The sequence below is a fragment of the Planococcus sp. SSTMD024 genome (assembly GCF_041320495.1).
GTDB lineage: Bacteria > Bacillota > Bacilli > Bacillales_A > Planococcaceae > Planococcus.
On record NZ_JBGGNS010000018.1, the window covers coordinates 114,271 to 171,526 of the forward strand.

The following is a 57,256-nucleotide window of genomic DNA, read 5'->3' on the forward strand; positions in this document are numbered from 1 at the left end:
CTCAAAAGCAGCAGAAGCTGTAAGAAGCTGTGTGAACGAACGGACTTTTCCTTTTACCGCTTCCGGCAATTGCGCCATTTTCTCAGCAGTCGCTGGATCCGTCTCGCAAATGACGTATGTTTCCACTGCCGGCAAAGCCTGATGCGCTTTTTCCACAAGTGGCAGCAAAGCGTCGAGCGCTATGACCACTTTGGCGTCGCTATTATTAACTATGTAAGCGATTTCATCCGGGCTGTAAATCGGGTTGACCGGGACAGCTGTCGCGCCCAGCCGCAACGTGGCATATAGCGAAATGAGAAAATGCGGGGTATTGCTTAAAAGAAATGCGACGTGGTCCCCTTTTTCCACACCGAGTTCCTGCAATGCACCAGCAAATTTCGACACCGATTGGTCGAATTCGCCGTAAGTCGTATCTTTGCCCATGAACGTATAGGCAACTCGTCCAGCTTCCTGTTGTGCAATTTCGTGAACACGTTCTCCCAAATTCATTGAATATCCCTCTTTCTGTTGAATGAATACTCATTCATATTTACTTTTTTCATTATAAAATAAATCTTCAGACAATACAACTACCCGCCAAAAATACCCAATAAAAAGCCGCCGGAATTAACCGGCGGCTCGTTTGATTCAATAAGCTTTCAAATGCGCGATATAGCGCCAGCGGATCAAGAAGAAATAAAGGATCTGCATGAGCGTGAAACCGCCGAGCACAATCGCCATCTCGGATAAAATCGACAGCTCCGCAAACTCATCCCAAACGACTTGGAGCGAGATGAACGCAAAAGCACTGTGAAGCAGCGCCAGCGCCCAAGGAAGGAAAAACAGCGGCACAAGCTGGCGATTGACGATTCTTCCGAGTTCCCGCTCCGTCATCCCAAGACGCACCATCAATTGGTATTGCCTGCGGTCGCGCTCAAGCCCGGTATACAATTTGAAATAAATGAAGCTTCCGGCAGCCAACAGGAACACCGCCGCCACCATCAAACCGATGAACAATAACAGCGCAAAGGACGATTTGAACCAGCGGTATTCGTATCCCGGATTCTCAAAATAATAATTGAGACCGGCAAAATTCCCGCTGACCATCGCCTCGCTGATCGGATAGCGGACGTTTTCGCCGATCGAGACGGTCTCTGTCCAATCCGGCACATGGAAGGCATAATAGCGGAAGTCCGATGCGCCTCGTGGGTAACCCATCAACGGTTCATCGACTTTGCTGAAATCTTCATTGTTCATGATGATCGTATTGGCGTTCAGGGTATGCGCCGGAAACAGCACTTGCGGGTAGGTCTGGCCGATCGTCAGTTCCACCCCGCTTTCCACCAATTCCGTCTCGGCGTAACTTTTTTGCAGTTCACGCAACGATTCCTGGGAAAACGGCACGAACATCGCTTCACCGGTTTGAAGCCTCGCCGGTTCATGGCCGAGCGCCACAGCAAGGCGATTGAACTGCGACAAGGACATGATGTCGACGTCATTGCCGCTTGCGCTCGATGTTTGCCGCTTCACTTCCAAAGGCACGAGCGTATAGGCAAGCTCTTGTTGTTCGAGTTCGCGCTTCAACTGGCCCAATTGCTGCTGTTCAAGCGTATTGCCTTCAAAAGAGACATAGATGAGGCCGAGCGGGTTGCTTTGGCGAAACTCCGCTGTATAGGAAGTGAACGAGGCCAGTGTGCCGACCGTCAGGAAAGCGACGGTCGAGACGATGGTCACGATAAAGAACATTTGCGCGCTGTCCTTTAACTTGACCGCCGCTTCGGCAAGCGACACGAGCCGTGTTTTATGCCAATAGATGCTGCGGCGCTTCTTGTACAATTGAAGGAAAGTATGGATCGAATGCGTGAAAAACAGATACGTGCCGATTGTCGCGAGCGGAGGTACGATGAACACCATGATGTAAACGGTGCGGTCGGACACTGTCGCCGCCAAAAAATACGCAATGCCTAATAGCACCAGCCCGAATGCCGACAAAGCCGGAGAATATTCCGCTTCCTCCTCGGTCTTCCAAAAGCCTACCAGTAAATCGACGACGCGTTTCGTACGGATAAAGGATACGCTGATAATCGAGATGATGATGAACAAACTGGCGAAAGCGCCGATGGTCAGGACAAACGGCTTCCAGGAGAAATACAGCGGCAATTCTTCCAATTGCATGATCTCTCGGCCGATCATGAAAAAGAATTTTGTGAACGCGAAACCGAAGACGATGCCCGCCGCTGTCGACAGGCCGCCGAGGATCATCGTCTCGAAAAACACCAATTTATTAAGCTGCTTCTTGCTCATCCCAAGATGCATCAAGACGCCGAATTCTTTCGTGCGTGCCTGTAAAAATGCGCTTAAGGAATAGAACAGGAAAAATAGCGTGAAAATATACAGCACGATTTCCGCAATGAACATGCCGCGAACGGCCAGCACGCGAAATCCTTCTTCTTCGAATAACGGATGGAAGATGAACATCGAGTAAATAAAGAACACCATGACCGAGAAGACGCTGGCCAATAGGAAGGCTGCGTAGCTTCTCAAATTCCTGAAAACGTTACGGAAGGCGAGTTGGCGAAAGGTCATTGACGGAGCCTCCCAATAGAGATAGCACATTGAGGATTTTTTGGTAGAAGGTTTGGCGTCGGTCATCTCCGTAAATTTCGTTGAAAAATTCGCCGTCCTTGATGAACAGCACACGGTCGCAATAGCTCGCTGCGATTGGGTCGTGAGTCACCATGATGATCGTCGTCCCTTCTTCACGGCTCAAGCCACTCAACAGCTCGAGCACATCCTTGGAGGCTTTTGAATCGAGATTTCCGGTCGGTTCGTCGGCGAGTATGAGCGCCGGCCGGTGGATGAGTGCGCGGCCGATCGCCGTACGCTGCGCTTCCCCGCCGGAAATTTCATTCGGCTTCTTATGGAGAAACGGCTGCAAGTGAAGCCTTTCCGCCAATTCCTGGACGCGGCTTTCCATTTCCTTGACCGGCATGCCGTCGAGCGTCAGCGGCAGCACCAAATTTTCCTCAACGGTCAGCATCTGCAGCAAATTGAAATCCTGGAAGACAAACCCGAGCTGGCGCCGCCGAAACAGCGGCAATTCATCTTTATCCAAAGAATGCGGATTGATGCCGTTGATGAGGATGGTGCCAGAAGTCAATGAATCGATTGTTGAAATCAAGTTCAATAGCGTCGTCTTGCCGCTTCCTGAAGGGCCCATCACTGCAAGGAATTCCCCTTTTTCCACTTCGAAGCTTAATTGGTTCAATGCACGATGCGTCACTTTTCCTTCATAGACTTTCGTCACTTCATCGATTTTCACTACTGTCATGTTGATCCCCCTACATTCTGTTCCTGATAAGGAAAGACGATCGATACGGTCGTCCCTTCTCTTGGCGATGAAGCGATTTCCAGTTCATGCCCGAGCCGGTTGCACACTTCCTGCGCCAGATACAGCCCCATCCCGGTCGACTCACCGCTCAAGCGCCCATTCTCTCCCGTAAAGAAAGCTTTAGTGACACGCGGCAAATCCGATGGCGGGATCCCGATGCCTTCATCCTGCACCGACAAGGTAATGGTGCCTTCTAGGCAGCTGGCCCGGATATATAGTTTCTTGTTTTCTTCGAATGTGTATTTCACCGCATTCGTCAGCAATTGACCGATGATGAATTTCATCCATTTTCGGTCTGTCGCCACTTGGTAACGTTCGTCGATATCGATTTCCGGATAAACGCGGCGCGAGATGAACAAGCGCTTGTTTTCCGTCACCATTTCGGACACCATCCCCCGCAGCGACGCTTGCTCGATTTGCATGTCCTGCTCGAATGTATCGAGGCGGGCGTTCATCAATACGGTGTCAAGCCCTGCGCGCAGGCGGTCCACTTCTTCGCGGATGCTCGCCTTATCCAGTTCTTCCGGCTCCTGCAATAACAAATGCATCACCGATAGCGGCGTCTTCATTTGGTGCACCCATTGATTGATGAATTGCAGGTGGCGCGTCTGCCCTGCGTAAAGCGACTGCACTTCGTATTGATAAAGGCGATACAATTTCTGCATATACAGTTCCGTCTGAACCGTTTCAGCCGAACGCCCTTCCCGCTGCAAGGCGTGCTCCATATTGGGCGGGTCGCTCAGCAGGCGCTCATAATAACGGTAGCGCATCGCAAAACGCACACCAAGAAAACTGGCCAACAGCAATAAGCTGATGATGAATGAATAGATGGCCGTGTCTGTATTGCGGAATCCATCGAGCCAGTAAAGCACGAGGATGAACCCGACAAGCAGGATCTGAAAGACGATAAATGCGGCATGTTCACGCAAGAATAACCGCAGCATCATTGCTCCTCCCTGCCGAGGACCAACCGGTAACCGGCGCCGCGCACCGTTTCAATGAAACTCTGGATACCGTAATCCGTCAATTTCTTGCGAACACGGGCCATATTGACATTCAATGTGTTTTCATCGACGAACGCCTGGTCATCCCATAGCTCTTCTAGCAATTGCTCGCGCGTCACCACTTTCGGATACGCGGCAATCAACAATTCCAAAATCGTGCTTTCTTTTTTCTGAAGCGGGATTTCCGTTTCCCGGCAGTGCAATTCAAGCCGCTCCATATATAAGACGAGGCGTCCCGCACGAACCGTACGCTCTTCTTGTTTCGGCGCATATTCCCCATAAGCCCTTCTTAAATGGCTTCTTATTTTTGCAAGGACGATTTCGTAATGGAAAGGTTTCGTAATGAAATCATCGCCGCCATTTTCCAGTGCGAATACCTGGTCCATTTCGCCTGACCTGGCGGAAATGAACAAGATCGGGCAAGTTGTCTGCAGCCTCAACTGCCGGCACCAGTAATAGCCGTCATAAGAAGGCAAATTGATATCCAAAAGAATCAAATGGGGGTCAAAGGCAGCGAACTCCTCCAAGATGCGGTCGAAATCTTTCGCGGTTTCCACTTGGTAATGATATTTGCGTAATGTGTCCGATAACAGCGAAGCGATCTTCGCATCATCTTCTACAATGAATATCCGCTGTTCACCCATGTTCCTTCCCCCTTCCGTTTCTTTCTATTCTAACAAAAGAGCCTGCTCGAAAGCAGGCTCCGCAAAAAATCTTAATAAATCAACTTAAGGAAATCTTCTGTCGTGATTCCGCCGAGCAATTTCGGGATGTCGATTCCTTCGATCGCTTCAGCGAGCGCAGCGCGTTCGTATTTCACACCGGTGAGTGCCTGTTCGATTTCCGCTACGTCGCCGACACCGAAGAAATCGCCGTAGATATGCGCTTCCTGGACGATGCCTTTTTCCACTTGGAGACGGACATCAATGCCGCCGACCGGGAAACGGTGGGAATGCTTAATGTTAAATTTCGGTGACTTCCCGTAATTCCAATGCCAATTGGCGTAGCGCTCTTCCGACAATTCGTGAATATTGCTCCAATCTTCATCGGTGAGTTCCCAGAAGCGCACATTTTCTTCACCGTCAAAAATCGAATGAAGCAAGGTTGCCCGGAATTGTTCGACCGACATTTCCTGGTCCAGGAATTCTGAAATATTCGCCACGCGGCTGCGAATCGATTTGATGCCTTTCGATTCGATTTTTTCCTTGCTGACCTTCAAAGCCGACACGACTTCATCCATTTTCGTATCGAACAACAACGTGCCGTGGCTGTACATACGGCCCCTTGTCGCAAACTGGGCATTGCCTGAAATCTTGCGCCCTTCAGCGAGAAGGTCGTTGCGCCCTGAAAGTTCAGCGTTGACACCCATATCCTGCAAGGCTTTGACGACCGGTTCTGTGAACTTGCGGAAATCACGGAAGCTGTTGCCGTCGTCTTTTGTGATGAAACTGAAGTTCAAATTGCCGTGGTCATGATAGACGGCCCCTCCGCCTGAAAGCCGGCGGACGACGTGGATACCGTTCGAATCCACATAATCGGTATTGATTTCCTCTGCCGTGTTCTGGTTTTTCCCGATGATGATAGATGGTTCGTTGATATAGAACAGCAGAAACGGGTTTTGGTCGACATCCATCGTTTTCAATAAATATTCCTCGATGGCCAAGTTGATGCGCGGGTCGGTAATGCCTTTATTATCTACGAAATACATGATCTCTCTCCTTTTTTACTAGTGACTGTCTTTATTTTAACGGAATTTTTCAAAATAATCACGGTTGAGGGTTGACGGATCCAAACTGTTATAATACACTGTGTTTATCACTTACAGTACTATAACAAAAGGAGCTGGTAGAAATGATTGAAAACGTAGTCGAATTCTTCAAGAACTTGCCCCCGAAACAGTGTGCCACTTGCGGAGAGAAAATCGAAGAGCAGCACGAGTGCTACGGCAATCACTGCCAGACCTGTAATGAAATCTAAACAAATGAAACGGCCGGAGACATTCTCCGGCCGTTTTTTTATGCGTTTCTTTTCAGCTATCGTTCAGCACTCCAGCCAAATGATGGTAGACCAGAAAATCAATGGCCCATCTTTTCCATGGCATCCGCATCTTCGCTGTCGTCAGGCATGATCGATTCCGGGTCCGGGTCGCCTACGGTCAATTCCAGTTTTGGCATGACGTGCATGCGGCGGGCCGTCGTGTGGGCTTGGATGAAATACAGCCCTTCTTCTTCGACCGTCCAACTATGCTCATACACCCCGTTTTGCGTATGGCTTCCTTCCAGCATCTCGCTCTGTTCACGGTGTCCTGATTGCCATACTTCGAAAACGACTTCATCTGCATCTTCGACTGCTTCGGTACCTTGTGTAACCGTAGCCGATAGCAGTATTTCTTCGCCTGGGTCGGCGGTTTCTTCTGTATTGAACTCAACTTCCACTTCTTGCGGCATTTCGCCCGCACCAGCCGATGAATCTTCTTCGCCGCATGCTGCCAGCAGCAGCGTCAACAGCATAAGCGCGATCCATTTTTTCATGTCATTTCCTCCTCGCGGTGGGCACATACTGCTCTCACCGGCCAAAATTTTGCCCATTCATTGATAAAACGCCGCCACAGTTGACTGCTGAGCGGCGTTTTGATGACGGTTTATCGGTTCAAAGCTTGCATCCTGGACGATTCGCCAGCATCAGTTTTCGTTCAATTTATTCAACACGACATTGGCCATTCCGTCGATAAACAACGGATCCACATTCGGCATTTCCGGACGGCGGTAAGTTGCGCCGATTTCATCGCAGACCACTTTGCATTCATAGTCGTTGTCATACAACACTTCCAAATGGTCCGTAATAAAGCCCACTGGCGTATAGACGAATGAATTGTAGCCTTTTTCTTCATGCAATTCGCGCGTCAAATCCTGGACATCCGGCCCGATCCACGGCTCCGGTGTCTGCCCGGCGCTTTGCCAGCCGATTTCATAGTTTTCGACACCCGCTGCTTCGGCGATCAAGTCCGCTGTTTCTTTCAACTGGTCCGGGTACGGGTCGCCATTTGCGATGATTTTCTCCGGCAAGGAGTGTGCAGAAACGATCAGGCAGGCTTTCGCGCGTTCTTCTTCTGACATTTCAGCAAATGCCGCGCTCACTTTCTCGCTCCAGAATTGGATGAATTTCGGTTCTGTATACCAGCTTTCCACGGAAGTCAGCTTGATGCCAAGTTTATCGGCTGTTTCTTTCGCACGGCCGTTATAGGATTTAACGGAGAAGGTCGAAAAATGCGGCGCAAGAACGATTGAAATCGCTTCTTCGATGCCGTCTTTTTTCATCTCTTCCACGCCGTCTTCCACGAATGGCTCGATATGCTTCAAACCGAGGTACATTTTAAACTCGATATCATCCTGTAGTTCGTTCAGGCGCTTGCACAAGCCATTTGCCTGGTCTTCCGTGATTCTAGCCAGCGGTGAAATGCCGCCGATCGCCTTGTAGCGGTCTTTCAAATCCTGCAATGCTTCTTCGCTCGGCTTGCGGCCGCGGCGGATATGCGTGTAATAGCGCTCGATGTCATCTTCAGAATAGGGCGTGCCATATGCCATCACCAATAATCCCATTGTCTTTTTCATCACAATCACCTCGTCAAAAGTTTGTTAGTTCTGTTTTTTGTAAGCTGCGCTGTACTCATGGACAAATGCTGTGAGACGCTTCAGCGTATCGGGCTGCACTTCTGGGAAGACCCCGTGCCCAAGATTGAAAATATAGCCATCATTTTGCATGCCCATATCCAAAATTCTTTTCGTGCGTTCTTCAATGACAGACCAATCCGCCAGCAAATAAGACGGGTCGAAATTGCCCATCAAGGCTTTCGTCAGACCACGTTCCCGCGCTTCAGTGATCGGCAAACGCCAATCCAAGCCGACGACATCCACTGGCAGCTCATGCCATTCATTTGCCAGATGGCTTGCACCGACACCAAAGATTGTCATCGGCACGCCTTCTTCGCCAATTTCCTTAAAGATGCGGTCCATGACCGGCTTGATGAAGATACGGTAATCTTCCACATTCAATGCGCCGACCCATGAGTCGAAAATCTGGATCGCTTTCGCACCGGCATGGATCTGTGCTTTCACGTAAGGAATGATGGTGTCCGCCAGCTTGTCCATGAGCGCAAACCACATTTCCGGTTCGGAAACCATCATGGCTTTCGTCTTGTTGTAGCTTCTCGAAGGGCCGCCTTCGATCATATAGCTCGCAAGCGTAAATGGCGCACCGGAAAAGCCGATAAGCGGCACATTCAATTGCTCTTCCGTCAGCAATTTGATCGTCTTCAGCACGTAATCGACATCCTGCTCTGGATTGATTTCCCCGAGGCGGTCGATGTCCGCTTTTGTGCGGATCGGATTGCTGATGACCGGCCCGACGCCTGCCTTGATCTTAACGTCCACGCCGATCGCTGGAAGCGGTGTCACAATATCTTTGTAGAGGATTGCTGCATCGACATCATATTGGTCGACCGGCAATTTTGTCACATAAGCGCAAAGTTCCGGCTGGTGCGTGATTTCTTCCAAAGAATATTTCTCTTTGATCTTGCGGTATTCCGGCTGTGAACGCCCAGCCTGGCGCATATACCATACCGGTACATGGTCGGTCTTTTCCCCGCGCGCTGCGCGCAGATACGTATCATTAAAAGTCATGAATTATTCATCCCTTCAGTCTTTGCGGCTATAGTTTATCCTTCATTATCCGTCTATACTATAGACGCTCCGCCCCTTATTGTATAGAATCCGGCGGCAATTGTCATAAATTAGACCCGATTGGCTTCACCGATTTGACACCTTCTGTTTCAAGCGCCGGAATTTAGGGAAAAGTGAGGTAGCAATTCAAAATGGATCCCGACGATTAGGAGGCTTTTTCGATGAATATTTATATGACAACAGGAACTTACGACTTCATGAAGAAAATGCGTGAAAAGCATACCGATGAAACCATGGTGCTGATGCAGGGCGAGAACACGACTTTGCTATTGCACGAAACAGAAGGTAAATCCATTTTCCAAACCCCTCGCCGCTACGAAGTGGTCGATGGCACCGGCGAGTTCCGTGAAAAGGGGTTTTTTGTCATGAATAATATCCCGGTCGCCGATGAAGGGCGCCCCGTTTTTGAGCACCGCTTCAAAAACCGTGCCGGAGCGATTGAGAACGAGCCTGGATATGTCGCTTTTCGCGTCTTGCGGCCGCTCGATTCCGATACGTATGTCGTATTGACTGAATGGGAATCGCCGGCATTCTATGAAAAATGGAAAGAATCGCAAGCCTTTGCCAAAGCGCACGCTGAGAAGCCGCAGGAAGAAGTGGAAAAACCGCGTGCCAATATCTTCTCCGGTTCTTCTTACGTCACCATGTATAAAGCCAAGCCTGAAGAAGACGAGTAACCAACGGCCGGCCAGCCCGGCTGTTTTGCTGTATATTTATAGAAGAAACCCATTTAGGAGGAACATCTATTGGTATTCATTTATTTTCTGTTGGCTGCTGCCGTTACCGTTTTCGCCGCCATCAAACTGTCCCAGTATGCGGATGTCATCAGTGAAAAATCAGCGATGGGCGGCATGATGGTCGGCACGCTTTTGCTTGCAGGCGCTACCAGCCTTCCAGAAATTTCCACTAGCTTCTCGGCAGCTGCCATCGGCAATGCCGATATTGCAGTCGGCAATATGATCGGCTCGAATTTGTTCAATTTATTTATCTTGGCAGGATTTGATTTGCTGTTGAACCGCCGCCGCATGCTCGAGCGGGCATCCAAGGATCACACGTATTCTTCCCTGCTGGGCATCTTCCTGATTGTGCTCTTACTATTGGCGTTATGGCTCCGCACCGACGTCACATTCCTCGGAATCGGCCTCGATTCATTGGCAATCGGCATAACGTATATAGTCGGCATGCTGATCATCAATAAATTGCCGAATTTGGATACGATCGATATGGACGATGAACCAGTTGATGCCAAAGCGCCGAAAAATCCGAGTGCGCATCTATCGCCGAAACATGCGGGCCTCCGCTTCGCGCTTGTGGCTTTGGTCATCATGGCGGCAGGGACCGCCCTTTCCATCACGGGTGATGAAATTGCGGTCGTGACGGGAATCGGCTCCAGCTTTGTCGGCAGTTTCCTGGTGGCCGCTGCCACTTCCCTCCCTGAAGCGATTTCGGTCTTCGTCGCGCTCCGCCTGTCCAATGTCAACATGGCAGTCGGCGCTGTTCTCGGAAGCAATATCTTTAATATGGTCATTTTGGCTTTGTCGGACCCGATCTATGTGGAAGGTTCCATCCTTGCCGAAGTATCCGGGGCCAACACCATCATTGCCAGCGCCGTGCTCGTCATGAGCGTGCTGGTCATGTTCTCGCTTTACAGACCGAAAACCGCTTCCACATGGGCCTATAGTGTGCCGTCCATTTTGGTCGTGCTGCTCTACTTCGTCGCATCGTATCTGAATTTCACTTACTGACAGGACGGGGCTTCCCCGTTCTGTTTTTTGCTGTGTTAAACTAGAGAAAATGCAGAAAATCAGGAAGGATATGATCCAATGATTGAAAAGGTATTTGCTGAACTCGATAACGCCTACCCAGAGATGGTGGAAATACGCCGCCACCTGCACATGAACCCGGAGCCGTCATTCCAAGAAACCAAAACCGCTCAATACATCCGCGATTTTTATGAAGATCTCGGTGTCGATATCCGCCACGGCGTCGGAGGCAATGGTGTCATCGCGACGATCCGCGGCGGAAAGCCCGGCAAGACAGTCGCCCTGCGCGCCGATTTCGACGCGCTGCCAATCCAGGACCAGAAAGAAACCAGCTATAAATCCAAAGTCCCGAACGTCGTCCATGCTTGCGGCCATGACGGCCATACGGCAACTTTGCTCGTTCTCGGCAAAATTCTCCACGGCCTGCGCGATGAACTTCCTGGCACGTATGTCCTCATTCACCAGCACGCAGAAGAGCTTGCCCCGGGCGGCGCGAAGCCGATGATCGAAGACGGGGCGCTTGATGGGGTCGATGTCATCTTCGGCACGCATCTATGGTCGACGACGCCATTCGGGCGGATCGATTACCGGACTGGCCCGATCATGGCAGCGGCGGACCGCTTTGAAATCACGGTACAAGGGCGCGGCGGCCACGGCGCGATGCCACACGAAACCGTCGATGCCGTCGTGACAGGCGCACAGCTCGTAACCAGCCTGCAGCAACTTGTCGCACGCCGTGTGGACCCGCTCGAGTCTGCAGTACTCACAATCGCTTCCTTTATTGCGGAGAACCCATTCAACATTATTGCCGACCAATCGAAACTCAACGGAACGGTCAGGTCCTTCACCGAAGAGACACGCACCCTTGTGGAGCAGGAAATGGAACGCATTGCCAAAGGCACCGCGATTGCGACCAATAGCAACATCGACTTCAAATTCCACCGCGGCTATCCGCCGGTCGTTAACCACGAAAAGGAAACGGAGTTCTTAAGAGACCTCGCTGAAGATGTGCCGGGTGTTGAGGAAGTCTTCAATTGCCCGCCGCAAATGGGTGGCGAGGATTTCGCTTATTACCTCGAAGAGATTCCGGGCACGTTCTTCTTCACAGGCGCGATGCCGGACGGCGAAGTCTATCCCCACCACCACCCGAAGTTCGACTTTAAAGAAGAAGCCATGCTGATTGCCGCGAAAACGCTTGGCAAAGCCGCGGTCACTTGCCACGAATAAACGACATAGCAAAAGGGCTGGAGAAAATAAAATTTCTCCAGCCCTTTTTATGATTGTTATCGTTTAGTGAGCTGTGCTGACTTTCTTCTGGCGCCTGCGAGTGTCACAACAGAAACGACAGCCATCACTGCCAGTATAATTAGCGCTGTCGCAAACTGTCCGAGTGCCAGCAGCAGGATCAATACCGCTACAGCTTGGATTAATTGGACCGCAAGCACCCAATTCCATACCGCTTTTTCGCGGCTATGCGTGCTCAGCGGGAATAATTGATCCATACGGAAATGCTGGGATTGATTCAAGCCTTGCCATAATTGGATTGTTGAGGCGAACGCCAAGGCCCCGGCAAATAAAGCAATCGCGATTTGGAATGGGATGAGCCAAGCGCCGACCAGGATGATCAGCGTCAACCGTACCCACAGGAAGAACAGCTCATCGGAACGGATGAACGTCCGGCTCACCAAATACAAATGGGCATTGGATGCTTTGCTCTTGATCAACCGGTACACCGGGTTGAGCCATCTGCGCTCCCTCACTTTCCCTTTCAAATGCGGAACGTCGGTGAAATAATTGGCGAATTGGTAAAAACGCAGCATGCGGTTTTCTTCCAATTCGATGAAATGCCCGTAAGGAAATGCTTTTCCCGCTGCACGGCGTTCCAGCCATTTGCCGTAAAAAATCATCGCGAACAAAAAGACTGCCGCAACGAGAATCCATCCGTCGACATACGACCAGGCAAACCCGGCAACAAGCAGGAACCGGACCGCGCGCTCAAGCCAGACCTTATGGCCATCGCTTGCTTTTCGCCAGTGGAATTCGCTCCTGACATTCCACCATTTTACGAGCAGCAATAGAATCGGAAACCCGATCAAATAAGACGAGGGCAAGCCGTATAAAGCGTTGATGAGCGGCAAGGAAACGACGAAGACGACAATCGGCAAATACAGCTGCGACACATACGTCCAGCGAAGTGCCGGTTTCAAATATTCATCGATCCGGCTTTCAAGTGGCAGTAAATAAACCCCGTCTGCCTGCTTCAATAAAGTCACCGGCGGGCTGTAGGACAATAGCGCACCGAACAACACCGCCATCAATAGCGCTGCCGGAAATTCCGGCGGGACATTTTGCACCCACTCGCTATAGGCGTACCCGGCCGCCCCGATGGCGAACAGCATGACCACGGCAATATGGCCGGTGACGATGAATTTTAAATAGTTCTGGACTTCCCTCGTATAGCGCTGGAGCCGCTTGTCCCACACTTCATGCAAGTTCTTCATTGTCGTCATCCTCGGTCATCGCAATATACAGGTCATCGAGTGAGGCATCCGGCATGCCAAATGCCTGGCGCAGCTCCGGCATCGTGCCGATTGCCCGTACGCGCCCGTTGTGGAGCAGGATAATGCGGTCGCAATAGCGTTCTGCAGTCGACAGGATATGGGTCGACATGAGCACCGATGCGCCGCTGCGCTTTTGCTGCTCCATCTGGTCGAGAAGCGATTTGATGCCGAGCGGGTCGAGCCCGACGAAGGGTTCATCGATGATGTACAAATCGGGGTCGACAAGAAATGCACTCATGATCATGACTTTCTGGCGCATCCCTTTCGAGAAATGGGACGGAAACCATTTCAGCCGCTTTTCCATGCGGAACTCCTTCAATAAAGCGGCAGAACGCCGTTCGAACACATCTTGCTCCAGGCCGTAAGCCATCGCCGTCAGTTCAAGGTGTTCGCGCAATGTCAATTCCTCGTACAGCACCGGCGTTTCCGGAATATAGGAAAATGCGGAACGGTAAGCGTCGATGTCTTCCTCAAACGTCCGGCCATTGAGGCGGATTGTCCCGGATTTCGGCTGCATGATGCCAATGATGTGCTTGATGGTCGTACTCTTCCCAGCCCCGTTCAAGCCAATCAAGCCGACCAATTCTCCTTTTTCTATCGAAAAACTCACGTCTTTTAATACAGGCTTTCTCGTATAGCCGCCCGTTAAATTTTCTACTTCCAATATTGCCACTTTCAACACCTCTTTCTTCGTTTACTATTGTATCAAAACTGCGTGGCGAATTCTTTCGGTAACTGGCACACTCCATGACCCCAGCTGAAATGACAAATGACTGGCTCACCGAATATGGTAAACTGAAAAAAGAACGGCCACCCATTACAGAAAGGATGAGTTTATGAGCAACTGCATTTTTTGCAAAATCATTGCAGGGGAAATCCCGAGCGTCAAAGTGTACGAAGATGAGCATGTCTATGCCTTTATGGACATTATGCCTTTATCGAAAGGGCATACCTTGCTGATCCCGAAAACCCATCGCGAGTTTGTCTACGACATGACACCGGAGGAAGCCGGCCAGCTGTTTGGCGTAGCGCCGAAGATCGCCAGCGCCATCAAAGAGACCTTTGAACCCGAAGGCATGAACTTGTTGAACAACAACGGCCCAAAAGCCGGGCAAAGCGTGTTCCATTTCCATCTGCATTTCATCCCGCGCTACGGGGCAAGTGATGGATTCGGCGCCAAATGGATAACCAAAGAAAAAGAATACACCACGGAGAAGATCCAGGAACTTGCTGAACAGGTAAAAACCAAGCTAGCCTCTGAGGCTTGATTTTCTGTGCTGCACAAGATAAGATCGTAATACGTTTTTCGCCGGCGGCCACGAGGGCACGACCGGGAAAAAGAAACTAGCTTGAGCTGAGGAGAGATGAGAAATGAATACGAAAAATCTTGTGTTAATGGCGCTGCTTGTCAGCGTCGGTGCGACATTGTACGTGATGATCCCAGGCATCAACGGCGGGATGAAACCCGACTTTATGCTGACGATGATGTTTATCGGCATCCTGCTGTTCCGCGACGTGAAAAGCGTCTTTTTGCTTGCTGTCACTACCGGAATTATCTCCGGATTGTTTTCAAGCTTTCCGGGAGGCTTTTTTCCGAACATCATCGATAAGTTTGTGACCGCATTCGTCTTTTTTGCGCTCGTGTCGTTATTGAAAAAGCATGCGGCCAAACTGCCGGTCGGCATTGCGCTCGCAGCCTTCGGGACAGTGCTGTCAGGAGCTATTTTCCTCTCGGCCGCCATTTTCATCTTAGGCGCCGACATCCCGTTCACGCTCCTGCTTGCAACGGTAGTCGTTCCGGCAACCATTATGAATGGCGTTGCCTTTGCGGTCATGTTCCCGATCGTCACGGGGCTCATGAAGCGCTCGAACTTCCAAAGTTCTACAGCCGCGCAGGCTCGCTGATCTCTAAAATGCCTTTCCCTTTCATAGGGAAAGGCATTTTTCAGAGTGTTGAAGAAGTCTATAATCTTCAATAAATGAAAAGAGTGTGAAGCTATTCCACAATTTAAAAATAACGAATTATCTCAGTATTTGGAGAAGCGTTCGCTCGTAAACCCTTCTGCTCAATAATGCTACGCATTACTTTCGCAAAGATAATGTCTCCCGTAGGTCGACCTTATCTTTCCAGTGGAGCAGCGTAAGCGACGAGACGACCGAGACCCCGCAAGGCGCGAAGCGGCTGAGGAGGCTTGGGCGCGAGCCCACGGAGTCGTGCGATAAGCTTCGGAAAATACGACTTTTAACTTTCTCGACAGCCTGTAAAATGCCTTTCCCTTTCACAGGGAAAGGCATTTTTTATTGAATAGCCATTCATTCCATGTTTTAATTAAGTGAAATAAAGGAAAAGAAAGATAGACGACGAAAGGAGCGCTTACACTTATGAAAGTTACGAATTTTTTTGCAGGCCTGGGTGCCGGCCTAATCGCCGGTGCTGTAACAGCTATCCTCTCCACTCCGAAATCCGGTGAGGAATTGCGCACTTCCATCAAATCGAGCGGCTCGGAATGGAAAGAATCGATGAATGAGCTGAAAGCCCGCATCAATGAATTGAAAGAATCGATCAACCACTTGACAGAAGAATCGAAAACACAAGTCCCAGAAGCGGTGGACGGCTTGAAAGCATCCCTTCAATCATGGCAGGAAGGCACCGCGCCAGCGAAAGAGCATCTGCAGCTGGAGATCAAAGCGATCCAGAATTCCATCGAGCAGTTGCAGGCGGCGATCAGCAAAGATAAAGATGAAGAAGAAAAGAAAAAAGACAAACCGACGAAAATCGACCCGAAAAAAGCGGAAAATAAGGACGATTCCGAGACAGCTTGACCACCATTGGTCAGGTTGTTTTTTTTTTTGGCTAAATTATTTTACTATTCTCACTTTAATTCACTTTGCTTTATTGCTATAATAAAGAAAATATTTCCGGTGAAAGTTGGTGCTCGCGTGAATGATAAAGAATACACAATGAAAGAAGCTATGCTGTACAGCCAAAGAATTGGGCAATTATCGAAAGCATTATGGAAAGCAGTGGAGAAGGATTGGCAGATGTGGATAAAACCTTATGACCTGAATATTAATGAACATCACATTTTATGGATTTCCTACCATTTGAAAGGAGCCTCCATTTCCGATGTGGCAAAATTCGGGGTCATGCATGTCTCAACAGCATTCAATTTCTCAAAAAAACTCGAAGAACGCGAATTGCTGTCCTTCTCGAAACGCGATACCGATAAACGCAATACATATGTTGAACTGACGCAAAAAGGCGAAGAGTTGATGCAGGAGATGATTGAACGCTATCACGACACGCCTCACTCAGTCGTTGACGGCTCTATCCCGCTCCGCAATCTATACGGGAAATTCCCTGAATTCATGGATGTCATGGCCATCATCCGCAATATTTACGGCGATGATTTCATGGAGATTTTCGAAGCTTCATTCAAAAACATCGAGAACCGTTTCAATGAGGAAAACCATGTTTTGACCGAGAATAAAAACGCCTGAAAAACGCGGTGAAAAATTTCGCCGAAGAAGCTTGCATTCCCTCAGGAAACGTTGTATTGTATGTATCGGCTCGTTACAATTATACATCAATGGGAGATACGCATATGCATTGCTGGAAATCAATCAACGTCAAAAAACAATACGGTTCTGACCGCCTGTTCTTCATTTCAGCGCTAATTGGCGCCGGGGTTTTCACCAGCTATTACATGCTGCTGGCCATCATGTATGCCAACCCGTTATCCGACCAGAACTTTTTGCTGTTCATGATCGGGATGCTGGCGATCTACCCTATCCATAAACTTTTGCATCTTGTGCCTTTACTCGGAAGCCGCAAATGCCTGAAAATCAGCATGCGCAAACAATTGAAGCTGTGCCCGACGATTTCTTTGTATATTAAAGAACCGGTCCGGAAATCACGTTTCATGCTTGCGCTTGTGGCGCCCTTTGCGGTCATTAACACGACCATTGTCGCGCTGAGCATCATTTGGCCGGCCTATAGCCATTATTTCGCCATTTTGCTTGCGTATCACAGCGCTTTGTCCGTGACGGATTTGATCTACATCCGTAATTTGGCGCGCTCGCCGCGGCACGCACTCATTGAAGAGACCGATACAGGATTTGAGATCCTGGTGCCGCAGCCAATTGCCTGACCTGCTTTTTTCTTTCCATTTTGTTATAATGGAAGTTAAGGTCAGAGGGGAGGAAACTCATGATAGTCGCGTTAGTTGTTATTTTTTCGGTGTTTTATGTGTTCCAGATCAATCGGATGACATATGCACTCGTCACATCCCGGGAAATTCCCGAAGAAAACCACGAAAAGATTTTTCGCACCATTAACATATTGATACTCATTCTACTTCTTACATTATATGTCGGGGTTGAATTCACCCCGTAAGCACTTGCCCGAGCAAGTGCTTTTTCTATGGAAACATTCGCAATCGCCCACTCTTTAACGGATTCGCAATTTTTTGGAACTTTTTATTTTTTCATTCGTTTATGATATAGTAACTACGGCATCTATTGAAAACAAACGCAAAAACAGCACGCGGCACAACGCTTGCGACTCTCATCCTTTTGCGAAAAATCAACAGCCCACACCTATAAATTCAACTTAGATTGAAAGAAAGTTAGGAGCGAACATTGATGAAGAAATCAGCCTTTACCCTTTCCATCGCAGCAGCGGTTCTTGCACTTTCCGCATGCAGCGACAATGGTTCCGATAGCGAAGTGCTCGTCACTTCCGATGCGGGAGACGTGACAAAAGAAGAACTATACCAAGAAATGAAAACTTCTGTCGGCGATCAAGCCATCCAAATCCTGATGATTGAAAAAGTATTGGGCGCAAACTATGAAGTGTCAGACGAAGAAGTGGAAGCGGAGCTTGAGAGCAATAAAGAAGAAATGGGCGAAAACTTCGAACAATTTCTCGCCCAGAACAACCATACAGAAGAAAGCTATAAAAAAGTCATCCGCCTGAACTTGCTTCAGGAAAAAGCATTGACGGAAGACGTCGAAGTGACGGATGAAGAAATCGAAGAACGGTACGAGCGCCAAGGAACGGAACTGAATGCGCGCCATATCCTGGTGGCGGATGAAGAAACAGCCAATGAATTGAAAGCGGAACTTGACGAAGGCGCAGATTTCGCTGAAGTGGCGGAAGAACATTCCACCGATCCAGGCTCTGCCGCTAACGGCGGTTCCCTAGACTGGTTCGGGACAGGCGCCATGGTTCCTGAATTTGAAGACGCGGCTTATTCCCTAGAAGTCGACGAGATCAGCGAACCTGTCCAATCCCAGCACGGTTTTCACATTATCCAAGTGACTGAAATACGCGAAGTCGAAGGCCAAGAGCCGCTTGAAGACCAGCGTGAAGCTTTGCGTTCTGAAATCGCCATGTCCAAGGCGGATCAATCTACCTTGCTTCCAAAAGTTGCAGCGTTGATGGAAGAAGCGAATATCGACATCAAAGACGAAGAACTTGAAGGCGCATTGGATGAAATCCTCAACACGGAACCAGCTCCTGAAGAAGGAGCCCCAACTGAAGAAGAGACCGACGAAACTCCGGCTGAATAAGCACAGAAAAACCCCCGACATCTTTGTCGGGGGTTTTGTGTATGGCTGATTTATAGTTTCGGCTTGTAGAATGAGCGGTTGTCGAGTGCGAAGACGCGTTCCGAGAACTCGCCTTCTTTCGTTTTTCCGAGCACGCGATCGAGCATCATCATTTTTGCATCGATATTGTCGATGTAATGGAGGATTTCGGCCTCTTTTATCATCGGCTTTTTCGGGCTGCCCCATTCTTCCTTGCCGTGATGCGACAAAACAATATGTTGAAGGACCATGACTTCTTCCCCTTCGATGCCGAGCTCCTCTGCCGCTTTTGCGATTTCCGTTACCATGATCGAGATATGGCCGAGCAAATTGCCTTCTACGGTATAAGTCGTCGCGACCGGCCCGGAAAGTTCAAAGACTTTGCCGATATCGTGGAGGATGATCCCCGAATACAATAAATCCTTATCCAGGCTCGGATACACTTCGCAAATCGCTTTGCCGAGCTTGAGCATCGACACCACATGATCCGCAAGGCCTGATACATAATCGTGGTGATTACGCGTCGCCGCCGGGAAGGTCAGGAATTGCTGCTGATATTTTTTCAGGATATGGCGCGTGATGCGCTGAATTTGAGGATTTTCCATCTCGAACAGGAACTTCGTCACTTCTTCGTGCAATTCATCGGTACTTTGCGCCGCTGAAGGCAAAAATTCAGCGATCGTCAAATTCTCCTCCGGTTTTGCCGGGCGGATGCTTTTGATGCGCAGCTGGTTTTTGCCGCGGTAATTATGGATCTCCCCGCCGACTCTGACAATCGTTTCTGCCGCATACATCCGTTCATGTTCGTCTTTCGTGTCCCATAGCTTTGCTTCAATGTCCCCGCTTTTGTCCTGCAGAACGAGTGACATGAATGGGTTGCCGGTCGTCGTGACGCCTTTGACCGATTGTTTGATCAGTAGAAAATCATCGACTGTCTCCCCAACAGCGCGTGTTGTAATTCCTTTTGTCATGCTTGGATGCTCCTTTCAGGATTCGCCACGTCGATTTGCTGTGCACTTGGCCAAGCTTGCCTCATCGCTTCGTGGCATGTGAAATAAATGAACTGATGGTCTGCCTGCAGCTCTTCCACTAATTTTATCACTTGCTGGCTTCTTCGGCGATCAAAATGGACGAACGGGTCATCCATGATAATCGGGAACGGATGGGATTCCTTCATCGACGATGCCAGTGCAAAGCGCAGCGCCAAGTATGCCTGCTCTTTCGTCGCCTGGCTGAGCTCGATGACGCGGAAGCGCAAGCCGTCACGACGCAGCGCTTCAAAATTCCCTTCCTGGCTGAGCAGCAAGCGCTCATACTCGCCTCCCGTCAATTGGGTGAAGTACGATTCCGAAAGCGTTAGCACGGCTGGCAGCTTGGTCTCTTTCAATTCGTCCATCGTTTGCTTGAACACTTCGACGATTGCGCGGTTGACGGCCCATTCCTTGGCTGCGTCCTGGAACTCCGCTTTTTTCGTTTCCAGTTCCTGAAGTTTCATTGAATGCCCTTCGTCCGACAGTAAATGCTTCGTCAACTGGACTTTTTCCGCCTGTTCTTCCCATAAAGACTGGCGTTCTTGCTGTAATTCACCGAGCTTTTGCTTTGAACGCTCAAGGAATTGTTCTGCGCTCTCTTGTGCATCACTGAGCACAGCGGGTTTTTCCACTTCTCCGATGGCGGCAAGCTGCGACTGGATCATTTGCAATTGTTCCTGTGCGGCGCTTGCTTGTTCCGACAGTTTGGCAGCGCGGTAAAATGAATCCTCATCTTCCACCGCTGCCCTGTCGAACAGCTCATCCAACGCTTCGGAAAGCTTGGCCAAACGCTCGGCGCATTTCCTGGATTGTTCCGCCAGCTGCTGGTGTTTCTCGCGGATTTTTTGGGCGTCCTGGAGTTTCTGTTGGCATGCTTCCCATTCTGCACGAAGCACGCTGACGACATTGCTTGCCAACACGGGCTTTTTGCACACACGTTGCGCTTGTTCCAGCCATGCCTGTTGCTCGCCTTCCAACTTTCCGATTTCTTCAATGATGCGATCCAACCGGTTAGAAGCTGCATGCACATCACGTAATTTATCGAATAAAGTCAATACGGTAGCGCGTGAAGTTTCTTCAGGAAAACCAAGCGCTTTCAGCAAGCGCCGGTATTCCTGCAATTCCTCGCTGCTGTCTGTCTGCGGCAACGCAGCAATTCTCCGCTTGCTTGCCTCGATGGCGTCAAATCGTTCATCAAGCCCTCTATCGTATTCCGCTAGCCTCGCTAGCAACGCTTCATATTCCGCTTCCTGCCCGGCGTAGCGTTCCACCAGGCCATCCGTGCTGCCGTCCGGTGGTTTCCTGTCACGCAGCCACAGCCATATAGATGCGCCGAGCGCCATGGCTGCAAGCAGTCCTGTAAAAGCGTCTCCCGCAACTGCAGCGATGATTATGCCGGCAATTCCGATGGCCCCTAGCAGAAATTGGGCAACGCGGTTATTGGCAGCCGTTCCCGCTTGCCGTTTTTGCTGTGCTTTGGCCAGCGTCAGCTGTGGTTCGATGTCGGCCCATTGTTCTACTCGCTGCCGCTCTTTTTCGGGCGGCTCTCCTTCAAGGTATTGCTTCAACGCGTGTTCGGCTTCTGACAGCCGCTGCCGCTCTTCTGCCAATCGGCGCTGCGTGAAAGCTTGTTCTTGTTCTGCGCCTTGAAGCGCATCCAATACAGTCTTCAATCGCTCTTCCTGTTCGAGCGAGGCATCCGCGGATAATGCTTGATCTGTACTCATGCCGCATAATTTCAGCAGCCGGTCGAGTTCATCCTGCAATCGGCTGCGTTCTTCTTGTTTCACTTTCAATGAAGAATTCATCTGATGCCATTCGGCTTCGCGCCCGAGCAGATCCGATAGTGAATCTGTTTCAGGCAATTCCCCGGCCCACTCCAAACGATTGATTTCATTTTCCAAAAAGACGGATTCGGCCTGCAATTCATTTTTCTGGTCGATCAGGCGTTCATACTGGCGAATGCCTGATTCCGGGAAATTCACCGGCCCGTTTTCCGCCAAGCGCTCGAGTTGTTGCTTTCGCGCCAATAGCGGAGCCGCTTGCTGCCATTTTTCCGCTTCCTTCATGTCTTGAACGAGCATGCTTTCAGCGTGGCCCAGCTCGGCCAATCGCTGTTTGATGTGCTCCAGCCGCTCGGTTGCCGGACGGAAGGTATCCGCGCGCAGCTTGTATTCACGCAACTCCGTTTCAAGTTCCCGCAACTCTTCGGTCAAACGGTTGATTAGCGGCAACTTCCCAGCTTTCTTGAACAACTCGCCCATTTCGCGTTCGAGCTGGCTTTCCATTTTCCCGGCATGGTCGACACCGGCAGTCCCCGAGGACAACAGCGTGCGCGTCAGCTCCTGTTCAGTCATTTGGTCGAGATCTTGGAGTTCATGGACAGAGAACGAATAAATCGCTTCATAGGACGCCCTGTCATATCCTCTTAATAGCTCCGAAAGTTCCGCCTCGCCCCCGCGGCGCCCGTCTTCAAACCACACCGCCAAATCGCCTGCCGACTTGCCGGCTGTCCGTTCAATCACGACACGGCCATAAACGGGGTCGCTCAGCTGCAGCTGGCCGCCGTATTTGCCGCCCCCTTTCGGTTCGTAGCGTTTATGCGGCTGGCTGCGTGCCGAAAAGCCAAACAGCATCTGCAAGACAAACTGCTGAATGGTCGTTTTGCCTGCTTCATTCATTCCATAGAATACGGCCATCGGTTTGTTCAACTCGATGGTCCTGTTTTCGTGGCGTCCAAAACCGTAAATGATCAGTTTTTCAAGTTTCATCGCTGGTCCTCCAATGCCATCATCTTGCGGATTTTCGCTTCCGCTTCTGCCCGCAGTTCCTCTTGCAGCCCGTCGTTCAGCTGCGGCAGGAAGCGCCCGCTTTTCGGATGGTTGTAAAGCTCCTTCAATGCCTGTTTCCAGTCGTCCGCCTCCCAGTTTTCCAATCGGCTGGCAAGTTGTTTTCCAAAAGGCGATAATTCCGTCGTGAGGACAGTCCTGTCCAGGTGTACCTTGGATATATGAACGAAACCTTCCCCCTCACTGAGCGCTTCGCGCATTGCATATACAAGCTCTGCCGGCGGGATATCTTCAAGCATATGGATCGTTGCCTCGTCCAGATGTTGGAGCTCCAGTTCCGCGACGAGCGCCTCGGCTTCGTGCGCTTCGAGCTGCCCACTGGCAATGCTGAATAATTCATTCATATGCTGGACGTTGCTGCAATCGATCCTGATTCGCTCAAAGCGCACCGCTTCCGCCGGAATGAATTTCAGTTCGGCATGCCCATCCGTCAGTACGACATCGTAAAAGCCTTTGGGGCCGGATTCCTTCCTGTTTCGCCCTTGCAGATTCCCGGGGTAGACAATTGGTGGATCCGTCGATAACTGCTGCCGTTTATGAATGTGGCCAAGCGCCCAATAGTCGTAGTCTTTGGCAAGCAATTGTTCTTTGCGGAACGGCGCGTATAGGGCATGCTCCGTGTCGCTTTCCTCAGAGCCGTGAAGCATGCCGATCTGGATGACGCCGGCTTCTTTGCCTGGATAATGTTCAATCATCGATTCCGTTACATGACGGCGGCCGTAGCTAAACCCGGCAATTTTCACCGTTGCGCCGCTCACTTCTAGCGCCCTATTTTCTATGCTGTCCTGGAACACGTGGACATTTGGCGGCAATTCGAAACTCGCCGCCCCACCACTTAAATGATCGTGGTTGCCATGGCTTAAAAAAACAGGAATGCCCGCTTCATGCAATTGTTCCATGCCTTGCTGAAAACGGTGCTGCGCGCGCAGATTGCGATCTTCCCCGTCGTAGACGTCCCCGACAATCAATAAAAAATCTGGCCGTGTTTCGAGCGCATAGGAAATTAACCGTTCAAAAGCAACCAATGTGCTGTTCTGCAATGTTTTCCATTGTTCGGCACCGAGCCCTTGCATGCCGCTGAACGGGCTGCCGAGATGCAAATCAGCGCTGTGGATAAATCGAATGCTTGCCATCGTGATCCCCTTTTCAAAAGCGAATATTTGTTCTTATCTTACCATTACCACGCGCGAAAAAAAACTGCCTGCGGAAACTTCCCGCAAGCAGCATCTTCGTTATTTTTCGTTGCCAAGCTTGATTGCCCGGCGGATATCTTTCAACGATTGCGAAGAACCGTACATCAACACGCCGCCGCGGTAAACGCGGGCGCCGAACCAGCCAAGTATGCCGATCGTCAAGAGCATAATCGCAATCGACAAAAGCGGCTCCCATAACGGAATATCGAGCAGGCCGACACGCAAGAACATGACGAGCGGCGCGAAAAACGGGATATAGGAAGCGACTGTTACATAACCCGCTTCCGGCATGGAAATGCCTGAGAACGCAATGAAGGATGCAATGATGATCAAAATCATCATCGGCAGCATCAATTGCTGAACGTCTTCTGTCCGGCTGACGAGCGAGCCGAGCAGCGCCGCAAGCACGGCATAGAGGAAATAACCCAGCAAAAAGAACAGGATGGCGTAGAAGAACGTGCTGAATTTCACTTCGGAAAAGCCCATGACGCTAAATACGCCTTCGGTCAGATCCGAACCCGAACTTTGGATGGCCAAATACCCGGCAAGGGCGAAAATCATCATCTGCAAAATGCCGAGCGAGCCGATGCCTGCAATTTTCGCAAACATGTGCTTGACCGGTGAGACACTGGAAATCAAAATTTCCATGACGCGTGACGATTTCTCGTTCGCCACTTCCATCGCAATCATATTCGGGTAATAAATGACCGCGATATAAATGACCATGATCAAAATATAGACGAGGCCGCGCGCTTGGCTTAACTCTTCCTGAGATTTGGAAGATTCGGCAAGCGCTTCCCGTTCCATTTCAACCGGCGCAAACAACTGGGCAAGCTCTGTTTCTTCGAGTTCCAGCCGCTCGGCGACACTCGCTGTCTGGAGGCTCTGAAGCGCGTTTTCCAGTTCTGCGGCTTGAGCCGATTCAGTCGCGGACTCTGCTATGTAACGGGCAGTGACTCCATTATCGTCTTCGAGAACAAGAAAAGCGTCTATATCGCCTGCTTGGACATCGGATCTCAATTGTTCTTCAGAAAGCGCACTCGCTTCCAATTGAATGGTGCTGTCTTGCTGGCCGAGCTGGGCTTGCAAGGCTTCTGTGTACTGTCCTGCTTTGTCCACAACTTGAAGCGTTTGCTGTGAACTGTCATCTCCATCGAATGAATCGATGATCGACGGCAAATTGGCCAGCAGGAAAAAAGACGCCACAACCACAAGCGTGGTGATCATGAACGATTTCGTCATCGCCTTCGTTTTGAATGCCTGCTTGAAAATGATCCAGAAACTATACATGGGCACGCCCCACCTTTTCGATGAAAATCTCTTCGAGGCTTGGCTCTTCCAATGCAAACTGGCGCACAGGGCCGAGCTCTAAGGCACGGGCGAGCAAGTGTTGGCCGACCGCTTCATCGGCAATGCGGAACACGCCGCCACTTCGCTGCGCCGTAAACTTCTCGACGCCCGGCAAAGTGCCAAGCGCTGTGATATCGGAATCGCTGTGGATGCGGACGTTCTGCTTGCCGAATGTGCGCTTCACTTCCCGGATCGAGCCGTGGACGACGAGTTTTCCTTTGTCCAAAATGCTCATGTCATCGCATAACTCTTCGACATGGTCCATGCGGTGGCTGGAAAACACAATCGTCGCCCCTTGCTTTTGAAAATCGAGTATCGCTTTTTTCAGCATTTCCACATTGACAGGATCCAGCCCGGAAAACGGCTCATCCAAGATCAGCAGTTTCGGGTTATGTAGGAGAGAGGCGATCAACTGGATTTTCTGCTGATTGCCTTTCGATAATTCTTCCACTTTCTTATTGGCGTAATGAGGCACTTCAAAACGCTCCAGCCAATCCTTTGCGCCTTGTTCCGCCTGTTTTTTGTCCATGCGCCGCAGCCTGGCCAAATAGACGAGCTGGTCCTGCACTTTCATCTTCGGGTACAAGCCGCGCTCTTCCGGCAAATAGCCGATATCCGGGCTGTCTGCATAGCTGATGCGGCGGCCTTGCCACAATACCTCGCCTTGTGTCGGTGTAAGAAGCCCGAGCGCCATGCGGAAGGTTGTCGTCTTGCCAGCCCCGTTCGCACCGAGGAAACCGTGCATCTGTCCTTCGGCTACATCGAAGGAGATATTGTCTACAGCGGTAAAGTTGCCGAATTGTTTTGTTGCGTTTCTAATCGATAAAGTCATCATTCACGTCCCCTTTCCACCTTTATATACGGCAGCCAAGCCGAAATGTTTCAAAATTGCAGGACATTTCCGTTTAAACCCTTTATACTGAAACTGAATAACCGTTCAGAAAGGGGTGCCGAATATGAGAACATATAAACTGACTGCATACGAAAAAACCGGCAAATTGATCGAAGAAGAAACCTTCACAGCTGAAACTGATGACGAGGCAAAAGAAAAGGGGCTTGCGCTGCTCGAAGAAAAAGCGCTGACTGAAAAAACCCATCGGCTCGCATCTCCAGCCGGCAAACTTCTATTGTTCCATACCTAAAAAAAGCACGGCCGCGGCCGTGTTTTTTTCTTTTTCTCTTTTTTGCAACAAAAAGAATGACGGAAACCCGCCATTCTTTTACAGGCTGTCGAGAAACTCAAGAAACCGTATTTTCCGAAGCTTATCGCACGACTCCGTGGGGCGGGAATCGAGCCTCCTCGTCACTTCGTTCCTGCGGGGTCTCTCAAACCCGCTAGTCCCACAGGAGTCGAGCGAATGCTTCTCCAAATACTCAGATAGAGCATTGATTTTTGAATGTAGAAAAGATGACTCTCTTTTTAATTCATAGCGAATCATAGACTTCTTCAACACTCTGAAAAAGAATGACGGAAACCCGCCATTCTTTTCATCCCCCTTTAAAGGCAGGCTTGCGCTTTTCGACAAAGGCTTGGATGCCTTCGAGGTGGTCTGCTGTTTTACGCATCGCCGATTGCCCCGCTGCTTCGCCTGCAAGCACTTCATCCAACTCCGAAAGCTTCAAGCCGTGCAGGATTTCTTTCGACTTCAGCATCGCCGCAACCGGTGAGGCCAGTACTTCATGCGCATACTTCTCCGCCTGCTCCAAGCCTCTGCCTTCTGCCGTCACTTCTTCGATTAATCCTTTAGCAAGGGCATCATGCGCTTTTAGCACTTGCCCCGCCCAAATCAATTGCTTCGCCCGCGGCACGCCGACACGCTCTTTCAGGAAGAAATGGCCGCCCCCATCCGGGATAAGGCCGATGCCGATGAAATTCATCGCCAATTTGCTGCTTTCTTCCGCCACCACATGGTCGCAGGCAAGCGCCATGCTAAAGCCAAGCCCTGCGGAAGCACCGTGTACAGCCGCAATGGTCACTTGTGGCAGCGTGTAAAGTGCTCTTGCCAAGCGGCTGACATCTTCCATCACTACATCGATATCCATCGGGTTATCCGGGTCGACCATTTCCTTGATATCGCCTCCGGCAGAAAAAGCCCGTCCTGCCCCGTGAATGATCAGCGCATGAACGGACTGGTCATTTTTCAAGCTCTCAAAGCAATCCGCAAGCTCTCCCATCATTTTCGCGTTCATTGCGTTCATTGAATCCGGACGGTTCAGCACCAAGTACGCCAAACGCCCCTCTTTTTTCAGCATAATCGTTTGATACATAAGAAAAAGACACCCCTTCGTAAAAATGAATTAGCATTCATCTTTACGTATTCGGTGTCTTTTCCACAAACCCTTTTTTTGCAGGAATTACATGCTTTCGTAAAGGGATTGAACCGGCTTGATCAAGACGCGGTTCACTTCTTCGATCATTTGGCTAAGGCCCATTTCAGCTTCGAGCATCGTCAAGATCTTTTGGTTTTCTTGAGCGGCTTGAGCTGTCGCTTGGGCGCCCATCATTTCCTCTTCCGTGATTTCTTCGCCTTGCTGCTGCTTTTGCTGCAACGTGACTTGCAAATCGCGGAATTTCTTGAACAATTCGTTCGCTTCGTTGTCAGCTGTTACTTCTGCAACTGCCTGTTCGAGTTTCTGGAATTCCTCTGTTGAACGGAATGTTGATTCCAATTTGTTAATGTCGTCATAAATGTTTACTGCCATGTAAATCTCTCCTCTACCCTAAATTCAGCACCGTGACGAGCAAACCCTGGAGTATGCCGATAAAGCCCCCCAGAAATGCGCCCAGTACTGTGATCATCTTGAATTCTCTCCGTGAAATCCCGAGCACCAATTCTTCCAATCGGCTGAGCGGCAGAGAATCGACTTGCTGTTTGACCATATTTTCCATGTCGATTTTCAATATGGTCTCTTCTAACTTCTGCTCTCCCATTTCAAACGCGAAGTCTGTAATGAGAGGCGTAATATTGACACTTGTCCATTCTAACCCCCGAGGCCATGTCTCTGCAAGTGATGCGTCCAGCCTGCGGGAAATACCGGCCTGGTCGCGGACGTATTGCTTGATGGCGCGAATCGCCGGTTCCGCATCGAATTCTTTCAGAATGTCTTCAGCCTGCTTGTCCTGGAGCTTCTCCCATTCGCGGAATGCCAGGGTGCCGAGCAGCTCGAAGGTTTTCGGGGAATTAAGGAATTTGATGATTTCCGATTGGGTCTTATTCGTGATTGACTGGGAATCGCCAAACAAATTGTGGAGCACATTTCCGAAGCGGCCCCGTGATACCAAAAATTCATCCAATAAGCTTTTCACGGTTTGGCGTCCTGCCGGGGAAGCAAAATAATCTGTCCCTCTGCCGATGGCGTATTTGACGCCGCCGAAAATCTTTTCTTCGATTCCTGGCTTCCAGGCATCCGGCAACAGTTCACGGACAGTTTTCCCCGAAATATAAGCTTCGACAGCAACCCGGTTGCGGTCGACCAATCCGTCGAGTTTCGCTTCGATTTTACGGTCGACATCTTTTTGATTGGCGAGATCCAGCCACTCGTTGAATGTGCGGGGCGAGGAAAACAGGTGCTCGTCCAATTGGCGGTTCAGCCAATTTTCGGTTTTCTTATGCATCGCTTCATTGAAAAAGCGCTTTTTGAACGTTTCCGGCGTCAGCAAATGTTCCACCACGGTGCGTCCGAGCTGGCGCGACAATTCATCCCGGCGCTTCGGAATCAGCCCTGGCGTAAACGGCAGCCGGAACTTCCCAATGTATTTCGCTTCATATGGCCAGAACAGCATTTTGATCGCCAAATGGTTAGTCATGCCGCCGATCAATGCGCCAATCAATCCCATCAACATTAATGTCAGTAGAATATTCAACTAAGGTCACTCATTTCTTCTTTGTCTATTGCGCCTCTTCCCCTATAATGAAGGGAGACGATCAAAGGGGGATTCCGATGCTGCAGCATTTTAAATTCAAGCCGATGTTCGAAGACAGCCGGCTGCCCGGCTGGAACATCTCGTTCTTTTACCGCAATGAACGCATTCGCGGCGAGTATCATCCGGACGGGTCGATTATTTGGCAATCCGCTCCGCCGCAGGATGAGGAAGCCATCAAGAAAATGGTTCATGAGCTGATGCTCTATCATGTATACGATTGAAGCGCCGGGAAAGTTCCGGCGCTTTTTTTATCGCCATGCCGTAGCTATATTATAAAGATAGAGCTGCCGGTTTCACAACAATAGCGAATTGCTTCCCTTAAAAATAAAAAAGGGGTGGCCCCTTACCCAACATTCTGGGTAGTGGCCATCCCTGATTGGATGCGATACATTTGGCGGTAAATGCCGCCGTGTTCCATCAATTGATCATGCGTGCCGGATTCCGCGATTTCGCCCCGGTCAAGCACCAGAATGCGGTCTGCATTCTTGATGGTCGACAAACGGTGGGCGATGATGAACGTCGTCCGGCCTTTCTTCAATACATCCATCGCATGCTGGATGATTTCCTCTGTTTCCGTATCGATATTCGACGTCGCTTCGTCGAGGATCAAAATCGCCGGGTCGAATGCCAGTGCCCGGGCAAATGACACGAGCTGGCGCTGCCCGGATGAAAGCGTGCTGCCTTTTTCCACGACCGGCTCATCGATGCCGTTCGGCAAATGCTTCGTGACGCGCTCGCCGCCGACCGCGGCAAGCGCCGCTTCCGCTTTTTCGCGGCTGACGCGTTCGTCTCCAAGCGTGATATTGGATTCAATCGTTCCGGTGAACAAATATGGATCCTGCAAGACGATCCCCATATGTTCGCGCACAGCCTGCCGCGGCAGCTCGTCGACGTTGACGCCGTCGATCAGAATCTGCCCTTTTGTCGCGTCGTAAAAACGGAACAGCAAGTTCATGATCGAACTTTTCCCTGATCCTGTATGGCCGACAAGTGCGACCGTCTCCCCTTGTTTCGCTTCAAAAGACAAATCCTTCAGTACATACTCTTCATCTTTATACGCAAACCAGACATGTTCAAAGCGCACATTGCCTTCGTAGCGCTCTACCCGCTCATCGCTGACCGGTTCACCCGGTCGGTCGAGCAAGCGGAATACGCGTTCCGCCGCTACTAGCGCTTGCTCAAGACGGCTGAATTGGTTGACGATGCCGCTGATCGGATTGAACAGCCGGATGATGTAGTCGACGAATGCATACAGGACGCCGACCGTCACGACCGTATTGCCGGTCATTGAGGCGCCGCCAAAATACCAGATGAATAGAACGAAAATCATCGAGCGCAAGACGCCGACCATATTATGCGAGGCTGCTGCTTCTAGCACCAGTAGTTTCTGCTGGAACTTGAAATGCTTGTCGTTGAGTTCCTCAAATTCGCCTTTCATCTGCTTTTCCCGGCGGAACGCCTGGATGATGCTCATGCCTTGGATCGATTCATTGATCATGGCATTCATCTCGCTGACTTTTTCACGGACGATATGGTTGAAGTTTGAAGCGTATTTCCGGTAAATGAGCATCCATGCATACAATAGCGGCACGAGCACGAAGGCGATCGCCGCCATGCGCCAGTCCAGATAGAAAAGGGCCGCATAGATTCCAGCCATATACATGAAGCTTGTCGCGAATTGCGCAAGCACCGTGACGAATAACTCCCGGATCGCTTCGGTGTCGTTGGTGATGCGCGCAACCACTTTCCCTGCCGGCAAATTATCGAAATAGCTGATCGGCAAGCGTTGGACATGTTCGAAGACATCGGTCCGCATTTTCCGGATAACGCGGTTCGCGCCTTTTTGCAGCAAGATATACTGCAAATAGCGGAACACTGCCGTGACGACCGATAAGCCGAAGAACAAAGCCAAAAGCTGTGCGATCGGGCCGAATTCGATTTCCCCGGCCCCAGAGATGTGTTCATCGATGATTTCTTTGGCAATTAAAGGCGCTGCCAAATCGGCAGCCACTGCCACAGCAAGGAACACCAAGCCCCAGATGATGACGCTCTTGAATTGCAACGCATAATTCGTTAATCGTTTTCCTGTTCCCACCTTATTGCACCTCCCCGATTTGCTGGCGGAGGAATTGTTCATGATACCAGCCTTGTTTTGCCACTAATTTTTCGTGCGTACCTTCTTCGATGATGCGCCCATCATCCAGCACGACGATCCAATCGGCGTGTTTGACGGCAGACAATCGGTGCGTCGTGATGATCGTCGTCTTGCCTGCCCGTTCGCGTTGGATGTTCTCGATGATTTTGGCTTCTGTCTTGGCATCGACCGCCGATAAGGAATCATCCAAAATAAGGATTTCCGGATTTTTGATGATCGCCCGCGCGATTGAAATGCGCTGCTTTTGCCCTCCGGATAGCGCGACGCCTTTTTCGCCGACCAGCGTCTCCAGGCCGTTTGGCAACATTGCCAAATCTTTTTCGAAATGAGACAGCTTGATGGCTTGGGACACTTCCTCTTCCGTCGCATCCGCTTTTCCGAACAGGATGTTCTCAAGGATGGTCCGCGAAAATAGGACGTGATCCTGCGGGACATAGCCCACCCAATCGCGCAATTGCGCTTTGCTCAATTCGTTGATTTCGATGCCGTTCATCGTCAAGGACCCTTCACCTGTCGGGTATTCCTTTAGCAGCTGTTTGACGAATGTCGTTTTGCCGCTTCCCGTTTTGCCGACAATGCCGAGCGTCTGCCCGCTGTTCAGCGATAAATTGATGCCTTGCAGATTGATCGATGTCGACTGCGGGTAAGTAAAGCCGAAATCACGGAAGCCGATGCGTTCGGGATGCCCGGTATCTTTTGTCGTTTTCGGATCGACGACGTCTTCTTCGTAATCCAAAGTTTCATTGACGCGGTCGATCGACGCATTGCCGCGCTGCAGGATATTGATCAATTCACCGATTGCAAACATCGGCCAGACGATCATGCCGAGATAGACATTGAAGGCGACCAAATCGCCCAAAGTCATCGTCCCTTCGGAAACTAGGAATGCACCGTAACCGAGGCCAATGACATAACTGATGCCCGTCAGCACTTTCGTGACCGGCGCGAACAAGGCATCGATGCGCTCGACCGCCATATTCTTTTCGTACACATCCTGCGTCATGTCCTGGAATTCTTTTTCAGATGAACGCTCCTGCACATATGCCCTGACGACGCGGACGCCGCCGACCGATTCCAAGACGCTATCGTTCATATCGCCAAAAGCGTCCTGTGCCAAGGTATAGCGCTCGTGGATTTTCTTGCCGAGCAACTGGACGACAATCGCGAGCACCGGCAAGGGCAAAATCGCCAGGAAGGTCAGTTCCCATGAAACCAGCACGCCCATCGCCACGATAATCGTCGCCATGTACAAGGTCGAATCAACAAGCGTCAAGATCCCGAACCCTGCCGTCTCGGATATCGCCTTCAAGTCATTGGTGGAACGGGCCATCAAGTCCCCCGTCCGGTTTTTCTCATAGAATGTCGGCGTCATCTTGAGGAAATGCCCCATCAGGCTCGAGCGCAATTGCCGTTCGATGACATAAGCGCCTCCGAATAATTGGTATTGCCAGATGAAGTTGATGACATAAGCCAGCACCATCGCGACAAGCAAAACGACGATATACTGCCACAGCAGTTCACTCGTCAGTTCCTGCTGTGCGATGGCATCAATGGCCACGCCGATCAGCCACGGCGGCACGATCTCGAGAATATTCGCTACAAATAAGAGCACCACTGCGCTTGTATAACGCACCCAGTTTTCTTTAAAAAACCATTTCAATTTCCATAAAACATCAAACATACATTACGCCTTCTTTCCATTTTCAGTTTCGCTAATCGCCTTCAAGCGATTCTTTGATGAGTGCTTTTTTCACATGACGCTTTTCCATAATGCTTCTCTCCCTTAGTTTCGATTATTTATTTAAGCAGCAAAGCTGTTTAAACCACACAAAAAGAGCGCACACCTGTTTTCAGGCATGCGCTCTTGAAAATAGGACTGGATGCACAGACCCAACCCGAATATTTCTAGTTACGAAGTAAATAGCAATGAAAAATTATCGGAGAGCCTGGCAATGCTATGCAATTGGTTTTTAACGCCTTTTGAATTTTTTTCATTGCCCAAACCTCCTTTTCCATATATTTGTTAGTCCAAGAGTACCACTCGTTTTTTTGAATTGTCAAGCTATTTTGAACTAAAATGACAATTCAGCCAAAAGTCGTACTATTGCCCGTCCTGACACTGCCGGTAGTGTTCCATAGGTTTGCGTCTCCAATATTTGGGGGAACAAGAGAGTAACAGCAAAATGAGGCGGTGAAAAAAATGTATAAGAATATCGCAATCGCGTACGATGGATCGGAAGGCAGCAGGCTGGCACTGGAGAAAGGCATAGAACTTTCCAAGATTCTTCCAGGCTCTAAATTGACGGTCATCTACGTCAACGAAGAAGCACAGGAACGAACGGGCTATATGGACGTCGGGCATGCTTCCGCACCGGTCGCTTCTGCAAATGTCGACAGTTCATATGCACAGTTCATGCCCCCGGAAATCGGCGATGAAGGCTACCGGGCCCCGCCTGAAGTCGATACTGCCCGCGCTTCGGAATACTCGAAGCATATGCACAACTCCATTCAACAGCAGCTCGACGCCAAAAACGCCGAAGCTTCCGTTCTGGCACTGGAAGGCCCGGTCATCAAGACCATCACTGGGTTTATCGATGAGCAGAACATCGACCTTTTGATTGTCGGCAATAGCGGAAAATCCGGATTGCAGAAGTTTTTTGTCGGTTCAGTGAGCAGCAAGTTGATCAAAGATTCCAATTGCACCGTTCTTGTGGTGAAATGACCCCCCTAGGTTGTGGGCATCCCCCCGCGCTGAGGGGGATGTTTATTTTTATGACATATTTTTGACATAATTAATTGAATATCATATATTTATCTGTTTGCCTTCTCCTCTACATGGGTAAAGAATACTAATTAAACCAGCTGGAAAATAAAGAAAGGAAGAAGGGGTCAGCCATGCCGAGACATACTGTATATTTTCTATCATCACATCAACATCGCGGGCTGATGGCTGAAATTTGGGCGAGCCGCTTAATGCTGCCGGACTGGGACATCAGAAGCGCGGCATGGCACCAACCATCTTTCAACGACATTCCGATCGAAGTGCTAAAAGAAATCATTTTGGAAATTCCGCCAGTCGAACAGCGTGTATACAATCCGGAAGAAGTGAAACAAGCGGATTTGATCATCGCCTTGCACGATGGGGAATTCGAGCAAGACGATATTCCAAGGGATTTGCCGATGCAAAAGCTGGTTCGCTGGAATATTCCGAATCCCGAAATCCGCAGCACGGACAATGACGAAAAATGGGCTTTATACCAAGAAGTCTGCGATGCCATTGCAATGAATATCAAGCAAATGGAGCCGGTTCTCAGGTCACAATATGCACAGTGAAAAAATATAAAGAAAAGGCCGACAGTCAATTCAGACTGTCGGCCTTTTCTTTATTCTTTATACAACACTGCACGCACAGGGCTTCCTTCCCCGCCCCGGATCTTCAAAGGCAATGCAGCGAGTTTGTAGACACCTGGGGCAACCTCATCCAGCACGATGCCTTCCAAGATAAAGCGCTCGTTGCGATTCATTGCATGGTGCATCGGCAGTTCCTTGCTCGTCTCTGGATCGACGGATGGCACATCGACGCCGAGCAGGCGAACGCCCTTGTCTTTCATCCATTCGGCGATTGCCGGGTCGAATACCGGCCATGTGCCAGGAAATGCCGTGCGGTCCGGCCAGGAAACCGTCTTCAACAGCACAGCGTTGACGCCTTCCGCAAGTTCGTCCAAATCATCGAGTTGCACGGATTCACGGCCTGACACGTCCATCACTTGGGCTGTCGTCAAATATACATCCAATGGCAAATCGTCAGTTTTCAAGCCATTTTCATCATAATGGAATGGCGCGTCGATATGCGTGCCGATATGCGTGCTTGACTTGAATTCACCGATATTCACCGAACCGCTCTCTTTTTTCGTGACCGATAAGCGATAGGAAAACGGCGTATCCCCGGGCCATTCAGGAGTGGAACCGTCCAGCGCCATCGAAATATCTATAATGGATTTTGCCATTTATGCCACCACATTTCGTTCGTTGCTGAATTCTTTATAGCGTTCGTTATCAATAATTTCCTGTAAGGCACGAGCCACTTTTTCGACATCTTCAAAGCTCGTGTAGAATGCGACCGGCGCAAGGCGGATAATATCGGGCGCCCGGAAGTCCGGGACGATGCCCGCTTTTTTCAAGGCTTTGCAGATGCGCGCAGCTTCCTTGTGCGCAAGCGCGATATGGCCGCCGCGCTGATTATCCGCTTTCGGCGTGACGTCTATTAAAGAAGGCACGAGAGCTGCAAGCCTTTCACGCAGCATCGCCGTCAACTCCAAGGATTTTTTTCGGATTTCTTCAATCCCCGCTTCTTCGAACAACTCTAAGCTGCCGATCAGCGGCGCCATGCTGAAGATATTCGGCGTGCCGACCTGATAAGCTCCGGCCCCTTCCGCTTTGGTGAAACTATGGTCCATATCGAATTGCTTCGCCTTGTCCGAACCGAACCAGCCAGCGATTCCTGGGTTCAAATCGTGATGGCGCTCATGCAAATACAAGCCGCCTGTACCTCCAGGACCGGAATTCATGTATTTATAATGGCACCAGACAGCGAAATCCACGCCGTCTGCATGCAAATTATGCGGCATGGCGCCTGCCGAGTGGGCCAAATCGAATCCTGCGATGATGCCGTGCTTGTGTGCAGCTTGCGTAATCTCGCCGAGCGGCAGCAATTGGCCGCTTCGGTAAAGGACTGATGGCAGCAGCAAGACTGCGACATCGTCCGTCATCTCCGCTAAAATATCTTCCAGCTCGAGTGTGTAGCCATCGCGGCTTGTGACTTTTCGCATCGCGACTGACGGATCTTGCCCGCGCAGGCGCAAATGGCTCTCCACTGCATAGATGTCTGACGGGAAGTTCAGTTCGTCGACCAAAATGACAAAACGCTCATCTGTCGGCGCATAGACCGTCGACAGCATTTGGTGGATATTCGAGGTGATCGAGCCGGTCACCATCATTTCGTGCGCTTTCGCACCGAACAAGGGCGCCGCTTTCTCGCTCAATGTCTCAGCGAGCGTAAACCACGGATGTTCGCCTTCTGTCCAGCCCTCGATGCCGAATTGTTTCCAGCTTTCCATGAGCGCCACCAGCTTTGTTTCCGCACGCTTTGACATCAGGCCGAGTGAATTCCCGTCCATGTAAATGGTCCCCGGTTCTACAAAAAACTCTTCTTTGAATTTCGCTAACGGATCTTGTCGGTCTTTCTGCATTGCCGTGTCCAAATCTCATCTCTCCATTTCTATAGAGCATAAGCCAGCGCGCCGAGAAGCGCCGTAATCAAGACGACTTTCCACGGAGCCAGTTTCAAATAGACTAACATTCCGAAGGCGGCAATCGCAATGGCGAAGTCAACTGGCCCCTGAATTGCAGAAGTGAAAACCGGATCATACAGCGCCGCAAGCAAAATGCCGACCACGCCTGCGTTGATGCCTTTTAGGGCCGCTTGGATGCCGGGTTTCGTGCGGATGACGCTCCAAAACGGCAATGTCCCGATGACCAATAGGAACGACGGCAAGAACATCGCGACAACGGCGATCAAGACGCCGCCCGCACCACTCATCAATTGCCCTAGGTAAGCGGACAAAGTGAACAATGGGCCAGGGACAGCCTGCGCCGCCCCGTATCCGGCGATGAAGGCATCTGCCGTCATCCATTCAGGCACGACTTCACGTTCGAGCATCGGCAAGACGACATGCCCCCCGCCGAAGACGATTGCCCCGACACGGTAGAAAATATCAAAAATCGCAAATGCACTCGATTCGATAAACGGGCGGACAAGGGGCAAGCCGATCAGCAATGCCCCAAAAATTCCCCACGCAGCGAGCCCGGTCTTTTTGCCGAAGGTCAAGGCAAGCTTGACGGCATCGGGCGCCTGGTCTCTCCGGTACATTAAAAAGCCGACGACCCCGGCCAATAGAATGACGACGATTTGCGCCCAGGCAGTCGGCACCAGCAAAATGGCGATAGCCGCACCGAAGGCGATCATCAGCCGCTGAACATCCGGCGTCAGCGATTTCCCCATGCCGAGCAAAGCATGAGCAACGACCGCGACCGCAACGATCTTCAAGCCTTGCAGCCAGGCAATGTCGATCGAACCGCTCGTAATCAGCATGGCAAAAATCATCAAGGCGACGACAGAAGGCATAGTAAATCCGAGCCAGGATAAAAACCCGCCCATGATCCCCCCGCGCAGCATGCCGATCGAGATGCCGACTTGCGAACTAGCGGGCCCCGGCAAGAATTGGCACAATGCCACCAAGTCTGCATATGCTTTATCGTCCAACCATTTTCTTCTATGTACATATTCATCCCTGAAATAACCAATATGGGCAGCCGGCCCGCCAAACGAGGTCAAGCCCAGCTTGGTTGAGGCTTTCAGGATTTCCATCCAGCGTTCTTTTCGCTTCACTATCCATCTCCCTTTCTCTTTTGGATTCTTTTCTATCATAACGGTTTGCTTATATGTTTCAATATTAAATCCACGTAAATTTTTTTCACTGAATAATTAGTCTTTTTGGTGGTATACTTCTAGAAAGCTCTGCCTGTCGTTTTAAGGACAGATCCATTCCATGAATATTCTTTGAGATAATTATCCGGCATCGCCCCCGTTTCTCTCATCTTTCATTTCCAGGAGGTGCAAACTTTGCGTCCTTCCCTAATGGGGCCGGCGCAAAGGAGTCATTTGGACATTCCCATACGAATTGCGGCGATTGCCGCTTTGATCGGTTCTGCCGCCTTTTTTTCTGCATGCGAATACGCGATTGTTAATATCCGCACCCCGCGTCTCGATGAATCGATTGCCGCCAATAGCAAACAAGCCCAAGCTGCCACGAAAATTGCGGCGCATGCCGATATGTATCTATTCGCCTGCCAAGTCGGCATTGCCTTAACCGTTCTTGGGCTCGGTTGGGTGGGCCATGGGCTCGTACAAGAAGCGGTGCAGCCCTTGGCCGAAAATCTCGGTGTACCAGCAGCAAGTGCCGGTTGGCTAAGCTTTTTGGCAGCTTTTCTGGGCGTAGCTTTGCTATTGGTCGTGTTCGGCGAGTTATTTCCGAAGACCTTTGCCATTCACAACCCCGAGCGGGTTATCCTGACGTTCGCCGGGCCACTTGTTATTGCTTACTGGCTCTTGTTTCCATTCATTTTCCTATTCAGCGCAATTGCCCGTTTGATTTCCGCATTGTTCGGCATCAAAAGATTATCGCGCAGCGAAATGGGCCATACTGAAGAAGAATTGAAATTATTGTTATCCGAAAGCCTGAAAAGCGGCGAAATCAACGCATCGGAATTTGATTACGTCAATCGCATCTTCGAGTTCGATGAACGCATCGCCAAAGAGATCATGGTGCCGCGCATGGAAATGAGCACGATCGCCCACGATTTGAGCTTGCGCGATGTGTTCGCATTGGAAGGAATCGAGCAATTCACGCGCTATCCGATTACGGAAGGGGATAAAGACCATGTCCTCGGGGTCGTCAACATGAAGCAGTTATTGAGCGCTTATGTGAAAAATCCCGATACCGGGAACTTGCCTGTTTCCGCCTTTATCCAACCGGTAATCCAGGTCATCGAAACGATGCCAGTCAGTGAGTTGTTATTGAAGATACAGCGCGAACGCATCCATATGGCCATTTTGCGCGACGAATATGGCGGCACTTCGGGGCTGGTCACGATTGAAGACATACTTGAGGAAATTGTCGGCGATATCCAGGATGAATTCGATATTGATGAAGCTCCCGACGTCCAAATGCTCGGTGAAGACCATTATATTTTCAATGCCAAATTATTGCTCGATACCGTGAACGTCATTCTTGGGATTGATATCGATGAGGAAGACATTGACACTATTGGAGGATGGTTCATGGACATGCACTTCGATGCGGTCGAGGGCCAGAAAATCATCGAACAAGGCTACGAATTCCGCATCCAGGAAGTCGATGGCCACCATATCCTTTATTTAGAAGTTCAAAAAGCACCTCCTGAAGATCTTCCTGTATAATGGTATTTGCGATACGGCCCTCTTTGGAGGGTCGTTTCCGTTTATCCACAATCCAAGCTGGAGATGAATTGCAATGGAATTATACGATAATCTCCGCAAAGGAGAAAAAGGCGCCTGGCTCAGCATCGGGGCTTATCTGTTTTTAAGCGCCATTAAACTCGGCGTCGGATTTTGGGGCGGCTCCGAAGCACTAAAGGCGGACGGATTGAACAATGTCACCGACATCGTCGCCTCCGTTGCTGTACTGATCGGGCTGAGGATCTCCCAAAAGCCGCCTGATGACAACCATCATTACGGGCATTTGAAAGCCGAGACGATCGCTTCGCTATTGGCTTCGTTCATTATGGCTGTCATCGGCCTGCAAGTGCTGTTGAATTCAGTGAAGACGGTGCTTACCCCGGCACTCGAACCGCCTTCCCCACTGACCGCTGTTGTCGCGTTTTTCTCGGCTGCCATCATGTATGGCGTTTACCGCTATAACTTGAAATTGAGCCGGGAAATTAAAAGTTCAGCCGTCCGGGCCGCTGCCTACGACAACCGTTCGGATGCGCTAGTCAGCATTGGGGCTGGGATCGGCATCACCGGAGCCATCCTCGGCGCACCGCTGATCGATTCGATCACCGCTTTTCTCGTCGGGCTGATTATCATCAAAACAGCATTGGATATTTTCCGCGAGTCGGTCTTGACCTTAACTGATGCCTTTGATGAAGAAGCTGTCGAGTCGCTTTCTGTCTTGATCCGCCGCGTGCCGGGCGTATTGGATTTACGCGATTTTAAAGGGCGCACCCACGGAAATGTCATGTTCATCGACTTAACCGTTAGCGTCGCGCCTTATTTGAATGTGGTTGAAAGCCATTGGATCACCGAGGAAATTGAAAGAAAAATCCAAAAAGTGAAACCGAATTGCGTCGTTCTCGTACATATAGAGCCCGACTACTCAATCGAGGAGGACGAAGAGGATGGTTGATTTTTACGATCAGAAAAAAATTGTTCTGGTCACTTTCGGTATTATTCTGCTCATTTCCGCTTTATTTGTTCCAGCAGCTGTGTTCTACCCCGCAAAAGTCGTCACTATAACACCGGAGGCGGAAATCGTCGGCACGTCGTTCTGGTCGCTTGTGCTTGGCGGGGTGGGCATTGTATTGCTAGCGGCCGCATTATTCATCGCAGCACTGATCGAACAGCGGTTGAAGTCCTGGCTATTGTCTGGCGCTGTCGCTGTGACCGGTCTTGTATCGATCGCCTTTTCGCTTGGCGATTATTATTACATGACCAGCGACAGCTTTACGTACAATCCGCCCCTATCGTTCAATTCCTCCACCTATACATGGGAAGAGTTCGAAAGAGTCGAAGAACGCCTTCAAAAACAAGATGGGACCAGTTCAATCGAGTCGGTCGCTTATTATTTCCGCGACGGCGGCATGGTCGAATTCTCCAGCGGCCGGATTTTTGAGATGCACAGTTCCTTGGCACGCCGCGTCGAAACGGCGGGAGGCGAATTCACTCGAATTCCAGCACAATAGCAGAGAAAAACGCCTGATCTTCTGAGATCAGGCGTTTTTGTATGGATTTTTTATTCCGTTCTTTCGCCCGGTAAAGACGCGAGGCGAATGCCATGTTCTACAAACAAGGCAGAAATGCCATGGCGGATCCGGCTTTCCAGGCGGTCTTTCATTTTAACATTCAAGACCCGCGCTTCGACTTGAAAATCCATCGAGGAATTGCGGAAATCGATGAACTGGGCGTCGGGCTTTTCATCGGGCACGCCGTCGACTTTAGTGCCTTGTTCCTGAGCGGGTCTTGACGACTTGTTCGATGAAATACTGGTTTGGCATAATTCCCTCCTTTGCAAGTAGCACCCGTTTCCGTCAGATGCTGATGCCCATCATATTTCCTGGTCCGGCTGGTAATCGCTGAATAGGACCGGACGGCGGTCCACCGCTGTTGCCAGCACATCCAATTTCCCTTGGATGTAGCGGCGGTCGAGCCGTTTGAACGGCGCCCCCTCCAAATGTTCAAGCACGTGCAGCTGTGTTTCCCAAATGGCTTCGTGATGCAACGGACTTGATAATTGCGCCGCGTTTGTCAAGGATTCGAGGATCGCTGCCACGACCGACACATCTTCTTTTCCGTAATGGATCAATTGATGGAATGTCAAATAGAGAAAATGCGGGAATGTGAAGAATGGATAGCGTACCCGGCCTCTTTGTTTTTCGTCTCTGATGGTGATCGCACCTGTCTCCAGATGGCTCAATTTACCGAGCAGCCGACCGATCCGGATGATGATGCCATTCGCTGTATTCGGGTCGTTGATACCCGGGGAGATCGCCCGCAGCGCCACTTCAACCATTTTCTGAATGGCGAAATCAAGGTCCTGATCAGTTGTCCGCTCCGTGCCGATCGTGATAAAGCGCCGAAGATCGAGATCTTCCTGCTGTCGTTGGTAGAAGCGGCATAATGGCGTATTTTCATGAACATACGAACCGATGCCATGAAGGATTTCAACTTCCAGGTCGTGCTCCACTGCATACTCCGTCAATTTATCGAAATACAGGAATTGGATGTATCCGGCATTTTCGGCCAAAATGGTTTCTGCAAAGCCATCCGGATTCCACTGGGTTTCAATCTCCATTTCCTGCTGCTGTTTTTCACTATACGTATCGATGATGCGCTCTGTATCTTCTTCAAGTTCCTCGATCAACTTTTCCACTTGCACATTCGTCGCAATGTGATGAATGAAATACGCAAACGTCGACAGGCAAAGAAACGCAATGACGATCCCGGCAAACGTAGAGATGACGTCGTGCGTATAAAGGGCGTCGCGCATAAACAATAACGACAGCGTGTTATAGATGAAACCGCCCAAAAAGACACCAAGCACGCGCCACGTCAGGCGGTCGTGGACAAAATTCTTCAATGTCCTCGGGGAAAACTGGGAAGAATACATTGTCAGCACGACGAGAATCGTGGAAAAGGTAAACGTCGTCATGGTCAACAGCGCACCGGCGAGCGCCCCCATAATCGTTTGGGCCAACTCTACATTGGTCAGCAAGATATCCGGGATGAATTGACGGTATTGCTGGACCACCAATAAATCCACGTAAAAAAATCCAATGGATAATAACACGGCAAGGAAGCTGTAGAGAGCTGGCGTCACCCATAATTTTTCCCGCCATTCGTAAAAAATCCTTTTCATAACTTCCCCCCTAAAAAACATTCACTTGTTCCCCTGTTCCCCCATTCCATTTAGGGCAAACGCCGGTTCTATTTCACCCTTGCCTTTTATTTAAGAAGTGGAGACGCGTAGGGATAAATGCTAACGGCAGTATGCCATTGTCGAAATACTCTTAAAAAACCATTGACCTCTGCTTCATTTCCTATTATCATTAGCATAACTAATGGAAAGAGGTGAGGCATTATGGTGACAATTTCAGTTCGTGCAACCCGTAACTTAATAATGTTTGCTGTGATGTCTCCCTCTGTGTATCGCTGACGATACGCTTCTTTCCTATGCGCGGGGACCATGGCAGGCGTTATTGCAGCCATGGTCTTTTATTATGCATTTTTTAGGAGGAAGTTACATTGTCAATTATTGAACAATACGGATGGAACGAATCATTCGCACAAGCATTGCCTGAACAGAAAATCCCGGGCCGCGTCATTCTCGAGCATAAAAGCGGCTATCGCGTCATGACCGATTTCGGTGAATGGCCGGCGACGCTTTCAGGAAATTACCGCCATAGCCACAGCCGCGATGAATTTCCGAGTGTCGGAGACTGGGTGGCGCTAGAGCAAATGCCTGGAGAAGACAAAGGCATCATCCACCAGCTGCTGCCAAGAAGTTCGCGCTTCACCCGAAAAGCGGCCGGGGAAACGTCCGAGATGCAAACGATCGCCGTCAATCTCGACTACGTCTTTCTGGTCATGTCGCTGAATCACGATTTTAATGTCCGGCGCCTTGAACGCTATATGGTCGCCGCTTGGGATTCAGGCGCTATGCCGGTCGTCGTCCTGACGAAAAGCGACCAATGCGAAGACCCTGCAGTTTACTTAAAAGAAGTCGCCGCTACCGCATTCGGCGTCGATGTATTTGCCGTGTCGGCCTTGACCGGTGCCGGCATGGACGCCTTCAATCGCTATTTAACGGACGGCAAAACCGGCGCGTTGCTCGGTTCGTCCGGAGTCGGAAAATCCTCGCTTATCAACGCCTTGACCCAAAGCGATAAAATGGCGGTGCAGGACATCCGGGAAGACGACAGCAAAGGCCGCCATACGACGACCCACCGCGAACTCGTACTGCTGCCGGGCGGCGGGTTATTGATCGATACGCCGGGTATGCGCGAATTCCAGTTGGGCGATTCTGCCGACGGCCTTGAGTCTAGCTTTCAGGACATCACAAGCTTTGCTGCCGAATGCCGTTTCCGTGATTGCAGCCACCAACAAGAACCCGGCTGCCGCATCCAATCTGCGCTTGCTTCCGGCGAATTGCCGGAAGAGCGCTATCTGAGCTATTTAAAATTGCTGCGTGAGCTCGACTATATCGAACGGAAAAGCGATGCTGCCAAACAACAGGCAGAACGCGCGGTATGGAAACAGCGCACGAAAGAATACCGCAGCCGTCCTGTTAAGAAAAGATAAAAGACTGCCGGATTTCAGAGTGTCGAAGAAGTCTATTAATCCATTACGAATTAGAATGGAATCTTTTTTTCTACAGTCAAAACTCAATTCTCGACAAACTGAAAAGACTGCCGGATTTACTTCCGGCAGTCTTTTTCTAGTTCCATTCAATTGGCGTATTCCGTCAACCCGTGCTTGACGGCGTAAAGTGCCGCTTGCGTCCGGTCCTGAACTTCAAGTTTGATGAAGATATTGGAAATATGCGTTTTCACCGTCTTCTCCGTCACGAACAAAGCAGACGCCACTTCCCGGTTGCTTTTCCCTTTGGTCAGTTCGGCGAGCACTTCCGCTTCACGCGGCGTCAACGGATGAAGGATGTGCGGCGGCGGGTCCTCCGGCGCTTTCGCTAGTTCCGACGAAGCTTTCGGGTGCAGCGTGTTCTCCCCGCGCATCAAGCTGCGCAGCGATTCCACCAATTCGTCCGGCTCGATGTCTTTCAGCTGATAGCCAGCAGCCCCCGCTTCGATCGCAGGAAGGATATGGTCGCGGTCGGAAAAGCTTGTAAGCATCAAGACGATGATATCCGGATAGGACTCTTTGATTTTCCGGGTGGCCTGGATGCCGTCCATTTCCGGCATGACCAGATCCATCAAGACGATATCCGGCTGCAGCTCGCCTGCCATCTCGACAGCTTCGACGCCATTCGCAGCCTCCCCGACTACTTCAATGTCTTTTTGGGTTTTCAAAAAAAACAGCAACCCTCTGCGTACTACGTGATGATCATCCGCAATCAATACTCTCATCTTGCCACTCCTTTAATACGGAATCCGGACAAGGATTTCCGTTCCTTTGCTTAATTCGCTTGACCAGTCCGCCGTACCGCCTTCTGCTTTCGCCCGGTCGCGAATGCTCTGTATGCCGATCGACGGGATTGCGCCGTGTGCGGGGGAAAAGCCGAGCCCTTCGTCTTTAATCACCAATAAGACATCTGTCGGTGTGATCGTCACGTAGATTTGGGCAGCGCTCGTGCCCGCATGCTTGCGCACATTATTGAGTGCTTCCTGCGCGATGCGGAATAAAGTTTCTTCCGTGCGCGACGGCAATTGGATCACGCCGGTCACTTTCGTTTCCATCGACAGCCCGAGCATTTCCCCGTAGGCTTTGATCGCATCGATCAAGCCGCTTTCCAGTCCTTTCGGCCGCAATTGCCAAATGAGCGCCCTCATTTCGTTGAGCGCTTCCTGGCTGAGATGCTGGATGTCGCGGAACGTGCTTTTTTGCGCTTCGTCTTCTGCCATTTCGATGCCGCCCCTCGCCGTCAACGTGACCGAGAACAAGAGCTGATTGACGGAATCGTGCAAATCCCGTGCGAGCCGATTGCGCTCTTTGACAAGCGCCAGCTCTTGTTCTTGTTTGGTCAGCACGATGCGTTTGATGGCGGAGCCGATCTGGAAAGCGACCGATTCCAATAACGCCAGTTCGTCTTTTGAAAAGCGTACCGTATCGGCCGCAGCGATATTGAGCAAGCCGAATTTTTCCTTGCCGGATTGCAGCGGCACGGTCGCGTGATGCGAAATATTGCCGATTTTCCCGTGTGCTGCCTTGGCATTTTCGATGCGCTGGCAGGCGATGATATTCGACGCCTTTTCCAAATCGCCGTCATGATAGCGCTTGACGCACCAGCATCCGCCTTTCGTCAAATGGCGGCAGTCCCGCTCCTCGAGCGCATCCGGCAAATTGGCTTGTGCCACAAGCCTGTGCTTGCCTTTTTCATCAATGAAAAAGATCCATGCTGTTTCAAAATTGGAGTTTTGCAGCAGCTTGTCGATCGCACCGCCGAGCATGCGCTCCATATTCGTTTCTTCGTTCAACAACTCCGCGATTTCTTTCAATAAGATGACGTCCGAATGCTGTTCAGGCACCATGGGGCTGATCCCTCCTAGTTGCTATTGTAACGATAAGAACCGGCGCTTGCCTCATTCTTTCGAATGAAAAAGCTCCCTCTATGGGGAGCTTTTTCAGGTTGTCGAGAAAAGTAAGAAGTCGTATTTTCCGAAGCTTATTGCTCGCTTTCCGTGGGGCGGGAATCGAGCCTCCTCGTTCGCTGCGCTCCCTGCGGGGTCTCTCAAACCCGCTAATCCCACAGGAGTCGAGCAAACGCTTCTCCAAATACTCAGCCAGTCCATTGATTTTAAATTAGTGAAAGGCGAGCACTTTTTTGATTATAGTGTATTAAAGTCTTTTTCAGCGGTTCGCAACGATGTCGAGAAACGATTCTTTCAATAACTCGAGCTTTTCGTCGCTTTCCTGCTGAGTGGCTGCTTTGACGCCGAAATAGTATTTCACTTTCGGCTCGGTGCCGCTTGGGCGTACGCAGACCCAAGAACCATCCGAGAGGAAGTATTTCAGGACATTCGACTGCGGCAAGACGATTGCCTCGCTCGTGCCCATATCGACTAATGTTCGTGTACGGCTGTTGTAGTCTTCGATTTTTACGACCGCGATGCCTGCAATGGATTGCGGCGGCATTGCACGCAAGCCGTCGAGCAGCCGCGTGATTTCGCGTGCCCCTTCGATTCCTTTTTTCGTCACGGAAACGAGCAGTTCGCGATAGAAGCCGTGGCGTTCATACAATTCATTCAATACACCGTACAGGTTTTTGCCTTGCTTCTTATAGAAGGCAGCCGCTTCGACCAATAGCAATGTCGCTTGAACGGCGTCTTTGTCGCGGGCAAAATCACGGATCAAATAGCCGTAACTTTCCTCGTAGCCGAACAGGAAAGTGAATTTGTGCTGCGCATCATTTTCCCGCAGCTTCTCACCGATAAATTTAAAGCCTGTCAACACATCTTCGCTCTCTACTCCATAGCTTCTAGCGACCGCTTCCCCGAATCCGGAAGTGACGATGGTCTTGAAGATGCGCCCGTCTTCCGGCAATTCGCCTTTGGCTTTTTTCTGGCTCAATAAATATTCCAGCAAGATGCCGCCGGTTTGGTTGCCGGTCAACAATTCGTACTGCGTACCGGTCCAAACTGCCGCCCCGACACGGTCGCCGTCCGGGTCGATGGCAATCAATAAATCTGCGGTCTGCTCTTCGCCGTATTTCCGGGCGAGGTCAAATGCGGAGGATTCTTCCGGGTTTGGCGATTCCACCGTCGGGAATTCACCGTCCGGCGCCATTTGTTCTTCGACATAGCTGACGCCGCTATAGCCCGCTTCGTCAAAAACCCGGCGCACGGTCGCGCCTGATGCTCCGTGGAGCGGCGTGAAGACGACGCTGATCGGCTCAACGTTCGTTTCCTGAACCGTCAACACCTGGTCGATATAGGCGCGGTCGAGCTGTTCGCCGAGAATTTCCAATAAGGAGGAATCATACTCTTCATTTTCGATTGCTAGTTCATCTTCTACACGGCTGACAAATCCAATGACCTGGTCCGCCGCTTCCAAATCCAATTGCGCTCCGTCTTCGCCGTAAACTTTGTAGCCATTGTATTCAGGCGGGTTGTGGCTCGCGGTGATAACAATGCCCATGAACGCATTCAATTCACGCACCGTGAATGATAATTGCGGCGTTGTGCGCGCAGCTTCATACACATAGGCACGGATGCCGGCCGCTGCAAATGTACGCGCTGCTTCTTCGGCAAACTCCGGCGACATGCGGCGGCTGTCGAACGCAATCGCCACGCCGCGGTTCATCGCCTCATCGCCAAAGCTTTCAATGTAATCGGCAATGCCTTTTGACGCTTTTCTGACTGTATAGACGTTCATGCGGTTTGTGCCCGGCCCGATTTCACCGCGCATCCCCCCAGTTCCGAACACCAAGTCCTGATAAAACGCATCTTCTGCCAGCAGCTCGTCTTCAGATAATAATTGCAGCTGCTGTTTCGTTTTCACATCCAGCCCCTCGTGACCGAGCCATTTTTGCATTCGCTGTTTCCATGTCATGGTTCATCCCTCCAATTACTTATCAGTTTACCAAATTTCCCATAAAAAAACCGCCCCAATTCGGAGCGGTTGAAGTTAATCTTTCTTGTATTCGACGCGGTAGACGTCATGGCGGCGGTCCTTCAATTGCTTCACGGTGCCGTCTTGGCGCTGGCGTCTGAGGATTTCAAGGTCGACATCCCCAATCAACACCATTTCCAGGTTCGGATTGGTTTCGCCGACGATGCCGTCGCGCGCGAATTCGAAATCGCTTGGTGCAAAGATGCCGGACTGGGCATATTGAATATCCATGTTTTCCGTTTGCGGCAAGTTGCCGACCGTTCCGGAAATGACTGTGTAGATCTGGTTTTCGACCGCGCGGGCCTGTGCGCAATAGCGTACACGCAAATAGCCTTGCCGGTCTTCTGTACAGAACGGCGAGAAGATGATGTTGGCGCCCATATCGGTTGCGATGCGGGCCAGTTCAGGGAATTCGATATCGTAGCAGATCTGGATGGCGATCTTTCCGCAGTCCGTATCGAATACGCGCACCGAGTCGCCTGCAGAAATGCCCCACCATTTGCGTTCGTTCGGCGTGATGTGAATCTTGTACTGCTTGTCGATCGAGCCGTCGCGTCGGAACAAATAGGCGATGTTGTAGATTTCGTCATCTTCTTCCTTGACGAAATGGGAACCGCCGATGATGTTGACGTTATAGCGCACGGCAAGATCCGTGAACAGCTCGATATATTGAGGCGTAAATTCCGTCAGTTTGCGAACCGCTTGGCTCGGCGACGGTTCATTCAAGAACGACATCAATTGCGTCGTGAAAATTTCCGGGAACACGACAAAATCCGAATGCGCATCCGATGCCACGTCGACAAAGTACTCGACTTGGTTCGCCAAATCGTCAAATGAATTGATGGCACGCATCAAGTATTGGACGACGCAGATGCGCACCGGCAAACTCGTCTTGAAATGGCGCTTCGATACCGGCTTATAGTCGACATTGTTCCATTCCATCAAGGTTGCGTATTTCCCGGATGCTTTATCATCTTTTAAATAGCCGGGGTTGATGCGCATGAGCTGGAACCCGTTCATCAACTGGAACGTCAGAACCGGGTCATAGATTTTATGGCGCGATACCGCATCGACATATTCACGCGGAGACATTTCGTCTGCGTGCTTATGGTAGTTCGGGATGCGTCCCCCGATGATGATCGATTTCAAGTTCAGTTCACGCGCGAGTTCTTTGCGTGCTTCATACAAACGCTGCCCGACTTGCATGCGTCGGTATTCAGGGTGCACCATCACTTCGATGCCGTACATATTATAGCCGTCTTGGTTATGGTTGGTAATATAGCCGCCGTCCGTGACATCGTCCCATGTATGGCGATCATCGTATTCATCAAAATTAATTAACAAGCTTGAACACGAACCGATCACTTTGCCATCTAACTCTGCAACGATCTGTCCTTGCCCAAAAACGCCTAAATGGCTTCTTAGCTGCTCTTCTTTCCAAGGTTCCATGCCCGGAAAGCAAAGCTGCTGCATTTCCAGAATGGCAGGTATATCAGCATAGCTCATCTCGCGGATGATCATGCTTTTTTCAAAGTGGGATAAATCGAATTGTTCTGCCACGTTACCGCGCTCCTTCACAAAAGTTTCAAAGTTAATTATAGCCCATACGCCGGGTTGTTGATATTATTTTACTTGTATGGTTTTAAGAATTATACTTCAAAAGGAAAGCTTTCCGGAAAAGAGGATCAAAAGATGACGAAGCGTCAAGAAAACAGTTTGCTGTTCATGTGGGCAGTGTCCCTGGTGGCGACACTTGGCTCGCTATATTTTTCACAAGTGCGCGGATATGTTCCGTGTGAACTGTGCTGGGTGCAGCGTATCTTCATGTATCCCCTCGTCTTTGTGCTTGGCGTCGCCTATGTTCAGAAAAACCCGCGCATCGCATTGACTTCACTTGTATTGTCCGTTGTCGGCGGCTCCGTTTCGCTGTATCATTACGGTATACAGAAACTTAAGTTTTTGTCCGATTCCGCACCGTCATGCGGACAAGTCCCATGTACAGGGGAATATATCAATTACCTCGGATTCATCACCATCCCGTTTCTCGCGCTCATCGCATTCGTATTGATCGCAGGAACGAGTGTTTATCTGTGGAAATCATTGAAGGAGGAACAATAAGATGAAAAAACTGCTGATTATTGCAGGCGTTGTTCTTGCCATCTTTGCCTTGATTGTCTTTTTGACCAATCAGTCGCAAGACGAAAAACTGGCAAACAACCCTTACGGCACGGACGATTTGAATCCTGCCACCATCGATCAGCTCGATGACGAAAACTATCAGAACATCGCATTGCCGGATGAAGTGAATGAACAAATCCAAAGCGGCGATCCGACCACCGTCTATTTCTTCAGCCCGACTTGCCAATACTGCCAGCAAACAACCCCGGTCTTAATGCCGGTCGCAGAGGACATGGATGTTGAAGTGCTTCAATACAATTTGCTTGAGTATGAGCAAGGCTGGGCCGATTATGCACTCGAAGCGACACCGACACTTGTCCATTATGAAAACGGACAGGAAGTCGCACGCTGGACAGGCGCACAGTCAAAAGAGAATATCGAACAATTTTTCCAGGAAGTCGTAAAAAAATAAACCGAAACGGGATCATGTGCCGCGCGCATGATCCCGTTTTTATGGAGGACTGCAAGATGAATTGGACTTACCAAATCCCGGAACAAGACATGACCGTCACGGACTTATTGAAAAACGAATGGGGCCTCGGCAAAAAGACCGTGCACGAACTGCGCATGGCAAAAGGCATCCGCCTGGCCGATGGCACGGAACCGCGCTGGCAGGAACCGCTCGACAAAGGGACAAAACTGACGGTTACCATTCCACAAGCCGAGTCGCCGTACCGCCCGAACACGTCGATCAAACCTGAGATTTTATTTGAAGACGAGCATTTCATCATCGCCAATAAACCAAAAGGGCTCGCCACCCATCCGAACGATAACCACCAGGACGATACATTCATCAACGGCTTGATCGCTTATGTCCAGCAATCCGGCGGTTCGTATATCGAACACATCCACCGGCTTGACCAAGGCACTTCCGGCGTATTGCTGTTGGCCAAACATCCGATCGCCAAAAACGTCATGGACCGGATGGTTGAACAAAAGCTTGTGCAGCGTGAATACGAAGCGCTCGTCAAAGGCCTCGTCCGCGGACAATCCGGGACGCTCGACTTCCCACTCGGCCGCGACCGCCACCATGCGACGCGCCGCCGCGTATCGCCGAGCGGGCAAAGTGCTGTCACCCATTACCAGGTCATCAACCGCGCTGACGGCCGCTCCCTGCTCCATTTGACTTTGGAGACCGGGCGCACGCATCAAATCCGGGCGCACCTGTCCCACGTCAAGCACCCGATCATCGGCGATGAATTGTACGGAGGACCGCCAACCGAAGACGGCGAATACTTCCTTCATGCGTTCCGCATCGCCTTTAAACACCCGTTCACCGGGCAGCAAGTCGACATCGAAGCAAAACAATAACCAAAAAGGCCAGCGAACCCATTCGCTGGCCTTTTTTTATTAAACTTTGATTTCGTCCGGATGGGTGCCGCTCCGCCAATCCTGGTTAAGCGCTGAAATCTGTTTCAGTTCTTCTTCACTTAATTCAAAATCAAACACATCGGCATTTTCAACGATGCGCGACGGCGTCACCGATTTCGGGATGACAATCAAGTCATTCTGGAGATGCCAGCGAATAATGGTCTGCGCGACGGATTTCCCGTACTTTATGCCGATCTTAGACAGCACCGGGTCTTCGAGCAGGCGCCCCCTCGCAAGCGGCGACCAGGAAGTGACCGCAATGTCTTGTGCCGCGCAAAATTCGCGCAGCGGCTCCTGCGTCAATTGCGGATGCAGTTCGATCTGGTTGACCATCGGCTTCGTATTGGCTTTGGCCAAAATTTTCTCCAGATGATGCTGCTGATGATTGGAAACGCCGGCAGCACGGATCAGCTTTTCGTCATACAAGCGCTCGATCGCCCGGTACGTCTCCTCGAACGTATCGGGAATTGCCCAATGCGTCAAATACAGATCCAAATAATCCATATCCAGTCGTTTCAATGATGCTTCGAATGCCCGCAAAGTCTGGTCATAGCCCTGGTCGGTGTTCCACACTTTCGACGTGATGAACAGCTCCTCGCGCGGCACCCCGCCAGCACGGACTGCTTCCCCGACCTCCGCTTCGTTGTCATACACCGCAGCGGTATCGATCGCTTTATAGCCTGTTTGGATCGCTTTTACCATCGCTTCGACCGCTGCTTCCTTGTCGGTCATCTTGTAGACGCCAAGGCCGAAACGCGGCATTTCCACTCCATTATGTAAGGTCTTTGTTGATTCGATCGTCAGATTCATAAGAATTCTCCTCCCGTTCTTTTTCATTGTACAAATTGCCGAAAAAAATTTCGACTATTCCAGCTTGTTGAAAAATTTAAGCGGCCGTAATTTCCGAAGCTTATCGCTCGCTTTTTGCGGGTGGGCATCGAGCGAACGCTTCTCCGAATACTTAGATAAGTCTTTGGTTTTTGAATGCAGAAAAGACAATTCCTTTTAAATTCATAGTGGGTTAATAGGCTTCTTTAACACTTTGAAATTGTCAAAAAGAATTTCGACTATTCGCCATCAGATTGAGAAAAGCTCTTGCATCCGATATTAAAAACGAATATTATTAAACGTGTTGTTTAAAATGTTCGTGTTTATAAGGAGGATATTCCATGTTTCAGTTAAAAGAACACGGAACCGATGTCAGAACCGAGATTACAGCCGGTATGACGACGTTCCTGACGATGGCATATATCGTTATCGTCAACCCGGTGATTTTAGGCGCTGCCGGCGTTCCGTTCGACCAGGTTTTTCTTGCCACCATCATAGCAGCGGTGATCGGTACACTTTGGATGGCACTGCTCGCCAATTACCCCATCGCTATCGCTCCAGGCATGGGGCTTAACGCATATTTCACTTCCATGGTGCTCGCTTCTGACGGCGCCATTGATTATACGACTGCTTTTGCCGCAGTCTTCGTTTCCGGATTGTTGTTTGTCGCGTTGTCTTTGACCTCGATGCGCAAAATCCTCATCGAAGCCATTCCGGAAAACTTAAAACACGCCATCACGGCAGGCATCGGCTTGTTCATCGCCTTCATCGGCATGCGCCTTAGCGGATTGATTGTCGCCAATGAAGCGAATCTCGTCGGGCTTGGGGATCTTACCTCACCACCTGTCGCACTGACCCTCATAGGGCTCGCCATCACACTCGTCTTCATGTCCTTGAACCTGCACGGAGGGATTTTCTTCGGCATGATCGCAACCGGGATCATCGCCTTTTTCACCGGGCAATTGAAATTTGCGGAAGGCTTCATGAAGTTGCCATCGCTTCCCGAAGGCATCATCGTCTGGAATCCCATCGAAGCGTTCCTGCTCGTTGCCGAATTCGGGTTGTACGGCGTCGTATTCTCATTCCTGCTTGTCACTTTGTTCGATACGACCGGCACGATGATCGGTGTCGCAAAACAAGCAGGTCTCATGAAAGACAATAAAATGCCGCGCGTGCGCCAGGCGCTTCTTGCCGATTCGGTCGCCGCCAGTGCAGGTGCTATGGTCGGCACAAGCCCGACAAGCGCTTATGTCGAATCTTCAGCAGGCGTCGCTGCAGGGGGCCGTACGGGGCTTACGACTTTGACCGTCGCCATCCTGTTCATCGCCGCTGCCTTTTTCGGCCCGCTCGTCGGATCTTTGTCAGGCGTCGCCGCCATCACTGCTCCTGCGCTGATCATCGTCGGCAGCTTGATGATCAGCGCCGTTAAGCAAATCGAATGGGAAAAATTCGATGAAGCGTTCCCGGCGTTCCTGATCGTTCTCGCGATGCCGCTCACATCCAGTATCGCAACCGGTATCGCTCTCGGGTTCATCTCTTACCCGCTGATGAAGATCTTCAAAGGCAAATGGAAATCCGTCCATCCGATCCTTTATATTTTCGCTGTGCTGTTCACGATCCAGATCCTCATTGCACCGCATTAAAAAATCCCCTGTACGCTTCGGTGCAGGGGATTTTTTATAGTCATTGAAATTCTCCACAAAAAAGCACCGACTTCTCGGTGTTTTTGCTGTTAAACTCTTGCTGAACGTCCGGACATCGCTGCTGAAAGCAATAGCACGATCGCTGTCAACAAGTGAAGTGCCCAGCCAATCAAAGGAATCCAAGCGAGTGCACTTGTAATGATCCCCAGAATCGAGCCGAACTTCGGCGAATATTCTTTAAAGCAAAAGAACAACGTAATCGCATGCAGCACAAACATGATACCGAGCGGTGCATAGCCTGCAGAAATCACAAATCCACCCCCGATGAACGGAATGGCCAGAAATGCCTCCGCAAGGCCCGTAATCCAAAGCAGTGCAACGGATGTCTTCATTTTCATATCAGTTCATCCCTTCCTTTTGTTCCTACCCCTATATACGCATCACATCCAGAAAAGTTTCAAGTTTTTCGGATGGACGGAAAATGTCCATATTTTCGAGTGGGTTCCATATTTCATTTTTCCCGTTGGTACGCTATACTAAACACAGATGCAAATTTCAAGGAGGTCGTCATTCATGAACTTGATCTTAATCTTGGGGATTTGTGTATCGTTTTTGGTAGCTATCTTCACTGCTGGATACGATGACAAACCAGGCACAGACAAAAGACAATAATGTGAAATGCAAAAGGACAGCGCCCATGCGCTGTCCTTTTTTGTCGTTCATTTCAAATTTGGGAAATCCTGTTGGCGCAGCGCTTCATACATCAGGATCGCCGCCGTGTTCGACAAATTGAGCGAACGGATATGTTCATTCATCGGGATGCGCAAACAACGGTCTAAGTTCGCATCAATCAATTCCCTCGGCAAGCCTTTTGTCTCCTGACCGAAAACGAAGAAATAATCTTCCTCGGTATCCGAGAAATCGAACGAGCTATACGTCTTCGTGCCGAATTTCGTAATGTAATGGTATTTGCCATCAGGATAGGCCGCAAACAACTCATCAAGGCCATCATGGTAATGAATATCCACGTGCTCCCAATAATCGAGCCCCGCCCGTTTGAGCATTTTATCGTCCGTCGAAAACCCGAGCGGCTTGATTAAATGAAGGCTGACGCCTGTGCCCGCACAAGAGCGTGCAATGTTCCCGGTATTCGCCGGAATTAATGGCTGATATAAAACGATGTGTATTCCCAAATCTCTTCACTTATCCTTTCGTTTCTCCAGAAAAGAATGCCAGCCCCTTGGCGATCTCATCCAGCACTTCTTCATCTTTCTCCTGCTGCTGTGTATGCTCCAGCGCTTGCCTTCCCTCATCCGTCCCGATACGGCCGATTGCCCAAGCGGCCGTGCCGCGGATGACCGGGCGCGGGTCCGTGTTCATCAATTCGATCAACGTGGGCACTGCCGATTGTTCCTTGAAATGGGCCAGTGCCAAGATCGCATTGCGCTGAATCGGCTTTTTGCCGCGCCAAGAACCTGACACATGGCCGAATTTCTCTTTGAATTCGCGGTTGGAAATGGTCAATAGCGGTTCTAAAAGCGGCTTGGCAATTTCCGGGTCCGGGTCGAATTCCGGATGGATGCGATTGGCCTTGCGCTTGTTTTTCGGGCACACGGTCTGGCACGTATCGCAGCCGTAGATCCGGTTGCCGATTTTTGAGCGGAACTCATCCGGCAGGAAGCCTTTCGTCTGCGTCAAAAACGAAATGCAGCGCTGGGCATTGAGCTGACCACCCTCGACAATCGCGCCGGTGGGACACGTATCGATGCACAAACGGCAGTCGCCGCACTGGTCTTCCATTGGCTCGTCATATTCAAACGGGATGTTCGTGATCATCTCGCCCAAATAAACATACGAGCCAAATTCTGGCGTGATGATATTAGTATTTTTCGCACTCCATCCGATACCGGCCCGTTCCGCAACTGCCCGGTCAGACAATTCGCCAGTGTCGACCATCGATTTCATGCGCGCCTCCGGATAATGGGCAGCGATAAAGGATTCAAGCAGCGCCAGCCGGTCCCGAAGTGCCGCATGATAGTCCTTGCCCCAGGAAGAACGCGAGAAAATGCCGCGCCTTGCCCCTTTGACGCCCGGCGTCGCTCCTTCCATTTTGGAAGGATAGGCAATCGCAATTGCAATAATACTCACCGGCTCTTCCATTAACAGTTCCGGTCGCGTTCGTTTTTCCACATCCGACTCCTCAAAGCCCGACTGGAAATTCAATTGCTGTTGGCGGATCAAGCGATGCTTTAAATTAAAAAAAGGTTCGGCTGAAGCAAAGCCGATTTTATCAATTCCGATTTCCGCGGCATACGCAACCAGTTGTTGTTGGAATTGATCCAAGTTCATGTCGATAACTCCTTGCCCCAATTTATGGTAAGATGATTCTACTATTCACGGAAAGGATGATTGCTGTGGACTTTCACGTAAACCCTGAAATTAAAGAGATTGTGCCTGATTTCAAAATCGGCATTATTCATTATAACAATATCACCGTTTCGGATTCACCTCAAATGTTAAAAGGCCGCCTCCAGCTGTTTCAGGAACAATTATTCTTCGATATGGACGATAAGGAAATAACGGATTTCCCGGGCCTTCTCGAATGGAGACTCGCCTGGAAAGCGCTCGGAGGCGACCCGAACCGCTACCGCCCTTCTGCAGAAGCCTTGTACCGCAGAGTGCGCAAGCAAAACTATCTGGCCACGGTCAACTCGGCGATCGATATGAACAGTTTCCTATCCCTTCAGTACGAAATTCCGCTCGGTTTATACGATACAGGCCAAATCGAAGGCGATATTGAAATTGCGCTCGGCACGCCCGATGACCGCTATGAAGGCTTGAATAACCGCGATAATACGCTCGATAAAATCATCGTCACCCGCGATGCAAAAGGCGCATTTGGCAGCCCATACGTCGATTCAAAGCGCACTGCTGTAACACAACAAACAACGAATGCGATACATGTGTTCTACCTCCGTCCTTCGATGGATCGCGATAACGCCCTGCAGCTATTGACCGCTGCCGGCAATATGTTCACTGGAATC

The 57,256-nt window shown here is 50.4% G+C and carries 58 protein-coding genes (2 of these 58 running past the window's edge); 25 read left to right on the forward strand and 33 right to left on the reverse strand.

Features of this window, described 5'->3' with window-relative positions; genetic code table 11:
* From AB9R92_RS03490 to lplA, 6 genes are all read right to left on the reverse strand, one after another.
* Positions 1-489: the beginning of a fatty acid--CoA ligase family protein gene (locus tag AB9R92_RS03490; RefSeq protein WP_370668127.1), read on the reverse strand. 1,065 nt of this gene lie to the left of the window's left edge; only the first 489 of its 1,554 coding nucleotides appear in the window; the start codon lies at positions 487-489; its stop codon lies beyond the left edge, outside the window.
* Positions 490-627: 138 nt separating this feature from the next.
* On the reverse strand, positions 628-2,565 hold the full coding sequence (locus AB9R92_RS03495; RefSeq protein WP_370668128.1) for an FtsX-like permease family protein: 1,938 nt from the start codon (positions 2,563-2,565) through the stop codon (positions 628-630).
* Positions 2,537-3,310 (reverse strand): ABC transporter ATP-binding protein, encoded by a 774-nt coding sequence (locus tag AB9R92_RS03500; protein ID WP_370668129.1) that lies wholly within the window; start codon positions 3,308-3,310, stop codon positions 2,537-2,539. Before AB9R92_RS03500 ends, AB9R92_RS03495 begins: the two co-directional genes overlap by 29 nt.
* Complete coding sequence (locus AB9R92_RS03505) at positions 3,307-4,314, reverse strand: sensor histidine kinase (protein ID WP_370668130.1); 1,008 nt, start codon at positions 4,312-4,314, stop codon at positions 3,307-3,309. Before AB9R92_RS03505 ends, AB9R92_RS03500 begins: the two co-directional genes overlap by 4 nt.
* The gene (locus AB9R92_RS03510) at positions 4,314-5,018 is read right to left on the reverse strand and encodes a winged helix-turn-helix domain-containing protein (protein ID WP_370668131.1); all 705 of its coding nucleotides are present in this window, start codon (positions 5,016-5,018) and stop codon (positions 4,314-4,316) included. Before AB9R92_RS03510 ends, AB9R92_RS03505 begins: the two co-directional genes overlap by 1 nt.
* A 71-nt stretch (positions 5,019-5,089) precedes the next feature.
* A complete protein-coding gene (gene lplA, locus AB9R92_RS03515) occupies positions 5,090-6,082 on the reverse strand; it encodes a lipoate--protein ligase (RefSeq protein ID WP_370668132.1) in 993 nt (330 codons plus the stop codon).
* Between the two features lie 143 nt (positions 6,083-6,225).
* Between lplA and yhfH the strand changes: the two genes are divergently transcribed.
* A complete protein-coding gene (gene yhfH, locus AB9R92_RS03520) occupies positions 6,226-6,351 on the forward strand; it encodes a protein YhfH (RefSeq protein WP_083509120.1) in 126 nt (41 codons plus the stop codon).
* 98 nt (positions 6,352-6,449) lie between these two features.
* Here the strand turns inward: yhfH and AB9R92_RS03525 are convergent, their stop codons facing one another.
* The 3 genes from AB9R92_RS03525 to hemE all read right to left on the reverse strand — a co-directional run bounded on the left by AB9R92_RS03525 (position 6,450) and on the right by hemE (position 9,053).
* Positions 6,450-6,905: a FixH family protein gene (locus tag AB9R92_RS03525; RefSeq protein ID WP_370668133.1), complete on the reverse strand. Its 456-nt coding sequence runs from the start codon at positions 6,903-6,905 to the stop codon at positions 6,450-6,452.
* A gap of 150 nt (positions 6,906-7,055) precedes the next feature.
* Entirely contained in the window at positions 7,056-7,988 is a 933-nt protein-coding gene (gene hemH, locus AB9R92_RS03530; protein WP_370668134.1) for a ferrochelatase, read from the reverse strand.
* Positions 7,989-8,009: 21 nt separating this feature from the next.
* Positions 8,010-9,053 carry a uroporphyrinogen decarboxylase gene (gene hemE, locus AB9R92_RS03535; RefSeq protein WP_370668135.1) on the reverse strand — a complete coding sequence of 348 codons (1,044 nt, stop codon included), beginning with the start codon at positions 9,051-9,053 and terminating at the stop codon, positions 8,010-8,012.
* 221 nt (positions 9,054-9,274) lie between these two features.
* Here hemE and AB9R92_RS03540 point away from each other — a divergent pair, with 221 nt between their 5' ends.
* The 3 genes from AB9R92_RS03540 (at position 9,275) to AB9R92_RS03550 (ending at position 12,103) form a co-directional block, all read left to right on the forward strand.
* Positions 9,275-9,790 carry an antibiotic biosynthesis monooxygenase family protein gene (locus AB9R92_RS03540; RefSeq protein ID WP_370668136.1) on the forward strand — a complete coding sequence of 172 codons (516 nt, stop codon included), beginning with the start codon at positions 9,275-9,277 and terminating at the stop codon, positions 9,788-9,790.
* A 69-nt stretch (positions 9,791-9,859) separates the two neighbouring features.
* Positions 9,860-10,858, forward strand: coding sequence for a sodium:calcium antiporter (locus AB9R92_RS03545; protein ID WP_370668137.1), 999 nt, complete (start codon positions 9,860-9,862; stop codon positions 10,856-10,858).
* Between the two features lie 78 nt (positions 10,859-10,936).
* Positions 10,937-12,103 carry a M20 family metallopeptidase gene (locus AB9R92_RS03550; protein ID WP_370668138.1) on the forward strand — a complete coding sequence of 389 codons (1,167 nt, stop codon included), beginning with the start codon at positions 10,937-10,939 and terminating at the stop codon, positions 12,101-12,103.
* A gap of 56 nt (positions 12,104-12,159) precedes the next feature.
* Here the strand turns inward: AB9R92_RS03550 and AB9R92_RS03555 are convergent, their stop codons facing one another.
* A complete protein-coding gene (locus AB9R92_RS03555) occupies positions 12,160-13,377 on the reverse strand; it encodes an ABC transporter permease (protein ID WP_370668139.1) in 1,218 nt (405 codons plus the stop codon).
* Positions 13,361-14,110, reverse strand: a complete 750-nt coding sequence (locus AB9R92_RS03560; RefSeq protein WP_370668140.1) for an ABC transporter ATP-binding protein — start codon at positions 14,108-14,110, stop codon at positions 13,361-13,363. Before AB9R92_RS03560 ends, AB9R92_RS03555 begins: the two co-directional genes overlap by 17 nt.
* 163 nt (positions 14,111-14,273) lie before the next feature.
* On the opposite strand from AB9R92_RS03560, the gene AB9R92_RS03565 reads away from it, so the two are divergent.
* From AB9R92_RS03565 to AB9R92_RS03595, 7 genes are all read left to right on the forward strand, one after another.
* Positions 14,274-14,705: an HIT family protein gene (locus tag AB9R92_RS03565; protein ID WP_370668141.1), complete on the forward strand. Its 432-nt coding sequence runs from the start codon at positions 14,274-14,276 to the stop codon at positions 14,703-14,705.
* A gap of 103 nt (positions 14,706-14,808) precedes the next feature.
* Complete coding sequence (locus AB9R92_RS03570) at positions 14,809-15,342, forward strand: tryptophan transporter (RefSeq protein ID WP_370668142.1); 534 nt, start codon at positions 14,809-14,811, stop codon at positions 15,340-15,342.
* Positions 15,343-15,819: 477 nt separating this feature from the next.
* Positions 15,820-16,260: a YtxH domain-containing protein gene (locus AB9R92_RS03575; RefSeq protein ID WP_370668143.1), complete on the forward strand. Its 441-nt coding sequence runs from the start codon at positions 15,820-15,822 to the stop codon at positions 16,258-16,260.
* A gap of 117 nt (positions 16,261-16,377) precedes the next feature.
* Entirely contained in the window at positions 16,378-16,938 is a 561-nt protein-coding gene (locus AB9R92_RS03580; RefSeq protein ID WP_370668144.1) for an HTH-type transcriptional regulator Hpr, read from the forward strand.
* Between the two features lie 104 nt (positions 16,939-17,042).
* Positions 17,043-17,588 (forward strand): DUF3267 domain-containing protein, encoded by a 546-nt coding sequence (locus AB9R92_RS03585; RefSeq protein ID WP_370668145.1) that lies wholly within the window; start codon positions 17,043-17,045, stop codon positions 17,586-17,588.
* A 59-nt stretch (positions 17,589-17,647) separates the two neighbouring features.
* Entirely contained in the window at positions 17,648-17,833 is a 186-nt protein-coding gene (locus AB9R92_RS03590; protein ID WP_370668146.1) for a hypothetical protein, read from the forward strand.
* 248 nt (positions 17,834-18,081) lie between these two features.
* Positions 18,082-19,011 carry a peptidylprolyl isomerase gene (locus AB9R92_RS03595; protein WP_370668147.1) on the forward strand — a complete coding sequence of 310 codons (930 nt, stop codon included), beginning with the start codon at positions 18,082-18,084 and terminating at the stop codon, positions 19,009-19,011.
* Positions 19,012-19,061: 50 nt separating this feature from the next.
* On the opposite strand, the gene yhaM is transcribed toward AB9R92_RS03595, so the two are convergent.
* The 5 genes from yhaM to AB9R92_RS03620 all read right to left on the reverse strand — a co-directional run bounded on the left by yhaM (position 19,062) and on the right by AB9R92_RS03620 (position 26,284).
* The gene (yhaM, locus tag AB9R92_RS03600) at positions 19,062-20,000 is read right to left on the reverse strand and encodes a 3'-5' exoribonuclease YhaM (RefSeq protein WP_112233607.1); all 939 of its coding nucleotides are present in this window, start codon (positions 19,998-20,000) and stop codon (positions 19,062-19,064) included.
* Entirely contained in the window at positions 19,997-22,831 is a 2,835-nt protein-coding gene (locus AB9R92_RS03605) for an ATP-binding protein (RefSeq protein ID WP_370668148.1), read from the reverse strand. The genes yhaM and AB9R92_RS03605 overlap by 4 nt, the downstream gene beginning before the upstream one ends.
* Positions 22,828-24,042 carry a metallophosphoesterase family protein gene (locus AB9R92_RS03610; RefSeq protein WP_370668149.1) on the reverse strand — a complete coding sequence of 405 codons (1,215 nt, stop codon included), beginning with the start codon at positions 24,040-24,042 and terminating at the stop codon, positions 22,828-22,830. Before AB9R92_RS03610 ends, AB9R92_RS03605 begins: the two co-directional genes overlap by 4 nt.
* 99 nt (positions 24,043-24,141) lie before the next feature.
* Complete coding sequence (locus tag AB9R92_RS03615) at positions 24,142-25,392, reverse strand: ABC transporter permease (protein WP_370668150.1); 1,251 nt, start codon at positions 25,390-25,392, stop codon at positions 24,142-24,144.
* Positions 25,385-26,284, reverse strand: a complete 900-nt coding sequence (locus AB9R92_RS03620) for an ABC transporter ATP-binding protein (protein WP_370668151.1) — start codon at positions 26,282-26,284, stop codon at positions 25,385-25,387. The genes AB9R92_RS03615 and AB9R92_RS03620 overlap by 8 nt, the downstream gene beginning before the upstream one ends.
* A gap of 124 nt (positions 26,285-26,408) precedes the next feature.
* Between AB9R92_RS03620 and AB9R92_RS03625 the strand changes: the two genes are divergently transcribed.
* The gene (locus tag AB9R92_RS03625; RefSeq protein WP_370668152.1) at positions 26,409-26,594 is read left to right on the forward strand and encodes a YhzD family protein; all 186 of its coding nucleotides are present in this window, start codon (positions 26,409-26,411) and stop codon (positions 26,592-26,594) included.
* A 346-nt stretch (positions 26,595-26,940) separates the two neighbouring features.
* On the opposite strand, the gene AB9R92_RS03630 is transcribed toward AB9R92_RS03625, so the two are convergent.
* The 3 genes from AB9R92_RS03630 to AB9R92_RS03640 all read right to left on the reverse strand — a co-directional run bounded on the left by AB9R92_RS03630 (position 26,941) and on the right by AB9R92_RS03640 (position 29,317).
* Positions 26,941-27,720 (reverse strand): enoyl-CoA hydratase, encoded by a 780-nt coding sequence (locus AB9R92_RS03630; RefSeq protein WP_370668153.1) that lies wholly within the window; start codon positions 27,718-27,720, stop codon positions 26,941-26,943.
* A gap of 87 nt (positions 27,721-27,807) precedes the next feature.
* A complete protein-coding gene (locus AB9R92_RS03635) occupies positions 27,808-28,155 on the reverse strand; it encodes a YlbF family regulator (protein ID WP_370668154.1) in 348 nt (115 codons plus the stop codon).
* A gap of 13 nt (positions 28,156-28,168) precedes the next feature.
* On the reverse strand, positions 28,169-29,317 hold the full coding sequence (locus AB9R92_RS03640; protein ID WP_370668155.1) for a DUF445 domain-containing protein: 1,149 nt from the start codon (positions 29,315-29,317) through the stop codon (positions 28,169-28,171).
* Positions 29,318-29,394: 77 nt separating this feature from the next.
* Between AB9R92_RS03640 and AB9R92_RS03645 the strand changes: the two genes are divergently transcribed.
* Positions 29,395-29,598 carry a YheE family protein gene (locus AB9R92_RS03645; RefSeq protein ID WP_068868663.1) on the forward strand — a complete coding sequence of 68 codons (204 nt, stop codon included), beginning with the start codon at positions 29,395-29,397 and terminating at the stop codon, positions 29,596-29,598.
* A gap of 122 nt (positions 29,599-29,720) precedes the next feature.
* Here the strand turns inward: AB9R92_RS03645 and AB9R92_RS03650 are convergent, their stop codons facing one another.
* Both AB9R92_RS03650 and AB9R92_RS03655 read right to left on the reverse strand, forming a co-directional pair.
* Entirely contained in the window at positions 29,721-31,472 is a 1,752-nt protein-coding gene (locus AB9R92_RS03650; protein WP_370668156.1) for an ABC transporter ATP-binding protein, read from the reverse strand.
* A 1-nt stretch (position 31,473) separates the two neighbouring features.
* Positions 31,474-33,213 carry an ABC transporter ATP-binding protein gene (locus AB9R92_RS03655; protein ID WP_370668157.1) on the reverse strand — a complete coding sequence of 580 codons (1,740 nt, stop codon included), beginning with the start codon at positions 33,211-33,213 and terminating at the stop codon, positions 31,474-31,476.
* A gap of 519 nt (positions 33,214-33,732) precedes the next feature.
* Here AB9R92_RS03655 and AB9R92_RS03660 point away from each other — a divergent pair.
* Both AB9R92_RS03660 and AB9R92_RS03665 read left to right on the forward strand, forming a co-directional pair.
* Entirely contained in the window at positions 33,733-34,254 is a 522-nt protein-coding gene (locus AB9R92_RS03660; protein ID WP_370668158.1) for a universal stress protein, read from the forward strand.
* Between the two features lie 173 nt (positions 34,255-34,427).
* Positions 34,428-34,865, forward strand: coding sequence for a low molecular weight phosphatase family protein (locus tag AB9R92_RS03665; protein ID WP_370668159.1), 438 nt, complete (start codon positions 34,428-34,430; stop codon positions 34,863-34,865).
* 50 nt (positions 34,866-34,915) lie between these two features.
* Here AB9R92_RS03665 and AB9R92_RS03670 read toward each other — a convergent pair whose 3' ends face one another.
* Genes AB9R92_RS03670 through chrA form a run of 3 tightly spaced genes read right to left on the reverse strand, consistent with a single transcriptional unit; the run spans position 34,916 to position 37,980 of the window.
* Positions 34,916-35,539 (reverse strand): cyclase family protein, encoded by a 624-nt coding sequence (locus AB9R92_RS03670; RefSeq protein WP_370668160.1) that lies wholly within the window; start codon positions 35,537-35,539, stop codon positions 34,916-34,918.
* Positions 35,540-36,781, reverse strand: a complete 1,242-nt coding sequence (gene kynU, locus AB9R92_RS03675; protein WP_370668185.1) for a kynureninase — start codon at positions 36,779-36,781, stop codon at positions 35,540-35,542.
* Positions 36,782-36,810: 29 nt separating this feature from the next.
* Positions 36,811-37,980, reverse strand: coding sequence for a chromate efflux transporter (chrA, locus tag AB9R92_RS03680; protein WP_370668161.1), 1,170 nt, complete (start codon positions 37,978-37,980; stop codon positions 36,811-36,813).
* Positions 37,981-38,229: 249 nt separating this feature from the next.
* Between chrA and AB9R92_RS03685 the strand changes: the two genes are divergently transcribed.
* The 4 genes from AB9R92_RS03685 to AB9R92_RS03700 all read left to right on the forward strand — a co-directional run bounded on the left by AB9R92_RS03685 (position 38,230) and on the right by AB9R92_RS03700 (position 41,374).
* Positions 38,230-39,570 (forward strand): hemolysin family protein, encoded by a 1,341-nt coding sequence (locus tag AB9R92_RS03685; protein WP_370668186.1) that lies wholly within the window; start codon positions 38,230-38,232, stop codon positions 39,568-39,570.
* Between the two features lie 73 nt (positions 39,571-39,643).
* Positions 39,644-40,537 (forward strand): cation diffusion facilitator family transporter, encoded by an 894-nt coding sequence (locus AB9R92_RS03690; RefSeq protein ID WP_370668162.1) that lies wholly within the window; start codon positions 39,644-39,646, stop codon positions 40,535-40,537.
* Complete coding sequence (locus AB9R92_RS03695; protein ID WP_370668163.1) at positions 40,530-41,093, forward strand: hypothetical protein; 564 nt, start codon at positions 40,530-40,532, stop codon at positions 41,091-41,093. Before AB9R92_RS03690 ends, AB9R92_RS03695 begins: the two co-directional genes overlap by 8 nt.
* Positions 41,094-41,185: 92 nt before the next feature.
* Positions 41,186-41,374, forward strand: a complete 189-nt coding sequence (locus tag AB9R92_RS03700) for a hypothetical protein (RefSeq protein ID WP_370668164.1) — start codon at positions 41,186-41,188, stop codon at positions 41,372-41,374.
* 81 nt (positions 41,375-41,455) lie between these two features.
* On the opposite strand, the gene AB9R92_RS03705 is transcribed toward AB9R92_RS03700, so the two are convergent.
* Positions 41,456-42,766, reverse strand: coding sequence for a DUF2254 domain-containing protein (locus tag AB9R92_RS03705; protein ID WP_370668165.1), 1,311 nt, complete (start codon positions 42,764-42,766; stop codon positions 41,456-41,458).
* A gap of 386 nt (positions 42,767-43,152) precedes the next feature.
* Between AB9R92_RS03705 and rsgA the strand changes: the two genes are divergently transcribed.
* Positions 43,153-44,208 (forward strand): ribosome small subunit-dependent GTPase A, encoded by a 1,056-nt coding sequence (rsgA, locus tag AB9R92_RS03710; protein ID WP_370668166.1) that lies wholly within the window; start codon positions 43,153-43,155, stop codon positions 44,206-44,208.
* A gap of 146 nt (positions 44,209-44,354) precedes the next feature.
* Here the strand turns inward: rsgA and AB9R92_RS03715 are convergent, their stop codons facing one another.
* The 4 genes from AB9R92_RS03715 to AB9R92_RS03730 all read right to left on the reverse strand — a co-directional run bounded on the left by AB9R92_RS03715 (position 44,355) and on the right by AB9R92_RS03730 (position 49,752).
* On the reverse strand, positions 44,355-44,990 hold the full coding sequence (locus AB9R92_RS03715; protein ID WP_370668167.1) for a response regulator transcription factor: 636 nt from the start codon (positions 44,988-44,990) through the stop codon (positions 44,355-44,357).
* 12 nt (positions 44,991-45,002) lie between these two features.
* The gene (locus tag AB9R92_RS03720) at positions 45,003-46,112 is read right to left on the reverse strand and encodes a GAF domain-containing sensor histidine kinase (protein WP_121301387.1); all 1,110 of its coding nucleotides are present in this window, start codon (positions 46,110-46,112) and stop codon (positions 45,003-45,005) included.
* A 319-nt stretch (positions 46,113-46,431) separates the two neighbouring features.
* Entirely contained in the window at positions 46,432-48,132 is a 1,701-nt protein-coding gene (locus AB9R92_RS03725) for a phospho-sugar mutase (protein ID WP_370668168.1), read from the reverse strand.
* 75 nt (positions 48,133-48,207) lie between these two features.
* Positions 48,208-49,752: a GNAT family N-acetyltransferase gene (locus AB9R92_RS03730; protein ID WP_370668169.1), complete on the reverse strand. Its 1,545-nt coding sequence runs from the start codon at positions 49,750-49,752 to the stop codon at positions 48,208-48,210.
* Between the two features lie 132 nt (positions 49,753-49,884).
* On the opposite strand from AB9R92_RS03730, the gene AB9R92_RS03735 reads away from it, so the two are divergent.
* Genes AB9R92_RS03735 through AB9R92_RS03745 form a run of 3 tightly spaced genes read left to right on the forward strand, consistent with a single transcriptional unit; the run spans position 49,885 to position 51,681 of the window.
* Positions 49,885-50,310 carry a disulfide oxidoreductase gene (locus AB9R92_RS03735; RefSeq protein ID WP_370668170.1) on the forward strand — a complete coding sequence of 142 codons (426 nt, stop codon included), beginning with the start codon at positions 49,885-49,887 and terminating at the stop codon, positions 50,308-50,310.
* Between the two features lies 1 nt (position 50,311).
* Positions 50,312-50,782: a thioredoxin family protein gene (locus tag AB9R92_RS03740; RefSeq protein ID WP_370668171.1), complete on the forward strand. Its 471-nt coding sequence runs from the start codon at positions 50,312-50,314 to the stop codon at positions 50,780-50,782.
* Positions 50,783-50,838: 56 nt separating this feature from the next.
* Entirely contained in the window at positions 50,839-51,681 is an 843-nt protein-coding gene (locus AB9R92_RS03745) for an RluA family pseudouridine synthase (RefSeq protein ID WP_370668172.1), read from the forward strand.
* A gap of 39 nt (positions 51,682-51,720) precedes the next feature.
* Here the strand turns inward: AB9R92_RS03745 and AB9R92_RS03750 are convergent, their stop codons facing one another.
* Positions 51,721-52,551: an aldo/keto reductase gene (locus AB9R92_RS03750; protein ID WP_370668173.1), complete on the reverse strand. Its 831-nt coding sequence runs from the start codon at positions 52,549-52,551 to the stop codon at positions 51,721-51,723.
* Positions 52,552-52,910: 359 nt separating this feature from the next.
* Here AB9R92_RS03750 and AB9R92_RS03755 point away from each other — a divergent pair, with 359 nt between their 5' ends.
* Positions 52,911-54,212, forward strand: coding sequence for an NCS2 family permease (locus tag AB9R92_RS03755; protein WP_370668174.1), 1,302 nt, complete (start codon positions 52,911-52,913; stop codon positions 54,210-54,212).
* An 89-nt stretch (positions 54,213-54,301) separates the two neighbouring features.
* Here AB9R92_RS03755 and AB9R92_RS03760 read toward each other — a convergent pair whose 3' ends face one another.
* The 3 genes from AB9R92_RS03760 to queG all read right to left on the reverse strand — a co-directional run bounded on the left by AB9R92_RS03760 (position 54,302) and on the right by queG (position 56,561).
* Positions 54,302-54,610 (reverse strand): hypothetical protein, encoded by a 309-nt coding sequence (locus AB9R92_RS03760; RefSeq protein ID WP_101189917.1) that lies wholly within the window; start codon positions 54,608-54,610, stop codon positions 54,302-54,304.
* A 321-nt stretch (positions 54,611-54,931) separates the two neighbouring features.
* Complete coding sequence (gene trmL, locus AB9R92_RS03765; RefSeq protein ID WP_370668175.1) at positions 54,932-55,405, reverse strand: tRNA (uridine(34)/cytosine(34)/5-carboxymethylaminomethyluridine(34)-2'-O)-methyltransferase TrmL; 474 nt, start codon at positions 55,403-55,405, stop codon at positions 54,932-54,934.
* 10 nt (positions 55,406-55,415) lie between these two features.
* A complete protein-coding gene (gene queG, locus AB9R92_RS03770; RefSeq protein ID WP_370668176.1) occupies positions 55,416-56,561 on the reverse strand; it encodes a tRNA epoxyqueuosine(34) reductase QueG in 1,146 nt (381 codons plus the stop codon).
* A 65-nt stretch (positions 56,562-56,626) separates the two neighbouring features.
* On the opposite strand from queG, the gene AB9R92_RS03775 reads away from it, so the two are divergent.
* Positions 56,627-57,256, forward strand: the 5' portion of a protein-coding gene (locus AB9R92_RS03775; protein ID WP_370668177.1) for a B3/B4 domain-containing protein. 33 nt of this gene lie beyond the right edge of the window; only the first 630 of its 663 coding nucleotides appear in the window; it begins with the start codon at positions 56,627-56,629; its stop codon lies off the right edge, out of view.

Coding starts and splice junctions, on each gene's coding strand:
- AB9R92_RS03495 (WP_370668128.1), bottom strand. CDS start 2,565: ATGACCTTTCGCCAACTCGCCTTCCGTAACGTTTTCAGGAATTTGAGA.
- AB9R92_RS03500 (WP_370668129.1), bottom strand. CDS start 3,310: ATGACAGTAGTGAAAATCGATGAAGTGACGAAAGTCTATGAAGGAAAA.
- AB9R92_RS03505 (WP_370668130.1), bottom strand. CDS start 4,314: ATGCTGCGGTTATTCTTGCGTGAACATGCCGCATTTATCGTCTTTCAG.
- AB9R92_RS03510 (WP_370668131.1), bottom strand. CDS start 5,018: ATGGGTGAACAGCGGATATTCATTGTAGAAGATGATGCGAAGATCGCT.
- lplA (WP_370668132.1), bottom strand. CDS start 6,082: ATGTATTTCGTAGATAATAAAGGCATTACCGACCCGCGCATCAACTTG.
- yhfH (WP_083509120.1), top strand. CDS start 6,226: ATGATTGAAAACGTAGTCGAATTCTTCAAGAACTTGCCCCCGAAACAG.
- AB9R92_RS03525 (WP_370668133.1), bottom strand. CDS start 6,905: ATGAAAAAATGGATCGCGCTTATGCTGTTGACGCTGCTGCTGGCAGCA.
- hemE (WP_370668135.1), bottom strand. CDS start 9,053: ATGACTTTTAATGATACGTATCTGCGCGCAGCGCGCGGGGAAAAGACC.
- AB9R92_RS03540 (WP_370668136.1), top strand. CDS start 9,275: ATGAATATTTATATGACAACAGGAACTTACGACTTCATGAAGAAAATG.
- AB9R92_RS03550 (WP_370668138.1), top strand. CDS start 10,937: ATGATTGAAAAGGTATTTGCTGAACTCGATAACGCCTACCCAGAGATG.
- AB9R92_RS03555 (WP_370668139.1), bottom strand. CDS start 13,377: ATGAAGAACTTGCATGAAGTGTGGGACAAGCGGCTCCAGCGCTATACG.
- AB9R92_RS03565 (WP_370668141.1), top strand. CDS start 14,274: ATGAGCAACTGCATTTTTTGCAAAATCATTGCAGGGGAAATCCCGAGC.
- AB9R92_RS03570 (WP_370668142.1), top strand. CDS start 14,809: ATGAATACGAAAAATCTTGTGTTAATGGCGCTGCTTGTCAGCGTCGGT.
- AB9R92_RS03575 (WP_370668143.1), top strand. CDS start 15,820: ATGAAAGTTACGAATTTTTTTGCAGGCCTGGGTGCCGGCCTAATCGCC.
- AB9R92_RS03585 (WP_370668145.1), top strand. CDS start 17,043: ATGCATTGCTGGAAATCAATCAACGTCAAAAAACAATACGGTTCTGAC.
- AB9R92_RS03590 (WP_370668146.1), top strand. CDS start 17,648: ATGATAGTCGCGTTAGTTGTTATTTTTTCGGTGTTTTATGTGTTCCAG.
- AB9R92_RS03595 (WP_370668147.1), top strand. CDS start 18,082: ATGAAGAAATCAGCCTTTACCCTTTCCATCGCAGCAGCGGTTCTTGCA.
- yhaM (WP_112233607.1), bottom strand. CDS start 20,000: ATGACAAAAGGAATTACAACACGCGCTGTTGGGGAGACAGTCGATGAT.
- AB9R92_RS03605 (WP_370668148.1), bottom strand. CDS start 22,831: ATGAAACTTGAAAAACTGATCATTTACGGTTTTGGACGCCACGAAAAC.
- AB9R92_RS03610 (WP_370668149.1), bottom strand. CDS start 24,042: ATGGCAAGCATTCGATTTATCCACAGCGCTGATTTGCATCTCGGCAGC.
- AB9R92_RS03615 (WP_370668150.1), bottom strand. CDS start 25,392: ATGTATAGTTTCTGGATCATTTTCAAGCAGGCATTCAAAACGAAGGCG.
- AB9R92_RS03620 (WP_370668151.1), bottom strand. CDS start 26,284: ATGACTTTATCGATTAGAAACGCAACAAAACAATTCGGCAACTTTACC.
- AB9R92_RS03625 (WP_370668152.1), top strand. CDS start 26,409: ATGAGAACATATAAACTGACTGCATACGAAAAAACCGGCAAATTGATC.
- AB9R92_RS03630 (WP_370668153.1), bottom strand. CDS start 27,720: ATGTATCAAACGATTATGCTGAAAAAAGAGGGGCGTTTGGCGTACTTG.
- AB9R92_RS03635 (WP_370668154.1), bottom strand. CDS start 28,155: ATGGCAGTAAACATTTATGACGACATTAACAAATTGGAATCAACATTC.
- AB9R92_RS03645 (WP_068868663.1), top strand. CDS start 29,395: ATGCTGCAGCATTTTAAATTCAAGCCGATGTTCGAAGACAGCCGGCTG.
- AB9R92_RS03655 (WP_370668157.1), bottom strand. CDS start 33,213: ATGTTTGATGTTTTATGGAAATTGAAATGGTTTTTTAAAGAAAACTGG.
- AB9R92_RS03660 (WP_370668158.1), top strand. CDS start 33,733: ATGTATAAGAATATCGCAATCGCGTACGATGGATCGGAAGGCAGCAGG.
- AB9R92_RS03665 (WP_370668159.1), top strand. CDS start 34,428: ATGCCGAGACATACTGTATATTTTCTATCATCACATCAACATCGCGGG.
- AB9R92_RS03670 (WP_370668160.1), bottom strand. CDS start 35,539: ATGGCAAAATCCATTATAGATATTTCGATGGCGCTGGACGGTTCCACT.
- kynU (WP_370668185.1), bottom strand. CDS start 36,781: ATGCAGAAAGACCGACAAGATCCGTTAGCGAAATTCAAAGAAGAGTTT.
- AB9R92_RS03685 (WP_370668186.1), top strand. CDS start 38,230: ATGGGGCCGGCGCAAAGGAGTCATTTGGACATTCCCATACGAATTGCG.
- AB9R92_RS03690 (WP_370668162.1), top strand. CDS start 39,644: ATGGAATTATACGATAATCTCCGCAAAGGAGAAAAAGGCGCCTGGCTC.
- AB9R92_RS03695 (WP_370668163.1), top strand. CDS start 40,530: ATGGTTGATTTTTACGATCAGAAAAAAATTGTTCTGGTCACTTTCGGT.
- AB9R92_RS03700 (WP_370668164.1), top strand. CDS start 41,186: ATGTTCTACAAACAAGGCAGAAATGCCATGGCGGATCCGGCTTTCCAG.
- AB9R92_RS03705 (WP_370668165.1), bottom strand. CDS start 42,766: ATGAAAAGGATTTTTTACGAATGGCGGGAAAAATTATGGGTGACGCCA.
- AB9R92_RS03715 (WP_370668167.1), bottom strand. CDS start 44,990: ATGAGAGTATTGATTGCGGATGATCATCACGTAGTACGCAGAGGGTTG.
- AB9R92_RS03720 (WP_121301387.1), bottom strand. CDS start 46,112: ATGGTGCCTGAACAGCATTCGGACGTCATCTTATTGAAAGAAATCGCG.
- AB9R92_RS03725 (WP_370668168.1), bottom strand. CDS start 48,132: ATGACATGGAAACAGCGAATGCAAAAATGGCTCGGTCACGAGGGGCTG.
- AB9R92_RS03735 (WP_370668170.1), top strand. CDS start 49,885: ATGACGAAGCGTCAAGAAAACAGTTTGCTGTTCATGTGGGCAGTGTCC.
- AB9R92_RS03740 (WP_370668171.1), top strand. CDS start 50,312: ATGAAAAAACTGCTGATTATTGCAGGCGTTGTTCTTGCCATCTTTGCC.
- AB9R92_RS03745 (WP_370668172.1), top strand. CDS start 50,839: ATGAATTGGACTTACCAAATCCCGGAACAAGACATGACCGTCACGGAC.
- AB9R92_RS03750 (WP_370668173.1), bottom strand. CDS start 52,551: ATGAATCTGACGATCGAATCAACAAAGACCTTACATAATGGAGTGGAA.
- AB9R92_RS03755 (WP_370668174.1), top strand. CDS start 52,911: ATGTTTCAGTTAAAAGAACACGGAACCGATGTCAGAACCGAGATTACA.
- AB9R92_RS03760 (WP_101189917.1), bottom strand. CDS start 54,610: ATGAAAATGAAGACATCCGTTGCACTGCTTTGGATTACGGGCCTTGCG.
- queG (WP_370668176.1), bottom strand. CDS start 56,561: ATGAACTTGGATCAATTCCAACAACAACTGGTTGCGTATGCCGCGGAA.